Below are 57,671 nucleotides of genomic sequence, written 5' to 3'. Positions count from 1 at the left end.
CCGAGCGTCGTTCGTCGAACCGCAGCTGCACCCCGGCGTCCTGTGCGAAGCGCTGCAGCACGCCCAGCAGGGTGGCCCGCCCGATGGCCAGCAACTCACCGTGCGCCAGCTGTACGTGCTGGTCGCCGACGCGCATGGACATGTCGTGTGGGTGCGACGCGGCGACGATCGCGTCGAGCGACGCGGTGTCGGCCAACCGCAGGTTGCGTTGGGTGCGCGAGGCCAAGCCGACACCAAACCCGAAGGTCTTCTCCGGCACCCCCTGTTCGTACAAGGTCACCTGGGCCTCGGGGTGGCTCAGTTTGAGCAACCGCGCGGCGTACAGGCCGCCAGGGCCACCGCCGAGGACCGCGATCGTCTTCAACATCATGCGTGATGCCTTTCGTGTACCAAAGCGCCGTGGTCGAACGAATCATCCACTTGTGCAACCGATTTTGCCGCCTCGGCTTCCAGTTGTGCCGCGATGTCGGCGCGGAGCGACTTCTTGTCTATCTTTCCGACGTTGGTCTGCGGCAGGGCTTCGGTCCACTGCAGCCGTTCGGGCCACTTGTACTTGGCGACTCCGAGCCCGTCGAGGTGCGACTGCACCTGCGCCATGGTCAGCTCGACGCCGTCGACCGAGACCAAGTAGGCGCAGGCGCGCTCGCCGAGCCGCAGATCGGGCATGGCGACCACGGCGGCCGCAGCGATACGCGGATCACGAAGCAGCAGTACCTCGATCTCCTCGGCGTTGATCTTCTCCCCGCCGCGGTTGATCAGGTCTTTGATGCGCCCTTGGATGCACACGTAGCCGCGTCCGTCGATGTCGCGGATCGACGCCAGATCACCGGTTCGGTAGAAGCCATCGGGGGTGAAGGCGATCGCGTTGTGCTCGGCCGCGTCGAAGTAGCCCGGGATCGTGTACGGACCGCGGCAACACAGTTCGCCGATCGCACCGGCGTCAACTTCCTGCTCACTGGACGGGTCGAGGATCCTCACCTCATCCGACGGGGCGATGGGTACCCCGACGGTCTCCCTGCGGGCGACCTCGGGGGCATCCAGCGGGGTGACTGTGAACAGACCTTCGGACATCCCGAAAAGCTGCCCCGCCCAACGCTGCTCGCTGTCATCGACGCGGCGGAACAGGTCGTGGCTGACCTTGGCACCGGACAGGAGCGCCCGGCGCAGGGTGCGGCGGACCTTGTCGAACTCGGGCCGCTGTACCGCTTGGTAGTGGCCGTGGCCGAACAGCGCGTCGGTGACCTCGTGGCGGGCCATCAACTCGAATGCAGAGGGTGCGTCCGGTGTCGCCACGACCAGGGTGGCGCCGACGGCGTGCGCGGCGTGCAGGGCGCAGGAGATGCCGGCGTTGTGGATGAGTGGAATCAGGTGCGCCACTTTGGTTTCGGGAGTCCAGCCTAGGGCCTGAGCGTAGAACAATGCATTGTTCCAGTATTCGGCGTGGATTCGTGGGATGACCTTCGGCACACCGGTGGTTCCGCCGGAGAGTTGGAAGACGGCGACGTCGCAGGGATCGGTGCGGGCTTCGATCGATTCGACCAGTGCGCGGGCGGTGGTCGGATCGATGTCGGATCCCAGGTCCTCGACGCGCGTGGTGCCGTCGGTCGCCACGGGTGCCTCGATGGTCAAGACGTGGCGAAGGGTGGGATGCCCACGGGCGACGTCGTGGGCAAAGGCGACCAGATCGAACTTCAATCCGGCCTCGACGATATGGGCCACCGCGCCGACTTTGGTGCTGATGTGCCCGATTTCGTGGGCGCGGTGCGCGGCGAGGGTAGCCACCGGGACCAGGCCCGCCTTGAGGCACCCGTACCAGGCGACCACGGCGTGGGCTTTGTTGGTGACCTGGAACAGAATGGGATCCAGCCGACGTAGCCCCAGCCTCGCGAGTGCGGCGGCGACTTGGTCGGTGCGCTCGTCGAGTTGGCGATAGGTCAAGGTGGCCTCGGCGGTGATGAGCGCGACGCGGTCGCCATGGCGCACCGCGGTCTCGTGGAGGCGAGCGCCGGTCGGGGTGTCGCTCCATTGGCCGGTCTGGCGGTAGTGGCAGGCACGATCGGCGGGATAGGGCACGAGCCGCCCGTCCCAGTCATACGGCGTCGTGGGTCTGTGCGCTGGCATCACTGCATTCACTCGGCGACCGCCGGGAGCAGTCGGGCCAGGTCGGAGACGTGGTCGGGGTGATCGGCGGGGATGATGCCGGAATACACGGCAGTCCAGCAGCCCGGGCAGCACAGTTGCCGGAAAACCACTGGGGTGTCGACGTATTCGGTGGGTTCGGAGGTGACCTGGGGTCCGGCGTCGGTGGAGGGGCCTTCGTAACGGGCCAGATCGAGTCGGCCGGTCTTGCTGTCTCCGAGCAGTCGTCCGCAATGCGCGCAGGCGATCACACGGGCCTCACCGATGGTGATCTCGGCGAGGTTGTCGTCGATGCGCCGGCCGGTTTCGGGGTGGACGTTCGCCTGCTGGGTTTGGGGGATGTCGGAGCGGCTCCGTCGCTCGGCGCGGATGTCGTCACGCAGCGCCTCCGTGGCCGCGGTGTCGACGTCACCCTCGGCGACGACGACACCGTAGTTGATGCGGGCACCTTCGACACTGACCTTGCCGTTGACGACGTCACGGGCGACGGCAGCGGGTTCGCGGCGCAACGGGTCGCCGTAACCGCCGCCTCCTTGCCAGTGCATATAGAGCACTTCGCCTGGGGCGAGGTAACTTTCGGCATAGCAGGCGCCGATCTCGCGGGTGCCCCCCAAATCGCCGAGGTCGCCAGGCAACCGGCCTTGGGCGAGTAACTCGGCGATACCGGCATCGCGGGCGAGGATTTCCAATCCGGTGTTGCCGGGCTGGCCGCCGGCCAGGCCGGCGTTCTGGGCGATGGCCTTGCCGGCTGAGGCGAAGACCAGGCCCATAGGCAGGCTGCTGCCGTAGGGGGTGACCGCCACCGACGCGCTGACCCCGCCGCGCATGCGGCCGGGGCCCCCGGAGTCGGGCTCCTCGCGGCGCCACAGTGTCAGCAGGGGGTAGAGGAATTCGGTCATCTCGGTGTCGGGGATGCGTCCCATCGGGATGCAGAACAGGCCGCCGGTGTCCATGCCGTCGGCGACGGGGCGAGCGCCGTAACCGCCGGCCATGGGTTCCATCATGATGTTGAGGAATGGGACGCTGTGGTCGTTGCGTTCGTCGAGGCCGGCGATGACCGCGGTGTCCCAGGTGCCGCAACAGGACGCCTGCACGTTCTTGCCGAGTTCGATGCGTTGGTCGAGCATTTGGGCCAGGCACTCGGCGATGAGATTGCCGGTCAGCCAGGCCGGGCCGATGGGGCCGCGGCTGACCGCGGCGGGGAAGGTGGCGTTGTTGATGGTGCCTTCTTCGGACACAAGGTCGAAGCATCGCATCAGTCCACCGGCGGACCAGGGGATGTCACCGGCGAGGATCGGCAGCAGGGCCAGCATCACACCGCCCCGCATACCGGCGTAGGTGCAGTTGATGACGCCGGTTTGCGGGTCGGTGCCGGTGAAGTCGAAGGTGAGGTGGTTGTCGTTCTTGGTCATGGCGACGGTGATCTTGTGTATGGCGCGGTCCCCGACGGAGCTTTGATCCTGGTAGCCGGTGGCGCGCCAGGTGCCGTCGGGCAGGGCCGTGAGCTTGTGGCGCAGTCGGGTCTCGGCGTCGTTCATCATCCGCTTCATCACCGCCTTGACGGTGTCGGCGCCGTACTGCTCGATGACCGACGTCAACCTGGTGCGTCCCACAGTGTTGGCGCCGATCTTGGCCCGCAGGTCGAGACCGACGAGCATCGGTACCCGGGAGCGTCGGATCCAGGCGTCGGCGACATCGCGTTGGATTTCGTTGTTGCGCATCACTTTGATGGGCGGGGTGGGCAGGGATTCGGAGAAGACGTCCTTGGCCGCCGGGTCGAAGGATCCCAGGCCCGACCCTCCGAGGTCGGGCTCGTGGCAGATGGCGCTGGTCCAGGCGAACAACTTGCCGTCGTGGAAGACCGGTTGGTAGACCATCACGTCGCTCTGATGCAACCCGCCGCCGACCCACGGGTCGTTGCACAGGAACATGTCGCCCTCGGTGATCCCGGGGTTCTGGGCCCGATGACGCAGCGTCCAGTAGATCGCCAGGTCGACGGCACCGACGAGCATGGTGTTGTACAGACCGACCTGCACCTCTTGGCCGAGTTCGTCGCTGATGGCGAAGTCGAAGTCGTTGGCGTCGGTGACGATGGGTGAACCGGACATGCGCTTGAGCGCCTCCCCCATCTCGTCGGTGACCGACCACAGGCGGTGCCGGATCACCTCGTAGGTCAGTGGGTCGACTGCGTCGATTTGCTCCTGGGTGACGGTGTGGATCGGCACCGTCGACCCGATCATGCGGGAGAGGGTGTCGGGGTCGATGGGTCGGCTGGAGAAGATCTCGGAGCCGGGGATGGGGGCGGTCATGGTGGCTTCTCCTCTGAATCAGGCTTGTGAATCAGGCTTGTGAATCAGGCTCGGTCGACGGCGATGTGCAGGTTGCCGAGTCGGTCGACGGTGCCAGTGGTGCCTGCGGGCACCACGACGGTTGTGGTGGGCACCTCGATCACCGCAGGCCCGCGCAGGACGTGCCCGGCACGCAGCTTGGTGTACTCGTAGATGTCGGTGTCGACGTAGCCACCACGCCCGCCCAGGCACACCTTGCGGGTCCCGGCCAGGGCTGCGGAGGCATCAATGGAGTCGGCTTGCTTGACCTCGGGCAGGGTGGGTGAGAACGGCAGCACGCCGGTGCCGCGCACCCGGTAGGTGATGGCCTGGATTCCGGCCTCGCGGAATCCGCTGTCCTTGCCGTAGAGCTCGGCGTAACGCTGCTCGAACACCTCGACGCTGGCGCCGACGTCGTCTGCGGTCAGGTTGTCGTTGGGGACGGGGGTCGCCACTTCGGCGAGCTGCATCGAGTAGCGCATGTCGATCTCCCGCTCGATCTCGATGGATGAGAAGGCCAGGCCCTGCCGGGCCAGCATGTCCCGGACCTGGGCCTCCAGGCCCTCGAAGTTGCGTTGCACGCGTGCGGGATCCAGCGGCATCGCAGCAGGATCGGACAGCTCCTTGGCCAGCACGATGTCCGAGGACGCCAGACCGTATGCGGAGAACGCCGAGGCCACCTGCCCGAGCGGTACCACGACGTCGGTGACCCCGATCTCCTGTGCGTAGAAGCCGCAGTGGGCGGGGCCCGAACCGCCGAACGCGTAGACGATGAACTCGCGCGGGTCGTGGCCGGCTTCGACGACGGTCTTGCGCAGCAGATCGCCGGTTTGGGCGTTTTGGACTTCGAAGATCGCGGCCGCCGCCTCTTCGATGGTCAACCCCAGGGGTTCGGCGATGCGGGTGCGGATCGCCTCGCGGGCCAGCCCGATATCAAGTGTCCGTCGCCCGCCGAGCAGACCGCGTTCGGGGATGATGCCCAGGACCAGGTTGGCGTCGGTGTTGGTGGGTTCGGTACCACCGTTTCCGTAGCACGCCGGCCCGGGGACGGCTTGCGCGCTGTGCGGGCCGATCTGCAGATTTCCGCCAGCGTCGAGCCAGGCGATCGCCCCTCCGCCGGAGCCGATGGCGTGCACCTGCAGAGTGGGGACGTTGATCGGGTGATGGTTGATCACGGTGGTCGAGGAGCGGACCGGTTCGCCGTCGACGATGAGGCCGGCCAGGAACGTGGTGCCGCCGGCGTCGGTGGCGATGATGTTGCGGTGTCCGAGTTGTCGGCCCAGCGACACCGCGCCGACCACCCCGCCGGTGAGAACCGATCCGACCGTGGAGATGGCATTGCCCGGAGCCTCTGATGCCGCGACGGCGCCGCCGTTGCTCTGCATCACCAGCAGTGGCCCGGTCATGCCCAGCTCCCGCAGTCTGCTTTCCAGCTGGCCGAGGTAATCACGCAGGCCCGGTCCGATCTGCGTGCTCATGATCGTGGTGGCGTTGCGGGCGAATTCCCTGATGCGGGGCGACACTTCGCTGGAGATGGCTACGAACAGGTCGGGATCGATTTCGTGGGCGATCTCGCGGATGCGGTGCTCGTGGGCCGGGTTGCGGAATGACCACAGCAGCGACACCGCGATCGCGGAGATGCCGTCGGCGACCAGGGTGGTGATCGCGCCGCGGACCTCGTCCTCGTTGAGTGCCACCACGACGCGGCCGTCGCGGTCCAGCCGCTCGGTGACCTCCAGTGCGTGGCGCTGACGCACCAGGCCGTGAGACTTGCTCTGCCAGAGCGGGTTCTGCAGCTCCTCGGTGGAGCGGCCGAGGTAGCGGCCCTCGACGTTCATGATAAAGATGGAGTCGCGGTGCCCCTTGGTGGTGATGAACCCAATGTCGGGGACCCGGTTCATCACCAGCGCGTTGAGCGAGGACGTCGTCCCGTGCGCGATGTGATGCGTGTCGGACAGCATGTCCTCGATGGGCTGGCCCAGCTGTTGGGCCAACACGCCGAGCACGTCGATGACGCCAGTCGAGTAGTCCGGTGGCGTGGACGGCGCCTTGCCCGCGATCACCATGCCGTTGCCGTCGTCGAGTACCGCGTCGGTGAACGTTCCGCCGACGTCCACGCCGATCACGTATGCCATCTGTTGATGTCCCTCCACTTGAGCGGCCCGACTTCTCCAACGGAGTCAACGCCTGTGTCGAGTATTGGACGCATATGGTGCTTGTGTCAACAGTCACACCGCCATCCATTATTCGGATCTTGAGCGTCCCTCTGGCCGTGGTTGACGAATCTGCACAAAACTCGCACACTCACAGGTGTCGAATAATCGCCATAAACGTCAAGCAGTTGCGCTGGGGAGGACCCACACCGACATGACCACGCCGTATCGAATCGGACTGGTAGTACCGAGTTCCAACGTCACCGTCGAAACCGAGATGCCCGCGCTGCTGGCGCGGCACCCGCTGTCGCGCTTTTCGTTTCATTCCACGCGTATGCGGATGCACACGGTCTCACCCGAGCAGCTGGCGGCGATGAATGCCCAGCGAGAGCGCTGCATCATGGAGATCGCCGATGCCGACCCCGCCGTGCTGCTCTACGCCTGCCTGGTCGCGGTGATGGTGGGCGGCCCGGGTGAGCACCGGCGCGTCGAAGCTGCCGTGGCCGAACAACTCGCGACCGGCGGCTCGGACGCCCGGGTCAGATCCAGCGCTGGAGCACTGGTCGAGGCACTCGGCGTGCTCGACGCCAAGCGGATCGCGCTGGTCACCCCATATGTGAAGCCCCTGGCGCAGCAGGTCGTGGACTATCTGATCGCCGAAGGCTTCGACGTCGTTGACTGGCGCGCCCTGGAAGTCGCTGATAACGCCGACGTCGGCTGCATCCCAGGCGAACAGGTGATGGCGGCGGCCCGGTCGTTGGATCTGACCGGAGTCGACGCGCTGGTGCTGAGCTGCTGCGTCCAAATGCCATCCCTGGACCTGATCGAACCCGCCGAACGCGAATTCGGTCTGCCTGTGCTCTCGGCAGCCACCGCCGGCGCTTATAGCCTGCTGCGCAGCCTGAACCTGCCGGTCACGATCGAGGGCGCCGGCAGCCTGCTGCGAGCCGATCTCGCCTCCGTCCCCGCCTGACGACCATCCCGTCGAGCCATCCCATCCAAGGAAGACCGCATGTCTGATTCACAACACCTCGTCCGCGGTGTCGATCACGTCGCATACCCCACCTTCGATCCCGCGGCGACCGTCCGGTTCTACCGCGACACGCTGGGATTCCCGGTAGTGCACTCCATCTGTGCTGCCGGCTGGGGCCCAGACAAACACCCCGACTTCATCCACTTCTTCTTCGACATCGGCAATGGTGACCGGCTCGCGTTCTTCTACTACTTCGGGCTCGAACCGTTCGCCGGTGGCCCCCAGGGCGATTCCTACTCGCGGTTCGACGAAACCGTGCCCGTGTGGTTCATCCGCTCACGCCACCTCGCCATCCACGTCGACAGTGAAGAACATCTACTCGACTACCGGCGCCGTCTCGACGCCAGCGACTGGCCCGTGGAGATGCAGATCCAGCACGAAACCATCGAATCGATCTACACCCATGACCCCAACGGCTACATGATCGAGATCACCCGCGCGATGCGACCGGTGACCCCGCAGGAAGACCTCGACGCCAACCTCACCATCGACGCCCTGATCGACGTGGTCTCGGGTCCGGCGCCCTCGATGGACGCGCTGCTGGTCCGCAAGGCCGAACTCATCGTCCAACGCGCCAACCAATGGCAACGCCAACACGACACCACCACGGTGCCCGTCTCGTGACCGCGCTGTTCGTGCTCGATGTCCCGGAGAACCGTCCGGTCGTGGTGCAGGCGGGGCAAAGCCCTACCGTCACCATCGACCGCGTCGGACCCTACTTCAAGATCAGCGCACCCGGCCCGATCGTCATCGACCGCCGAGCGACCGGATGCCGTCATGCCGTCTGGTACAGCAGCGTCGCCGGGTTGATCGATGCGGCGATCACCCAGTGGGACAAGGATGCGATGAGGCTGGAACCACGGTGAACGCGTCGACCCCCACCACACGGCTTGGCGCGGGCCGCTACCTCACTGCCGCCGAGTTGCCGACCAACACCATCACCTCGACTCACGAACTGAAGACCTCCGACGGAGCCACGGTGACCGGGGTACTGCGGATGCTGCCGGGCTGCGACACCGTCGTGATTCTGATGCACCCACGACAAGACCTCACCCACCACGTGCTCGTCCCCGAACTGGTGGCCCGCGGTTACGCCGTGTGGACACAAGGCACCCGTTCGACCAACAACGACCTCAACCTCATTCACGAGCAGGCATTGCTCGATGTCGCCGCGGGCCAGGTATTCCTGCGCGACAAAGGGTTTGACCACCGCATCACGCTGGGCCACTCTGGTGGCGGCACGCTGTTCGCGTTCTACCACCAGCAGGCGGGCCTCTCACCGGAGCAACGGCTGACCACATCGCCGTCGGGACGCCCCGTCGATCTGCCGGCCGCCGACATGCCCATGCCCGATGGCGCGGTGTTCATGGCTCCCCACCCCGGGCAGGGACAGCTCCTTGCGCGGCTCATCGACCCGTCGGTCAGCGACGAAGGTGACCCACTCAGCGTCGATCCGACGCTGGACCCGTTCTCCGAGGCCAACGGTTACCACCCGGCCCCAGAACCTTCGGCGTACCCGGCCGAGTTCGTGGACCGCTACCGGGCAGCGCAGCAGGCCCGTATCGCCCGCATCGACGCCGAGGCGCGCACCCGGGCCGCAGACGCCAACGCGGCGCATCGGCGATTCAAGTCCTCGGCCGACCCTGCCGACCGCCGCGCCGCCCTGGCGCCGCGCGTGCTGACCGTCTACCGCACCGACGCGGACCTGCGTTTCACCGACCTCTCGCTCGATCCCAACGACCGGCCCTACGGGTCGCTGTTCGGGCGACGCCCGGATCTGACGAACTACGGCCTCATCGGCTTCGGCCGGTTCGCCACCCCGGACGCCTGGCTGTCCACGTGGTCTGCCAACACCACCAACGCCGACTTCCTGCGATGCGCACCTGGCGTTCGGGCCCCGACGCTGTTCGTCGAACTCACCGGCGACCAGGCCTGCTTCCCGCACGACGCCCACGCCATGGTCGGCGCACTCGGCGCCACCGACATCACGCACACCCAGGTGGCCGGCACCCACTTCGGCGGATCACTCCAACCGGGCGAACCCACCGGTGCGTCACTCGCCGCAGTCGACATCGGAGACTGGCTCGCCAAGCGGTACTGACGCCCATCCCAGCACGCATGGGCCGACGGGCCTACCCCTTCGATCCTCCGCCGAATTGGCGTTCGAGATAGTCCAGGTTGTTGCGCAACGCAGCAATGGCCCGCAGAGGGCCGCTGTCGTAATGAGTGCCGTCCCGTTCGTGCAGGACGCTTTGGACCGCCATGTCGGCGAGTTGCTCGATGACCCGGTCGCTGTCGGACGCGCTCGGGTGGTGCCACCACGCGATCCAGTTCAGCATTCCGATCACACCGAGGGCTGCGATGCGCGGGTCCACCGGACGAAAAACACCGGAGGCGATGCCGTCGTCGATAACGCGCACGAACTCTTGGAGTACGTTGCGCCTGCTCTGTTGGTACACCTCGGAAAGCTGTTCGGGGAGTTCGGCTTCCGAGCGCACCAAAAGTCGAAAGCGTGCGGGGGATTGTGTTTGGCCGCGCGCGATCTCGGTGGCCATGGTCCTCAACTTCTCGGTGGGACCCAGGTCGGTGCGCTCGTTGATTAGGCGCAGCAGGATCGCGGGCTCCTCGGTCTTCTCGTGGACCAGCCGCGCCAGGAGTTCGTCCTTGTTGGCGACGTAGTGGTAGATCGCGGGGCGGGTCAGTCCGGCGGCCTCGGCGATGTCTCCGAGACTGGTCGCGGCGAACCCCCGCTCGGCGAACAGCTCGGTGGCCACTTCCATGATCCGCTGCTCGACCAGTTCACGACGAATGGTGCTGGGTTTGGCCGTTGCCGCATGCGGGGCCGGTTCGGCGTCGGGCGCAGCGTCGCGTTGCTTGCCGGATTGGCTCCGTGCCCGGCCGTCGACCTGTCGGGAGCTGCGCGCAGAGGGCATACCCGCAGAATAGCCGCGCCCGGCCTGGCCGAAGGTCATGCCGGCGCCCCCACGCCGAAGCCCCACGAATCCAGGTCCACCTACTGCCGTCACAGCTCCCCGCAGCTGGAGGCGGTGGGCACGCCGTTGAACCGGTCGGCCACCCACGCCATGCTTCGCTCGCCGTCGACGAACACCGGCAGCATCGCGTTAACGTCCAGCTTGTTGAACAGCGGGGGCTGCTCGTTGGTCCAGAACGTGACGTCGGCACCCTTGGCGCAGTAGTCGCGGGCCGTGTCCAGCGCTGACTGATAGGGGCCGAACGGGTCCCACCTGTTGTGCGTGAAATACACCGGCCCGGTGGGCTTTTCGTTGCCGAGCCGCTGGGCGCCCAGGATGGTCTTGAACGGATCGTTCTTCGCCATCTCGAAGACGTCGCCTTTGAACCAAAACTGCAGATGCCGGAACATGTAGTCGATCCCAGTCTGCATCAGGCACTGGCGACCGGTGTTGTCGAGCATCTCCAACCCCCGTGGCGTGAGCACGTCACGGATGGGTTGTTCGGTTTCGGGGTAGGACGCCATGATCCCGCGCAGCACGAACCCGGTCGCCCCGGCCAGGAAGTTGCCGTCGATTCCGGGCAGCACTTCGGCGAGATCGGTGGGCGTGGCCGCCGCGTAGGTGCCGACGACGTTCAGTTCGGGTCCGTAGCTACTGGTCAGCTCGGCTGCGGACAGCGCAGCGTGTCCGCCGGCCAGCCAGCCCCAGAATGCGACGGGGCCGTGTGGGTCCAGGGACGTGCCGGGTAGCTTCATCGCGGCGCGGGCGGCGTCGATAAGTGCGTGCCCGCCGGCCATCCGGTTCAGGAACTGCGGCGATTGGGGTCCGTGCACACCTGAACCGACGCCGTCGGTGACCACTATGGCGAACCCGCGGGCCAGCAGGGTCGCGATGAAGCCCTCCTCGACGTTGAACATCACGTCGAATCCGGTTTGCAGGGACGCGTGGATGCCCTGATTGAACAGACGCGACGGGGCGCACTGCTCCCCCATTCCGTAGGGGGCGGTCGCATAGGCCAGCAGCGGTCGCGGCCCGCTGCCGGGCCACGGTACGTCGGGCTCGATGTAGGTGCCGGTGACCGCTACCGGCTTGCCCTGTGCGTCGGTACTGCGGTACATGATCCGGGTCCCGGTCCCCACGAAGGAACCTAGTTGGCCCGAGGGCTCCAACACCAAACGTGAAGGCTCGCTTCGGATGAGGTCACCGGGCTGGCCCGTCGGCAGCGGATCGGGCGGAGTGTAGAACTCCAGATACTGACTCTCGTCCGCCTGCGCGCGAGGCGCGTTGACTTCCGCCGTCGCGACCCCGAGCACGGCGGCGAGAACCATCCCGATGGCGATCACCCAGGCCGGACGACGACGCCCGGCAGCCGTCGGTTCAACGGGCAGCCGCCGCACGGTGCGGGGTCCTAACGACAGGTGCCTCACGTTGTGCTCCGTTTCTTCGTGGGTGCGTTCATAGGTGGTGACGCGGGGAATGCGGCCGGTGACGTGCTCCGCTGTGAACCGGAGGGACCGCGTACGTGCGACCATGGACACTCCGTTCTTAACTTCGACACCTGCGATGTATATCCGACATTGTCGTTGAGTATTTGATGTGAGTGGCTTCACTGTCAAGTGCCGGTGTGGTTGTCATCACGTAGCCTCGCCGGACTCTGTCCCGGCGGTCCCGGCGCGACACCGCTCGTACACGAACAAGCGATTGCCCGAAACGGGGATGCTGACCAGGCGTCAGGTCGCCGGTGCGATCGTTCGAGATTCGTGCCCGATTGGGCCCATCAGCGAAGTCGATATCCGGGCACCGCACAAGCCACGAGGAACGATGCCGATCCGAAACATCAAGTGGCCAAACTAGGCTGACGTCCTGGCGATATCAAACGCCCCTGCGCGGTCGCCACGGCGAACCCGACGAATGGTGGGTCGCACGCCGCCTCGAGGGCCGCGGACAGATGGATTCCCGCCCGTGGACACCCTGGTCAGTACACCCCGGCATTGGTGAACATACGTCGACACAAGATCGGCGCAGCCGGGCGGTCGACTCCCATTAATCGCCCTGCCTTGCGTATTCACAATAACTGTTGGATATTCGACTTCATCGTCGATCAAGGCTTCACCGACCAAACTCGACGTCGTGAACAGACAGGTGTGCGACACCTGGCGGCACGAGGCGGATGGCTTCTTCCGGCCAAAGGAGGTCGATGAATCCGCAGATCAGCGGTGGCGCGGGTCGAGCTCCCGCGCGAAGAAAATCGAGGCCGCTTTCAGAATCTCGTTGGCCTCCTTGAGGTCTCTGCTCGACCGGGTAATACCTGGCCATAATCTGCATCCTCCACACAGAAGGAAGCGGCATCAAACCCCGAACGGTTCAGTTTCAGGTCACGTTCACACCGAAACGGTTGGGATTTCGCTGCTTTCACCGCCACTATCAGCCCATCCCGGTGATGAAATGCACAGCAGCGCCTCGGCATGCGCGAGGAGATCCGCCTCGACTTCCTCGGGAGTCAACAGACCGGTCATCGCATGTATGGCCAGGCCGTCTTCGAGGGCCACCATGGCTGTGGCGATCTTGGCCGGAGGAAGCAGTGGCGAGAAGTCGCCGCTGGCGATCCCCGCCTCGACGATTCTCTGGTACAGCGCCGCCTGACCGCTGAAGAAGTGCCGGCTCCAACTCGCAGCGGTGGGTTCGTCCACGATCACCGGAGCGACTTCGTAAAGAATCCGTGCCGCTTCACGACGCCTTCCCGGATAGGGGGTGCCCAACGCGATGCACCGTCTGAGCATCGACAGCGGGAGCGTCTCTTTCGCGACGAGCCGCTCTCTCTCATCGAGGAACTGCTTGGTCGCGGACCGATACACCTCGGCGAGAATGTCGTTGGCATCCGAGTAGTAGTAGAGCAACAACGCCGAAGACATGTCGGCGGCTTCGGCGATACGTTTGAGGTTGATCCCGGCGGCACCGTGCTTGTGGACCGCCGCTGTGGCGGCCGCAACAATCTCCGCGCGTCGCCTCTTCTGGTTACTCGGGCGAGCCATGCCGCGACCTTCCCTGTGACTACTGACGCGCAGTCTATCGCAGCGGGGTCGGCATCGAATCAGCCTGCTTCTGAGGTGATCTCCGGCGGCGGACGCGAGAAGCCGCGTGTGAGGACGACGAGGTACACCAGACCAGCGACCAGCCAGCCGGCCCCGAGCGTGACCGCGTGGGTGTCCAGGCTGAGCAGGAAGTAGACGGTGATGGCGATGGCGGCACCCGCGAGCAGGACACGCACCCAACGGGCGGGTCCACTCTCCTTGTCACGGAGAAGGAGCACCAGCACGCCCAGGTTCACCGCGGTGAACGCGGTGAACGCACCGAAGTTGATGAACGACGTCGATGTGGTCAGCGTCATCTGGGTGGCAAACAGTCCGACGGCACCAATCAGCGCGATGTTCAGAACCGGGGTGCCGAGTTTGGGATGGCGGTATCCGAAGAACCTCTTCGGCAGAACTCCGTCACGTCCCATAGTGAGCAGCAGTCGCGAGCCACCCGCCTGCGCGGCAATCGACGACGCGAACCCTCCGATCACGAGCGCCGCGACGATCGTCGCCGACAGAAGATTCCCACCGGCTTGGGCCGCAATGTCGAACGCCGCCGAATCGACGTCGTTGACGACGGTCAGCGGGAGAACCAGCTCGGCGGCGAAACTGACCACGGTGAAGATCAGTCCCATTGCCAGTGTCGCGATGACGATCGCGCGTGGGATCAATCGTCGCGGGTCCTTTGCCTCGCCGGTCAGGGTCGTGATCGCGTCGAAACCGAGGAACGAGTAGCAGGCGATCGCCGCGCCCGCGGCAACTCCCGCCAGTGAGCTGTCCATGTTCCAGAAGGGACTGAGAACCGACGCTCCGCCGTCGGTCGCAGCGGTTCTCAGGGACAGTGCGACGAAGCAGATCAGAACCAGGGCAACGAAACTCAGAAGCAGGAGGTTCGCCTTGTCCGCCACCCGAATGCCGAGCACATTGACGACCGAGACGATGAGCACCTGCGCCACGATCCAGACCCAGAACGGCACCGCCTCGAACTGTGCACTGAGAAACGAACCACTGATGAGGAAAATGACCATCGGCAGGAAGAAGTAGTCGAGGATCAAGACCCAGCCCGCCATGAACCCGGTGTGGGCCCCCAGCGTCTTCCGGACGTAACTGTAGGCGGAACCGGAGAGCGCGAACCTAGCCGACATAGTGGCGTAGCTGACCGCCGTCAGGAGCATCGCCACCGTGGCGAGCAGATAGCTTCCCGACGAGGTACCAGAACTGACTTCCGAGATGATTCCGAACGTGGCAAGCACGACCGCCGGAGCCATGTAGGCGATTCCGAACAACACCAGAGATGACAGTCCCAATTGGGATTTCGTTGGCTTCACCGCGGCTTGGCTACTGGTCAATGACATGATGCTCCTTTGCATCTGGGAATTCGAACAAGGCTGCTCGCTCAGGACTGGCGAGGTTGGATGCGCCCACCGCGGTACATCGGAAGGCTGGTGTTCGTGGTGTCGAGTTGGGACCAGACTCGGTTGAGGCCGGCCGTTCCATCGCGCTGCACCCGCGACGACTCCGAGAGATCGAGTACGTCGCTGAGGGTTTCCGTCGACGCGTCGACGCTGCGAACCCGCAGCCGCCCCTCGGCGTCGTGGGCGATGCTCTGCCCGCGTCCACCCGGTGCCGGGGCATTCACGGAAAGGACCGCAACCTGGTTCGCGATGGCCGTTGCCTGCAGGAGAATGAGCTCCTGCGCGCGATCTGAGGTCGTGGTGCGGGCGACATTGATGATGGCGTCCGCCCCCAACCAGGCCAGTTGTCGGCCGTGTTCGGGAAACCAGATGTCGTAGCAGATGGACAGCCCGACCGTTCCGTACTCGCCGAGACGAAACACCGTGAATTCGCTTCCGGGCGAGGTCCTTTCATATGGCTGCCAGGGGAACACCTTGCGATATGTCGCGACCCTGTGCCCTTCGGGTGAGTAGGCCGACACGGTATTGGCGACCGTGCCGTCTTCCGCGCGTTCGAACACACTGCCCGGGATCAGCCAGATCTGGTGCTCTCGTGCGAGCCGCGCGAGCGCTCGATCCCGCGGTCCGCCAGCGCTCTCGATGTACGGCTCGGCTTCAGGGAGCGGTGTGTTGGGGATTCCCCCACAGAGATGCATCTCGGGGAAGACGACAAGCCTCGCCGCGGGATAGTCCGCGCACAGCTGGCGCACCTCGTCCTGAAACGCCTCGAGGCTCGTGACGGGCGGGTGCTGCGCGAGGCAGTAGAAAAGCGGTCGAGTACTCAGCGCACTCCCCCTCTCAAAAGTTCTTTGAATAGTATTCAAAGAACTGCGTCTCCGCAAGGATTGGCGCGTGCCTGGCAGCGCTTGCGGCAAGGCACGCCGCACCTGCGCTCACCATCGACGCTTGTGAGCCTTCTTCCGGAAGCCTCTTCTCGGATTGGGAGGTGCTCGCCGGTTGAAAGAGCCGTGTGATGCCAGACCGCTGGGCGGCCCCTGCTGAGGGCAGCGCCCACGCCGTGCCCTCGGAGGCGACGGTGCGGCGCATCATAGGGTGCGGTGAACGCGACTCCGCCGCGCACGCGGAGCCGTTCGATGAGGTCCGTGACGTTCCAATAGCGCTATGGAGCGCCCTGCTGTCCGCCCCCCACATTAACGAAGACATAGTCGCAGTCGAGGTCGCCGTACTCCTCGACCAAGTCGTCGGTGTAGAGCCGGATCAAACTCGGCGGCACTGGTATTTCGCGCTGACCGCCCTTGACACGAGCACCGTTGCTGTTGCGGCGCTTTCGGATTTGGATCGCGGTGCCAGCGGCATCGATATCCTCGTGTCGGAGCCCGAGCGCTTCGCCGACTCGCATTCCGGTGCTGAGGTGAGTGACAAACGGACGCCACGATCCGCGGGAACCACCGGCCGGTTGTGGAAAGAAGAGGGTCTGCAGGCCCGGATCCACCATCCCCGCAAACGCGCCGGCGTCAGCTCGAGTACCTACACGTTCTGTTCGTACAAGCGTCAGGCTGTCGTAGGGTGGTTACGCCAGAACTGCAGGACGGCCTGTGAGAACTCGTGGGGGCATTCTTCGGTGATGTGGTGACCGACACCGTCGAACACTTCATTCGTGACGTCAGAGCAGATTGCGCGGACGGTGTGATAAAGATTGTCGGCGTCGGCGTATTCACCTCCGAGAGTAAGTATGGGCATAGACAGTTGGTGACTACCGCGGGCCTTCGCTTCATCCAACGCGTTAGGGCTGAACGCTTCTCGGTAGTAACTGAGGCCAGCGCGGACCGCGCCGGGGCGGGAGAAGACGCGGAGATATTCGTCAAAGGCGTCTGGTTCGATCGCCCAGGTGCGGGCGAGCTTCTGCGGGCCGAAGAACCAGGCCAGGAAGATCGCTTCGCGTCCGTGTATCAGTGCTTCGGGAAGACCCTCGACACGGTTGAAGTAGAAATGCCACTGCCGCGCGTTGAGTTGAGTGTCGGGGTAGCCCGGAGGTGGCGACGGCGACACGCCGGGAATGTAGGCGTCCGACAAGACTAGGCGCCGGACGTCGTCGGGATAAATGACCGCGTGGGTATGGGCAATCCAGCTGCCGATGTCATGACTGACGATGTCGACGCCCCCGACGCATGCCAGTCCCAGTTGTTCGAGGAAGCGATGTAGGTCGCGCGCGCCGGTCTCGAGGTCGTAACCAGTCGGCGGGATGTCGCTGTCGCCGAATCCGCGGGGATCGATCGCGTAGACGCGGCGCCCGGCGTTGATCAGCTGCGGCATGACAAAGCGCCATGTGTACCAACTCTGGGGCCAGCCGGGCAGTAAGACAACTGGGTCTCCTTGCCCGGCAACTACATAATGCAGGCGCACGTCGGTGTCGACGGGCACCAGCCCGTGCTGGATGTCGCCGACGACGTTGCGTGATCGGCTCCCGGGAGGCGGTGCCGAAGTCCGACTGGGCATACCGAGGGTCACCGCTTGCTCCTTCGTTGGTGAACGGAATGATTGAACTCTGCGAGGGGCTCGGTCAGGTCGGTGTGGGGCTCGTCGTAGGGATCTTTCAAACCCCATCCGCGGGCGGTGTTCTCCAGATAGGAGCACCAGTGCCACCCGATGAGCCAGGGTTCAGCCACGATGCTGTCGAACGCTTGTACGTAGTGGCGGCCGCGATCGGCGTGGTCGATCAGTCCGCAGTCTCGGTCGGGATTGAGCGGTGTGGGCGCGCAGTTGCCGATGTCGGCGACGATGACGGGCAGGTCGACCTCGGCGCTCCACCCGGCCAGGTCGTCGCGCATCGTGGCATAGCCGGCGGCGTCGTTGCCGGCGAAGTACTGCACCGACAGCACGTCGATGTATGGGGCGGCGGCGTGTAGGACTTCGGTGGGGATGCCCATGTTCCCGTTGTAGCGATCGCCCAGGATGAGGTGATTTGGGTCGTAGGCTCGAATGTGTCGGGTGATGGTGCTGTAGTACTGGTCGGCGGTCGTAGCGAGATCGTGCGAGGTTCCTTGCAGGACTGAGTCATCGAGTCCGGTGAAGTTGCCGCCGGAGGCGTGGGGTAACCACGAGGGGATGTCGGTGAGGAAGTAGCCGATGAGATGTGGGTCGTCAGCGACGCGGGAGCAGTATTCACGTGCCAGCCATGCGCAATGTTCGTCGAATTCGGAGGAGAACACGTCGGGCCAGCGCGGATTACCGTTCCATCCCTCGATCTCTGCAACGGTCAGTTGTTGCACGTAGGGCATGCCGGTGCGCTGCAGCTCATCGCTCGACCACTCCTTGCCGTGGCCGAGGTTCAGTGGTGTCACCCAGTCGATGTCGTGGTGATGTCGAGCGCTGACCCATTGGCGGGTCCAGCCGAGGGTGTTGAATCCCCACTGCCGCAGGTCGGTGGTGGCAGCATCGATCCAGCGTGCCCGCGAGCCGTATCTGCGTTGCCAGATCTCGAAGTTGTGCGGATACCTCAGGTCGGTGTCGTCGAGGTGGTTGAGACCCACTGAGATGAAGCCGAATCCGTCCGGCGTGATAAGCCACCAGCTGCCATCGATGCGTTCCGTGCGGAAGAAACCTGTTGGCGCCGAAACTATTTCAAGATAACCGCTGAAGCGTCCGACCGTGCCATCGTCGGTCATGGGTGTGACGTCCTCACTGTGGTAGGGATGGTGCGTATCGTGCGCGCGAGCTTGACTCGCCCCAGGTGGTGACGGCGTCGGCCGCGGAAGACGAACGTCGCGAGCACCGCGTCATCTACAGATAAGCAACCCGACGCGCCACGATGCGGGGCGAGAACCTGGGCGCCTCGCGGCTAGACGCGCAGTTCGTCGCGCAGAAACGCCAGCGCGTCGATGGCGAGTTGCTCCATGCTGGCCGCTACCGGCCGCCACAGTCCCCCGATGGGGGCAATCTCCGTTGTGGCGATGAAGGATTCGACGACGACGGTGCCGGCGTAATCGACGTCATCGAGCGCGCCCCAGAGACTCGGCCAGTCGATGTTGCCACTTCCTGGTGTGCCGCGGTCATTCTCGGACGCCTGGAAGGCGAACACGCGGTCACCAGCCAGGCGGATCGCTGCGCCGAGGTCCTTCTCCTCGATGTTCATGTGGAAGGTGTCCAAAACCAAGCCGATATTGGGGGCATCGACCAGCTCGATCAGCTCGAGCGCTTGCTCGACGGTGTTGATCAGGTGCGTCTCGAACCGATTGAGTGGTTCCATGGCGAGCTTGACGTCGCGTTCGCCGGCGTAGTCGGCGATTTCACGTAGGTTGCCGGCCGCGCGTTGCAGTTGCCGGTGACGCTCTTGGGGCGTCTGCAATAGTTTGACCGCGACGGCGGTGAACATGGGTCCTGCCACGTACGGGGAGTCGACCGCGGCGGCGAAGTCGACCACCGCCCGCAGGTAGTCCTTGGCGTCGCGTTGGACAGCGTGATCCTCGTGTGAGATGTCGCGGGCGGGGCCGAACGCGCCGGTCACCGCCACCGATAGGCCGGACTCTTCTGCTGCGCGTCGCGTCAACGCCGAGCTGAGGGTGTCTGGGTCGTCGACGCAGATCTCGAACTGGTCATAGCCCAACTCACGCACGTGCGCGAACTCGTGCAGTGAGGTGTCGGAGAAGGGTGTCGCGAGAATGTAGCTGCTGAGGCCCAGGGGGTAGCGGGTGTTGTTGGTTGTGGCATTGATCGAGGTTGTCATCGCAGGGCCACCCACTGGCCGGTTGCGCTTCCCTCTTCGATGGCGTCGATGACGCGTTCGACCTCATAACCCTCGCGGAAGTCTGGCCACACGGGGTGGTCGTCGACGATGGCCCGAATCAAGTCGTGGACTTCGAAGAACTTCAGGTCGTGGTTTCCGATGTTCGCCCCGTGTATAGGCCACAGGTTTCCGAAGTCGCCGTGGCCCGGTCCGATCTCGAGTGTGCGAAAACCTCGCTGCTGCAGTCCATCGGAGGCCAATGCCACATCGAGTTTGTAGATGTGTTGCTGATCGAAACGCACCGCGCCCTTGGTTCCGGTCAGTGTGAACGACAGGTCCCAGCCCCGGGGGATCGCGACGCGGCTGGCCTCGATGGTGCCGATGGCACCGTTGGCGAATCGCATCAAGGTCAGGCTGATGTCGTCGTTCTCGACGGAGCGTTTGGGGGCGGTGCCGTCCGCCTTCTCTCCATATCCGAAGGCGCCGTCGGTCAGGGGCCGTTCGGGGTGCACGATCGACGACGTGCTGGCAAGCATGTCGATGTCTCCGACGAGGTATCGCGCGATGGATATCACGTGGGCACCCAGGTCCCCGATCGCGCCCGCACCGGCCAGCTTGCGTTCTTGGCGCCAGGTGAACGGGGTCTCGGGATCGACCATCGCCGCGATCGAGTGAGCGCCGACGAAGGACACCGGGTCGCCGATCTCGCCGGCTTCGATCAGTTGTTTGGCCAAGGTGACGGCCGGGTTTCGGACAAAGCTGAATCCCACCAAGGTCTTGACTCCAGCCTGTTCGGCGGCTTCGACCATGTCGTGGGCACCAGTCGCGGTGAGCGCCAGCGGCTTCTCGCACCAGATGTGCTTTCCCGCCTTGGCTGCTGCGATGGCGATGGGCTGGTGTAGCCAGTTGGGTGTCACGATGTCGACGACGTCCACGTCGGGATCGTTGACGGCGTCCTCCCAGGACGTCGTGTACTTCTCGTAGCCGAACTGCATGGCGCCGTCACGGGCGAGGTCTTCGGTGGCGTCGCAGAGCACGACCAGCCGTGGGGTGACCGGGATGGAGCCGTAGACGGCGCCGACGTTGCGCCAGGCCATGGTGTGGGCCTTGGCCATCAGTCCGCTGCCGATGATGGCCACACCCAGCGTGCGGTCTTGTGTGGGGGTTGTTTGCATCACGTTCCTTCTAGAAGTGGGATTTCAGCGCACAAGGCCGCGCTGTTTTGTGTTGTCAGTGAATGGTTTCGGTGATTCAGCTCGTGAAGAAGTCGATGAGGATCCGTTCGAGTTCCCGGGGCCGCTCGAGGGCAAGGCTGTGGCCACAGTCGAGTTCGGCGTAGTCGACGTTGTCGGAGAAGTGCAGCATCTGCTGGCGAGCCTCCTCGGCGATGAAGTGCTCGGCGCCAATGGTGAGCACGGGCATGGGCAGACGTTCCTGTGCCCATCGTTTGGTCAGGTCGATGTTGGTCCACGTCGATCGGTAGACCTCGAAGATGGCCCGCAGCGCGCCCGGAGCCGAACTGGTCCTGGCCCATTCGTCGACGCAGTCTTGCGTTATGGCTGCTGGGTCGTAGGTTTCATTCTTCATCCACGTCGACCAGAACATCGCTTCGCGGCCCTGGATGAGGCTCTCTGGGATGTCGGGGACGTGAAAGAAGCTGACGTGCCACAGGAAGCGACCCTTGCGATGGTTCTCCACACTCAGGTGTGACCAATCTTCGAGTCCGAAGCCGGGCAGCAATGATTCGGCGAAGGACAGCTTGATGACGCGCTGAGGGTTCTTGGCGGCGATGGCCAGGGCGAAGCATGCCCCCCAGTCCTCGCCCGCGACGCCGAACTTATCAAAGCCGAGGTGGTCGACGAGTTCGGTGATGTCGTCGGCGATGGTGGACATATCGTAGCCGTTGTGCGGGCGGAATGAGTCGCCGAAGCCGCGGACGTCTGGGCAGATGACGGTGAAGTGTTCGCTGAGTTTCGGAATGATCCGGTGCCAGTAGTACCAGCTCTTCGGCACTCCGTGGATGAGGACCAGGGGCTCGCCGCTGCCGGCGGTGACGTAGTGGATGCGGGTGCCGTTGATGGACGCCCGGCCGTGGGTCACCGGTTGACCATCGTGGCTGAAGACTGGCTGCATCGTGGGGTTCCTCTCGGTTGAGTCGATGTGCATCGCGATCGCTGTCGCGCCGTCGCCGAATACACCTATTTGTTGTGATGTGTAGACATATGCGGTGCCCGCACGGGGGCGCCGCGCTTTCGGTGGGATGTTTACCCGGTCGCTTCGTCGCCTGGATTGCGTTGCTCGGCCAGGGCGGCCAGGATTCCCTGGGCGAAGTTCTTGGGGGGAGTTTCGGCGATGCTCATCATCGTCGTCATGCTGGTCATGCCCGGTATCGCCCACACCTTGTCCATGAGCACGGACCGAAAGTGGGTGTAATCCCTGGTACGCAGTTTCACGATGAGGTCCCACTGGCCAGTGATCAGTGACACGCTTTCGATCTCATCGATTTCCGCGAGCCTCTGCATGATCACCGGAACCTTTTCGCGCTCAACGGATTCCAGCGCGAGATGGACGGTCTGGGGGTAGCCGATCGCTGCCATGTCGATCTCGACGGTGTATCGGGTGATGACGCCGTTGCGTTCCAGGCGCGTCATGCGTTCTCCGACGGTGGGTGCTGAGATCCCGAGCTTGGCGGCCAATGCGCGTTGTGAGACGCGGGCATCGTCGACCAGCTCGCGCAGGATGGCCAGGTCGGTGTCGTCGAGCGGCAACGCCGTGATGTCCTTGGCGGCCACGTCGCGGATGGTGAGCGGGTCGGGCACCTCAGCCACGTCGGTCGCCTCCTTCACGCGTCGAGAACTGCGTCGCTGGCTGTCCGAGGTCGACATGTCAGTCTGGCACCGGCGTGGTCAGGTCGACCCCGTGCAGTGCATCATATCGGGCGATGTTAGCCAGTTGGCCACCGTTGACGTCGAGTTCGGCAGCTGTCATGAACGACGAGGCGTCGCTGGCCAAAAACAGCATGGTCGGTGCGAGTTCTTCGGGTGTGGCGCTGCGCCGCAGCGGGATCTCCAGGTCGGCTGGGTCGTCGGCGGCGGTCATGGCGGTCTGGATGAAGCCAGGCAGGACGGTGTTGACGCGAATGCCGTGGCCGCCGAGTTCGATTGCCGCGGAACGGGTCAGTCCGCGGATACCCCATTTTGAGGCGACGTAGGAGTACGAGTGGGCGGCGCCGCGTTGACCCATGACCGACGAGACGTTGATGATGGAGCCGCGTCGGAGGGCTTTCATGCCGGGGGCGACGTGCTTCATGCCGAGGAACACTCCGGTCAGGTTGATGTCGAGAACACGGTGCCAGTCGGCCAGCTCGTAGTCGGTAAGCGGGGCGTCGTGGACGACGCCAGCATTGTTGACCAGCACGGTGACGGTCCCGAAGGCTTGTTCTGTGGCCGCGATGGCCTCAGCCCAGTGCGGCTCCTGGCTCACGTCGAGGTGCAAATAGAGCGCCCGTTCGCCGAGTTCGCCGGCCAAGGCGGCGCCCTGCTCGTCGAGGACGTCGCCGAGAACGACGCGCGCCCCGGCGCCGATGAAGGCGCGTGCGTGCGCGGCGCCGCTGCCGGATGCGGCGCCAGTGACGAGTACGACGTCTTGTGAGAGATCCATAGGTCAGTCTCCGTTTCGTGGGTGGGAGTGTGCTGCTGGGGTCAGGGCTGCCGTCGGGCGAGGCGGATGGCGCGATCAAGCACGTTTAGGGCCCGGTCGATATCGTCGCGGTCGTGGTAAGGGGCGATGCCCGCGCGCAGCCATCCGCCGGCGTGGGCGACGCCGGTGCGTTCGGCAAGGGTGCGGGCATAGAAGTCGCCATGGGTGATGTAGACGCCTTCTTTGGCGCAGGCGAAGGCAACCGACTCGGGGCTCGCCGCAGTCACTGTGAACGCCACCGTCGATGTCTTGGGGATGCCGTGGGGGGCGCGGGCCAGGGTGACCCCGTCGATGGTTTGCAGACCGGCGACGAAGTGGTCGGTAAGCTCTTCTTCGCAGCGAGCGAAGTTGCCGATGGCCGAGGTGATTTGGTGTCGCAGGTCTGCCGAGGCGTCATCGGCGAAGGAGGCGACGAAGTCGATCGTGGCCGACAGACCAGCGACTGCCTCCATGTTCTGCGTACCGAGTTCGGCCTTGCCGTATCCGGTGTGCGGTGCTGGCGCGAGTTTGTGGAACCGGATGCGGTCGAGGGCGTCGTTTCTGATGACCATGGCCCCGATGTGTGGTCCGAAGATCTTGTACGCCGAGAAGAACATGATGTCGGCGCCGAGTTCGTCAACGTCGACGGGGATGTGGGACAGCCCATGCACGGCGTCGATGACCGAGATGGCTCCCACACTGCGGGCACGGTCCACGATGGGGACGATGTCGGATGCGGTTCCCACCGCATTGGAGGACAGCCCGACCGCAACCAGTGCGCAGTCCTCGTCGACGAGGACGTCGAGTTGGCTCAGATCAAGGCAGTGGCGGTGCGCGTCGACGGGCAGCCATCGCGTGGCCATGCCGGCGTCCTCGGCGCAGCTGAGCCACGGATCGATATTGGCGTGATGGTCGAGTTCGGACACGACGATGTGCTTGTTCGGGTTCACCCAGTCGCGGCGCATTGAGGAGGCGGCGTTGAACGCCAGCGAGGTCATGTTCTGTCCGAAGACGACTTGGTGGTCGGATGCGCCCAGCAGGGCGCACACCTTGCGTCGCGTCTGCAGGAGCATCTCCTCGGTGTCGAGGCTGGTGGGGAACACTCCTCCTCGATTGGCAGTGCCCTCGATGACGTAGCGGTTCATCGCCTCGAGTACAGCCTGGGGCATCTGAGTGCCTGAGGGGGCGTCGAGGAACAAGGGCGGGGTTGCCGCGGTGTCGACCAGGGCCGGGATCGCGTTCTTCATGCGGTGGGCCAGATTCCCGATGGTGGTCTCTGTCATGTGCTGTTCTACCTCACGAATAGTGGATTGACGGGCGAGGCGCTCGCCCGGCCGAGTTTGAGTGGGCTGGCCACGTAGAGCCCGTCCCACCGGCCGTCGTCTCGGCAGGCCTGGACAACCTCTGCGAGCCACAAGCCCTCGTGAAAACCAATGCCGTGGCCGTGTAGCAACAGGCCGTGCAAAGGGAAATGTCGCCCGGTGTAGGGCGATACGGGTAGCTCATTGGCGAACGTGTCGCTGCCGAGAGCGGCAATACCGGAGTCGACCATCCACGTCACCAGGGCCGGTTCGTCCGAGAGTCCTGGCTCGGCGGTGTCGGGCTCTGCCCCAAGGGCGCGGTCCTGCATGGATCCGGTGTGCAGGATCAACACGTCGCCGGGGCGGCTGAGCACACCCTGCTTGTCCAGGGCGGCGGTCACCTCCTCGAAGCGGATCAGCTGTCCTGCGGGAATTGCGGCCAGGCCGTGTAGTCCGGCGATGTCGGCAATGACGGCGCGGCCGAAGATGCCGGTCTGCGCGACGGGTTCGATGCTGCCCCAATCCAATCCGTGCGCGGCCTCACTGGCCGGGTGGCCGGCCCATAACGTGCCGTCGACGATGATGTGACCCAGCGCGTCGATATGTGTCGAGCCGTGCGTGGGGATGGTGACGATGTCGTCGACGTAGGCATCCTCGCCGTCACGCAACACTTTTCGGCCCGATACGAAATCCGACCAATCGCATGTGGTGTGCAAGGCGGCGGGCTCACGTCGCGGATTGCAGATGGCGTTGGGCGGCAGAACCGGCAGACCGAGGGTGAAGACCTCGCCATCACGCACGCCGTGCGCCGCTGCGATCCGGACGGCCGCGTCGACTCGGTTCAAAGCACCTATCTGTGGTGACGGTTCACGGTTTGTCGTCATGGGGTGGTGCTCATGTCCTCGACGGTCATGGGGACTTCCGGCTCGGCGAGGTCGTGTCCGCGTGCTCGCAGGAGCCAGCCGGCGGTGGCGGCGGCCAGCAGAGTGAGGCCCAGCGCTACTGGCTGCAGGTTGTAGGGGAACGGTGGTTGTGGCACGACCGACGAATACAGCGCGCCGCACAGCAGGACCAGGGCGAACACCGCCAACGTGATGCCGAGCACGCGGGTGCGTGCAGCCGATCCCGAGGCGCGCACCTGCACACGGATCCACCCAATGGCCATGAGCCCGTAGACGACCAGGAAGGCCAGGGTCGTGGCGCCGGCCACGAACCCGATCAGCACCTGGCTGCCCGCGGTCAGACCCAACGCCACGGCCACGAACAGAGCGACACCCGCGGCGGCGCCGATCCCGACATAGGGGGTGCGAAAGCGGTGGTGCAGCCGTGCCAGTTGGCGCGGCGCATGCCCGTGGCTGCCGATCTCGAACAGCGTGCGTGAGGTCAAGGTGACCAGGCCCAGTGCCGAGGACATCGCGCTGATGACAACGAGCGCGTCGGCGATCTGCGCGAGCACATTGCCGGCGTACATCGAGACGATGGTGTCGACGGGAGAGGCGTCCGAGGCCCACTGGTCGGCGTTGTCGAGCCCATAGCCGATCGCGAAAGAGTAGGTCACAACGATGTAGAACGCGGCTGCCGCAGCCAAGGAGACGATAATGGCGCGGGGGACGACGTGCTTGTTCTTGACCTCGCGGCCAAGCGCTGCGGCGGCTTCGAAGCCCGCGAAACCTGCGAAGCCGTAGATCATTCCGAAGAACACACCCGACCAGCCCGTCGCCGATAGCGACACGTCGACGAAGGGGCGTATCGAGTTGCCGTTGGCTCCGCCGCGAGCGATGACGAACACCGCCACGGCGAGCAGAAACGCCATCGAGGCCAGTTCGATGACGACCAGCCACCCCAGCGACAGACGAACTCCCAACAGGTTCATGGCGATCGCGACAGCCAGGAACACCAAGAAGAACGCGAACCACGGGATCTGCATGTCGTAGTGGGCGAACATGGCCTCAGCAGAGACGCTGGCGACCGTGAGCACCGACGCCGTGCCGCACAGCCACGCGATGACGTAGGTCCATCCGGCGACGAAACCGGCCAAGCGGCCCAAGGCGGCGCCGACATAAGTATAGGCAACGCCGCTGGCGCCCGCGTGATGACGCGCGAACTTGACCACTACGTAGGCAAGAGCGAAAGCGCCAAGAGCGCCGAGGCAATACGACATCGGTACCGCGCCGCCGGCTCCCTTCGCGGCGAAACCAGTGGCGAAGGCCATCGTGAAGAACGGGCCCAATCCCGCCAAACTCAGCGAGACCGCACCTATCGTGCCGACCGTTTTGTCGGCCTCACCGTGCGACGCCGACACATCCAGTGCGGCTGCTCCATCTGACATACGTTACTGACCTCCAGGTGAAAGACTGTGTTCCAGAACACTAACACTTTGATGAAGTAAGATCTATAACTATCTTACGTTCGTAAGAAATATAATCTCTGGAGGTTACATATGAAGTACCGCCAACTAGGCGCTTCCGGCCTGCGGGTCTCCACCCTGGCGCTGGGCACGATGGGATTCGGTGCAACGGGATGGGCCACAGTCGTGGGAAACATCGACATCGACGACGCCCGCCGGCAGATCGGCATGGCCCGCGACGCTGGCGTCAATCTCGTTGACACCGCGGATATGTACTCCTCCGGTGCCAGCGAGGAGGTGCTCGGACACGCCCTTGGAGATGCGCGCAAGGACATGCTCATCGCCACCAAGGTGCGCCTGCCCATGGGCGAGGGTCCCAACGACGCGGGACTCTCGCGGTACCACGTCATCCGCTCGGTCGAAGCGAGCCTGCGCCGACTGCGCACCGACCATATCGACCTCTACCAAGCACACGGCTGGGACGGTCACACCCCCCTGGAGGAAACCCTCGGCGCCTTCGACGATCTGGTGCGGTCCGGCAAGGTGCGCTACATCGGTGTCTCCAACTACACCGGATGGCAGCTGATGAAGGCCTGCCGGCTCGCCGGCGAACGCCGGCTCGCACCCATCGTCAGCCAACAGATCTACTACTCGGTGCACGATCGAGACGCCGAAGTCGACCTACTGCCCGCCGCCTGCGACCAAGGGGTGGGCACACTGATCTGGAGTCCACTGGCCGGTGGACTTCTCACTGGCAAGTACCGACGAGACCACGAAACACCGGCAGGGAGTCGGTTCCTCGGCGACTGGGATCAGCCGCCGGTGAAGGATCAGGAGCGCTTCTACGACATCATCGAAGTGCTCGTCGAGGTCGCGCAACGCCACGATCGTCCCCCGGCCCAGATCGCTCTGGCCTACGCGATCGCCAAGCCTGCGGTCACATCACTGATCGTCGGTGCGCGCTCGACCCAGCAGCTCGAACAAACGCTGGCGGCCACCGACGTGCAACTCAGCGCAGACGATCTCGCCGCACTCGATGCCGTCAGCGCCTACCACCTGCCGTATCCGCACTGGCACCAAGCCATGCACAACACGGACCGGCTCAGCCCCGCCGATCTGACGCTGCTCGAAAGTCACTTCGGGGGGTGAAAGGACCGAAAGCCGAAGCTGGCGTCGTGCTGGCCATCACCGCCGCCGCCAGTTTCGGGATTTCCGGGCCGCTGCTCAAACCCATGATCGACGCCGGCTGGAGCCCGTCGGCACTCGTCATCGTCCGATCCCTGATCTCGGCACTCGTGCTGCTGGTGCCGGGCCTGTATGCAGCGCGTGGACGCTGGTCGCAGACCTGGCACGCCCGGTATGACATCGCCATGGTCGGACTCATCGGGGTCGCCGCTTCACAGCTGGCGTTCGCGCAATCACTGAAAACGCTGCCGGTCGGCACAGCGATCTTGATTCAGTACAGCGCACCAGTGGTCATCGTGCTCTACCGCTGGATCGCCGGCCGAGCCGCGCCCAGCGCCAGCACGATGGTGGCGTCGTGCCTGACCTTGTGCGGCCTCTTCGCGGTGGCCTCACCCAACATCGACAACCGTCTCGACCTGATCGGTGTCCTGTGGGCCACAGCGGCGATGGTGACCGTCGCGCTCTACTACGTCACCGCCTCGCGGGTACCGCACACCGTTCCGGCAATCTCGGCCGTGGTGGGTAGCCAAATCATCGGTGCCGCTGCACTTCTCATGTTGGGATTTGCTGGCATCATTGACACGACCATTACCACCACTTCACCCGTACTTCAGGGACAACACATACCGTGGTGGCTACCAATCACCACCGTGGGCGTCATCGCCACCGCGCTGGGCTTTTGGGCGAGTATCGCAGCGAGCCGCGTGCTCGGTTCCCAAAAGGCCGCCTTCTTCGGCACACTCGAGGTGGCGGTCGCCGTCACAGTGGCGTGGCTCGCCCTAGCCGAGACGCCTACCGCCGCACAGATTATCGGCGGCGTGTTCATCACAGCCGGCGTGGCAACCATGCGCACACGATATGAACGGTGACACGGTGCGCATTGCACCAGCGATCGATTTGTCATGAGTTTCTGGTTGCTCGAGATCTCGTTCGAAGCCGTCCACGCCGCTCGAAATCACCGTCTTCGACGTTGAATTCCAACAGCTGCGAAGCCGAGAGACAGTGCAATCGACAGCCACGCAAACCACTGCCCGAACGTCCCGAAAGGCGTCCGTGAACCGTTGGTGGGGACATCGAAGATGACCGCTGGATCGCCCACGGTGGACCAGTTTTGGTAGGCGAGGCTGCGGCCCTGATAGTCGAATCCCCCGTTGATGCCGAACGGGACTGCCCCGCGTTCAGTTGACTCGCGGGGTGTGAATTTCAGGCCGCGGTTGCGACTGATGGGTGGAGCAATTCGAACTCTATCGGGGTGAGTCTGCCGAGGGCGCGTTGCCGGCGGCGTCGGTGGTAGGTCCGCTCGATCCAGGCCACGATCGCCAGGCGTAGTTCGACCCGGGTGGACCAGCGCCGCCGATCGAGCACGTTGCGTTGCAGCAGGGCAAAGAACGACTCCATCGCGGCGTTGTCTCCGCACGCGCCGACACGGCCCATCGATCCGTGTAACCCGTTGTGCGACAGCGCGTGAACAAACTTTCGCGACCTGACTTGACTGGGTTCAATCGGTCGAAGCAACACCCTGAAATTTTGGAGGGTGTTCGATGGTTCGTCGGCAGCAAGCAGCAGATCGCGCTATTCGTCGCGCGATGAGGTCGCCGGGGGCGCCGCGAGTGAGGACTTCATCCGCGAGTCGATCGAGTAGCCCACAATCCGGTTGGAGTACACGTCTTTGATGGCGCACAGGTAGAGCTTGCCTTCATCGGTCCGGCGCTCGGTGATATCGGCAAGCCAGACCTGATTGCCGGCCTGGGCGCCGAACTGACGCTGCACGAGGTCGTCGTGCACCGGTGGCCCGGATCGACGATTCAGTCCTCGCTTCTTGGCGAAGATCGACCAGATGCGCTCCTGGGAACACAGCCGCGCGACACGATTCTCCCCAGCAGTGATCCCGCGCCCGGGAAGTTCGTCGGCGATGAATCGGTAGCCGAAGACGGGGTCATCGGCATGGATGTCGCGGGCGGCGTTGATCAGGTGCGCATCGTCCCAATCACGCTGCGACAGAGGTGCTTTGCGCCATTTGCAGAACGCCTGGGTGGAGAATCCCAGAACCCGGCAGGTCACCGTGACGGGCACGCCGTCAGCGGCAAGGTCGAGGACCAGCGGGTACATCTGTAATAGTGGCGGCTGGCCCGAGGCTGGCTGGCAGTGTTGACGCTTGGCTCGGCTCGTGTGACTCCGGGTATATCCGACCCGCGCAGTGCGGTGTCTTCAAAATGACCTGTCCGCGAGAGGAGCCGGCGTCGACACTGTCCGCACAGATGGCTTAATCAGAAGCTTGTCCGCCGCCACCAGTGGTGGTGTGACTCATTACAGATGTGTCTCTGCGCGAACAACATTCATCGGCGCCATCCAGAAAGGCAATAGCCAACAGAGTAGGAGAACTTTCAACGGCAATCATCGCGGACACCTACGACCACATTGTCGGAGTGGACACCCACGCGCGAACACACACCTATTGCGTGCTGCGCGCCAAGACGGGAGCCGTGATCGACACGGCGACCTTCCCTGCGTCAGCGGCGGGAATCAACCGGGCGTTGACCTGGGTCGCGCGCCGCGCTTCGGGCACCGTCTTCGCCGCCGTCGAAGGCACATCCTCCTACGGCGCGACCCTTGCCGCGGCGCTGGCAGCCCGAGGCATACCCATCGGCGAAGTGCGCCCACAACCGCGCTCCGCACATGCCTACGCCGGGAAATCCGATCCCCTCGACGCCGAGACCGCCGCCCGCTGGGTGCTGGGCAAGGAATGCTCGCGAGTGCCCCAACCACGCGACGCCGGCGACCGCGCGGCCCTGCGTGTGCTCTTGAGTGCACGCTCACTCATCGACCACCAACGCACCGCTAACCGCAACGCGCTGACCGCGCTGCTCCGTACGGTCGACCTCGGCATCGACGCCCGCTCACCCCTAACTGACAAGCAGATCGTGGTCATAGCAGCATGGCGAAACATGATCTGCGCCAACGTAGTCCACCTCACCGCCCGCGTCGAAGCGAAACGGCTGGCGATCGCCGTCGTCGAGCAGACCCGCCAACTCCGAGACAATCACGCCCAGCTCGCCGAACTCGCGGAGCGCCTGGCTCCAGGCCTCCAAAAGGCGCGCGGGGTCGGACCCGTCACCGCCGCTATTCTGATTTGCGCCTACTCCCACCACGGACGGGTCCGTTCAGAAGCCGCATTCGCCGCCCTCGGTGGCATCGCGCCACTGCCCGCATCATCAGGGAACACCACACGACACCGCCTCAGTCGATCCGGCGACCGACAACTCAACCGCGCCATCGACATCATCGTCCGAACCCGCATGAGCTTCGACCCAGCGACGCGGGACTACCTACGTCGAGGACTGGCCACCGGCAAAACCAACCGAGAGATCAGGCGCAACCTCAAGCGCTACGTCTGCCGCTCAATGTTCCGGCAACTCCAGGCCACCATGGGTTGACACCCCCCATAGAAGCGTCATTTTGGGTTGGCGTCCCGGGACAGGTAGCCAACCGCGCGGCGCATCACTTCAGCCTCCTGCTCGAGGAGTTTGATCCGCTTGTGCGCTTCGCGCAGCTGCGCCGACACATCCCCAGAAGCCGCCGCAGACACGGGCCGCCCGACACCGTCCTCCCGGTCGGCCATCTTGAGCCAGCGATGCAGACAGGCCTCCGAAATCCCGAAGTCCTTCGCTATCTGGCGCAACGGCGCCTCACCCCGGCGGGCCACAGCGATGACATCTGCTCGGAACTCGGCAGGAAACGGCCTCGGCACGAGATTGATCCTTCCAGCAAGGACGAATCCTCACAGGCCAGGAGTCAACCAAACTGGGGGCAGTCCCCGCCGCGAATTCGTGTCACCCCGTCGTGCCTCAGTCGAAGATTTCTACGGGCGTCTGCTAGCGCACCTGCGGCACCTGAAAAATCTCACTTCCATGTCCAATTGGACATTAGGTGGACATTTCACTTGAGAATTCGACATTAAACTTGAGAAGCCACGCAATAGTCCGCCTAGTGCGCCATGTCCACAAACTTCGACAGGTGCAACTGGTGGGCAACCGTGATCGTCTTCGTCGGTCCCGCACGGTGTTTGGCGACGATGAGGTCGGCCTCACCACCGCGTGGGTCGTCTCGCTCGAAGGCGTCCGGCCGGTGTAGGAGCACCACCATGTCCGCATCCTGCTCGATAGATCCCGACTCGCGAAGGTCAGAAAGCATCGGCTTCTTGTCGGTGCGCTGTTCCGGACCGCGATTCAGCTGACTCATCGCGACCACCGGAACTTCCAGCTCCTTCGCCAAAAGCTTGATTTGCCTGGAGAATTCGGAGACCTCCTGCTGGCGGGACTCCACCTTTTTACCGGAGGTCATCAGCTGCAGATAGTCGAGCACGATGAGCCGCAGCCCCACCTTTTGGTGCAGCCGACGGGCTTTGGCGCGGATCTCCATCATCGTCAGGTTCGGCGAATCGTCGATGAACAGCGGCGCCTCGCTGATCTCACTCATCCGTCGGGCCAAGCGCGTCCAGTCGTCGTCGCTCATCCGGCCCGACCGCATATCGGCCAGCTTGATCTTGGCCTCGGCCGAGAGCAGTCGCATGACGATCTCGGACTTGCTCATTTCTAATGAGAACACGATGCTCGGCATGCGGTTCTTGATCGAGCAGGAGCGCAGGAAGTCCAATCCGAGGGTCGAGTTGTGGGTCGGCACCATCCCCTCACCGGCGAGGTAAAGATGCGACTCGTTGTCGACCTGCACGCAACGCACCGGCACGCTCTCTATCGCCCGCACCCACGCCACATTCACACCCAACGCCAACAGGGCCGTCGTACCCCCGACCCGGGAAGGCAGCGTCGCCGGAATCAGCCGATCTGCACCACAACGCAATTCGGCGGTCGTTCGGATACCGCTCTCAGTCGGCCACTGATGGTCTGCATCGGCGATGATCACTGTTCCGTCGGAGAACTCGACTTCGTAGCACGGCCGGCCGAACATCACCTCCGTCGCAGCGACAACCCGTGTGGGCAGGCCATCAGCGCCGAGCAACTCGTCACCCACCGCGATCTCACCCATCGTGGTCCAGCCCGTCGGTGTCGGCAGTGGCGTGTCCAACGCCAGCGCCTTGCCCATACCGGGCCTGGCCGCGACGACGATCATCTGGCCGGGATGCAGTCCGTTGGTCAGCTCATCGAGCTCGGTGAAACCGGTCGGCACGCCGCTGGCCACGCCGCCGTTGGAGGCGATGGCGTCGATCTCATCCATCGTCGGCTGCAGCAGGTGCTCCAGGATGACGAAGTCCTCGGACGTCCGGCGCTCGACAACGTCGTACATCTCGGCCTGCGCACGGTCGACGACCTCGGCGACGTCAGCGCCTTCGGCACCGGCGTAGCCGTACTGCACCACCCGCGTACCGGCCTCCACGAGGCGCCGCAGCAGCGACTTCTCGGCCACGATGCCCGCGTAATAGCCGGCGTTGGCCGCGGTCGGCACCGTCGAGATCAGGGTGTGCAGATAGGGCGCGCCACCGACCCTGCGGAGCAGGCCGCGACGGTCGAGCTCCGCGGCGACGGTGACGGCATCAGCAGGCTCCCCACGCCCGTAGAGGTCGAGGATGGCGTCGTAGACGTTCTGATGGGCTGGTCGGTAGAAGTCACCCGGACGCAGGCGTTCCAGGACGTCGGCGATGGCGTCCTTGCTCAGCAGCATCCCGCCCAGGACGGACTGTTCTGCGGCCATGTCTTGCGGCGGTTGGCGCCCGAAATCCTCGCTGGGCGGCGGCGTATCCGTACCGGGCTGCCCAAGATCATCGACTACGGCCATACAGCGCCAGCACTCCCCTCACTCCGTCGAACGTATATTCGACGTTCGTGCTTTGACTCTTACCGCAGGCCTCCGACAAAAAGACCCGCAAGTCCCGGGCCTGACCCCGCGCCGCAATGACGCCCGCATGACGCTAGACGTTGCTGGCGGCGGCGCAACCCGCCCTTGTGCATAGCGTTGTGGATGGCGTGTGCATAGGTCCGCTCAGCCATGTTGAGGGGGTGGGGAGAACCTGTGGACAACTATCTGATTTTGGAGCATCTACGCAGATAAACGCACCGTAGACCCCGGAGGCGTCTGTGGATGGGAAAGTCGTCGGCGTGTCGAGCCGGGTTGCCATGTCGGGCGTGTTGTATTGCGTCTACTTATGCGCCAGGTTAACGAAGGGTTAGGTTCGCTGGAATGTCCACAGCCGGCGCAGTTCGCCAGAGGACACAGCAAAACCCCGGTGGATGCCCGAGAAGGCTTCCACCGGGGTAATTGACGCTACGAGTTATTTCTCGGCGACGACGTCCAGCGAGACGGTGGCATCCACACCGGAGTGCAGATTCACCGTGACGGAGTGGGCACCGACGGCCTTGATGTGCGCCTTGGGCAGGTGCACGGTGCGCTTGTCGAGGTTGGGTCCGCCGGCCTTTTTGATGGCCGCGACGATGTCGCCGGCGGTCACCGAACCGAACAGCTTGCCACTGTCGCCTGCAGTCCGGACGGTCAGCGTGACCGGTCCCAGGCCGTCGATGGCGGCCTTGATCTCCTGCGCGTGTTCGACGTCGCGGACGGTCTTGATCTCCCGGGCCCTGGAGATCTCGTCGGCCTGGCGCTGCGCGCCCCGGCTGGCCACGATGGCCAGGCCACGCGGCAGCAGGTAGTTACGTCCGTAGCCGTCCTTGACTTCTACGGTCTCGCCGGGCGCACCCAGATGCTCCACCTCGGCGGTCAGAATGAGTTTCATCGGTAGATCTTTCTACGTTGTGTTGAGCCGGGACCGAGGTCTTAGCGGGTCGCCGACCCGAAGGGCAGCAAAGCCACCTCGCGGGCATTCTTGACCGCGATCGCGATATCGCGCTGGTGCTGCACGCAGTTGCCGGTCACGCGGCGGGCACGGATCTTGCCGCGTTCGCTGATATACGTGCGCAGCAGACCGGTGTCCTTGTAATCGATGTTCTGGTTCTTGCCCTTCTTGGAGCAGAAGACACACTTGCGTGTCTTGATCGGCTTCTCGGGGGCGGGACGCCTCTTCGTGGAGGAGGACTTGGCCATGTGTCTATCTCTTTCTCAATGCAACGGTGGCGCTGGCGCCACAAAACTCAAGCGATCAGTGTTCAGAAGGGGGGTTCGTCGTCGCTACCGGCGAAGGAACCCGACGCCGGGGCGCTGCCCCAGGGATCGTCGGCAGGAGCGCTGCTGCCACCGGCAGCCGGACGGGATCCGCCACCGCCACCGCTACCACCACCGAAGCCACCGCCCCCACCGCCACTGCGGTTCGCACGGTTGACCTTGGCGGTCGCGTACTTCAGCGACGGACCGATCTCTTCGACCTCGACCTCGAACACCGTGCGCTTCTCACCCTCGCGGGTCTCGAACGAACGCTGCTTGAGCCGGCCGGTCACGATGACCCGCGATCCACGCGTCAGGCTTTCCGCCACGTTCTCCGCAGCTTCGCGCCAGATGTTGCAGCGCAGGAACAGCGCTTCGCCGTCCTTCCATTCGCTGCTCTGGCGATCGAAAATGCGGGGCGTCGACGCCACAGTGAAGTTGGCGACGGCCGCACCGGACGGCGTGAAGCGCAGTTCGGGGTCGGCGGTCAGGTTTCCGACAACGGTGATGGTGGTGTCACCAGCCACGAGATCCTCCTGGATAAGTCTGTGTTGCGGGCGAGCCTACGCACGCCGCACGACACACGACAGACGTTCGGCAACTAGTGCTTGTCGGTCCGCATGACCTTGGTGCGCAACACCGACTCGTTCAGGCTGAGCTGACGGTCGAGCTCAGACACCGTGGCGGGCTCTGCCTTGACGTCGACGACGGCGTAAATGCCCTCAGCGTGCTTGGCGATCTCGTAGGCCAGCCGGCGGCGGCCCCAGATGTCAACTTTCTCAACGGTGCCGCCGTCTTTACGGATGACGTTCAGGAACGTCTCCAGGGACGGAGCTACTGTGCGCTCGTCAAGGGTCGGGTCAAGGATGACCATGATTTCGTATGGACGCATGGGAACACCTCACCTCCTATGGTCGTCTGCGGCCACGGTAGTTCCGTGACAGGAGGGTCGCCTGCGTCGGCAACCGGGTTAGGTTACAGGAAACTCGCTGGTGAAATGAAATCCGCGCAGCTCACACGACCGACGTAGTGCCCCGCGGAAGCGCCCGGGTCGCTAGCCCAGATCCCGGAAGGTCATCAGAAACCCCGCGCCGGTGGCGAGGACTGCCAGCACGCCGATGGTGATCGACAGCCACCGGATCGGCACCGACGTGGCCAGCCACAGCGCCAGAAAGGCGCCTGCCAGCAGGCACACGCCGTAGAACGCCGTCCGCTCCGGATGATCACCACGCGCCATTCCGTCCGCCTTCCCGGCCCACCAGGAGCCGAAACATCGGGCCGCCGCGGCTAGCGGCCTCCCGCCTCCCCCGCGGCGGCCAGCTCGGGCTCCTCGGCCGGCGGCACCAACGGCACCCGACGCAACGCGGCGGGCCGCAGCAGATCCGGCAGCCACTTCGGTGGATCATCGGCCGCCCGGTCGAAGGGGCCGCCGGCTGGATCATCCTGGCGCCCACGCCAACGCACCAGATCCAGCTCCGGGCGGTAAATCTGCTGGACGACCAGGGCACACAACACGACGACCGCGATATCGCGGAGCAGAACCGTTGTGGTGAACCACTGTTCGGGCAGCCCCCGATTCTGTTCGCCGTAGAGGAACAGCATCCTGGGCACCCAGACCAGTGCATCGATCGTCATCCACGCCAACAGGATTCGGCGATGCGGCAACGCCAGCACCGCCAGTGGCACCAGCCATAGCGAGAACTGCGGGCTCCACACCTTGTTGGTCAGCAGGAAGGCCGCCACCACCAGGAAGGCCAGCTGTGCCACGCGGGGTCGCCGCGGTGCCGTCAGCGCCACGTAACCGATCGCCGCACAACACGCCGCGAACAACAGGGCGCTCACCGCGTTCAAGAGCGTCGGCGGCTGCCACAACCCCAGATTCTGGTCGAAACCGCCCCATCCGGTGAAGCTCTTGACCACGTTGTACAGCGAATCCATATCGTCGCCGCGACGGGTGTTGAGTCGGAAGAACTCCGACCACCCCCGCGGGAACAACACCATGATCGGCAGGTTCACCACCAGCCAGGCCACGAACGCAGCCAGCGCTGCCTTGGCGGCACCCGTCAAGCGCCCCGTGCGGATCCCGAGCAACACCACCGGCAGCAGCAAGAGCAACGGGTAGAGCTTCGCGGCCACGCCAAGCCCGATCAGCACACCCGCCAGATACGGTTTTCGCCGGGCCCACGCCAACATCCCACCGATCGCGAAAGCCGTTGCCAGCGCGTCGAAGTTGGTGAAGACCTGGAAGATCAGGATCGGCGACCCCGCCACCAGCGCGGCATCCCAGATGCGTCTGCCGGCGAGCGCGGAGGTCGCCCATACCGTCGCCAGCCACGCCAGGGCGAGTCCCAGTGCCGCGATGTTGAAGAACATCACCACTTCGGCGACCACCGGCAGCGCCGTCGCTTTGGTCAGTGCCGTATAGGTTTTCGCCAACGCCATCGACACGTACTGGTAGACCCCGGTCAACACCGGATACTCCATGTAGCGCACCGCAGGCTGGCCGTCGTACTGCAGGGCGGGCTTACCGTCCTTCATCTCCAGCCAGCTGGACTTGTACGGAAACTTGCCCTGGCTCAACAACTCTGCGCCATACAGGGGCACCGTGTCGGAGTAGCAGAGCTCGTAATAGGCGCGCTGGTTGGCCCAGTTCGCCACCTTCTGGTCACCGGTGCCGGTCCCGACCGTCTGCAGGCAGGCGGATTTCGTCGTCCATCCCAGCGCCAAGAACACCAAGGCGATCACGAACATCACGCGCAGTGGGGTGAAGAACCGCTGCCGGCCGATCAGGGCGTGTCGGCCGACCGGGCCGCCGACCACCTCGGACAGGGCGGACCCCAGCGAGTCGGTGCGACTGGGCAGATCGCGATCGTCATCGCTTCGCCGGTCGGCCGCCAGAGGCTGCGGCGAGACCGTGGCCGGCCGCCCCGCATGCGCTGAATCGTCGAGAGCCTGCGCGTTTCCGTCCGTCACGGCGGCGGAGGCGGAACGAGGGCGTTAGGGTCGCCCGGCGGCGGCGGCTCGGCGGTCACCGTGGTCGGTGGGCCGAGCGGAATCGTGATGCCCGGTGCCACTTCGATACTGGGCTGGATGACGGTGCCGGGCAGCGGCGCCAGCGGATCGACCGGCGGTGGCGGCGGCGGGGGCGGCGGCGGCGCGGGCACACCGGCGTAGCCGCCGATCTCGGTCGGCTTCGGGAAGGTCTCGTTGTCGGTGCCCTTCAGAGCACCGTCCATCGTGGCCTTCCAGATGTCCGACGGCAGACCCGAACCGTAGACCGAAGAGCCGGAGCTGGTGACCAACGGCCTGGTGCCGTCGGTGGTGCCCACCCACACCGCGGTCGACAGGGACGGGGTGTACCCGACCATCCAGGCATCGCGGTTGGCATCGGTGTCACCGAGCTGATTCGTACCGGTCTTCGCCGCCGAGGCGCGCCCGCCGGCCAAGTTGTGGCCGCGGGAGTACCCGGCGATCGGCTGCATGGCGGCGGTGACGTTGTCGGCGACCGCCTTGGGAATGCGCTGCTCGCCGTTGGTGTCCTGGGAGCCGGCGTCGAACAGCACCTGACCTTGCGAGTTGACGACCTTCTGGACGAAGTGCGGCGCGTGGTAGACACCGGAATTCGCCAGAGTGGCGTAGGCCGAGGCCATGTCGAGCACCCGAGTCTGATACTGGCCCAGCACGATTCCGTTGTTCGGCGGGCCACCCTTGCCGTCCTCGGACAGCGTGTGGTCGACGCCGGGGAAGCTGTCCGCGACACCAGCTGCGTGGGCGGCGTCGGCGACATCCTGAGGACCGTTCTTCAGCTTCAACATCAACCGGTAATAGCTGGTGTTCAGCGACTGCTTCAACGCCTCGGCGATATTGCAGGTGCCGCAGCCCTCACCCTCGACGTTGGTGATCTTGATGCCGTTGACGGTCACCGGGGAGCTGTCCACCTGGTAACCCAGGCCGATACCCTGCTCCAGCGCAGCGACGAGAGCGAACACCTTGAACGACGAACCGGTCGGCAGGCCGGCTTGCGCGAAGTCGAACCCGTTGGCATCCGATCCGCCGTAGTAAGCCTTCACGCCGCCGGTTCTCGGATCGATCGACACCACCGCCGACCGCATATCAGGGTCCTGGCCCTCAAGGGTGTTGGTGACCGCAGCCTCCGCGGCGGCCTGGGCCTTCGGGTCGATCGTGGTGGTGACCTGCAGGCCCTCGGTGTTGAGCTGCTGCTCGCTGATGTTGAACAGATCCAGCAGTTCCTTGGTGACCTGCCGTTCGATCAGCCCGTTCGGGCCCGTCGTCTGGCCGTCGTTCTGAGCCTCATCCGGTGACACCGTCGGCGGAAAGACCTGGGCCTTACGGTCGCTGGCCGACAGGGCACCCATGTCAACCATGCCGTCGAGCACCCAGTTCCACCGCTTCGCGGCCCCCTCCGGGTCGACAGCGGGATCCAGCGTGGACGGCCGCTGGATGAGCGCGGCCAGCAACGCGCCGTCGGCGACGGTCAGCTGATCTACCGGCTTGTTGAAGTAAGCCTTCGATGCCGCGCCGATCCCGTAGGCCCCGCGGCCGAAATAGATGATGTTCAGATACGACTGCAGCACTTGATCTTTGGACCATTCGCGCGACATCTTCGTCGAGATGACAAGTTCCTTGGCCTTGCGGACGAGGCCGCCGAGGCCGGTGCGCTGATCGCCGACGAGCGCGTTCTTCACGTACTGCTGGGTGATCGTGGAACCGCCCTGCAGATCACCGCCAAAAATGTTGTTCTTGAACGCCCGCAGGAAGCCGGTGAACGAGAACCCGGGGTTGGTGTAGAAGTCCCGGTCCTCGGCGGCCATCACCGCGTCGCGGACATGCACCGGAATCTGGTCGATGCTGACGTCGACCCGGTTTCCTTCCGGCGGAACGATCTTCGCCAGCTCGGATCCGTCGCTGGCCAGGATCGTCGACACCTGGTTGGTGCGGATATCGCCGGGTTTGGGCACGTCGACGATGAAATAGGCCATCCCGAACGTGATGATCGGCAACACGATGAGCACCACCGCGGCGGCCGCAAGGCCCCGTCGCACCCATTTCCAGTTGATCCGACGGAGCGGATTCGGCCGTGGCCCGTCACCCCCGCCACCGCCGGTGGGCGGCAGATCACGATTGGGCGGGATGGGCGGCGGCGTGCCATCCAGGGCCGCCTTGACGGCGTCGACCGGGTCACGCAGGCGCGGATCGAGATCGCCACGAACGAGCGGAATGACGGCGGTCGGGCGGGCGTCCGGCGGTACGGCCGCGCGTGCCTGCCCGGGGGACGTGCGCGTCATCAGCGGCGGTGCCTCCGAACGGGGCAGCCGGCTGGTCTCGCTGTCGGACACGGCATGTTTGGGCGGACCGGTCTCACCCGCTGACACCCGCGGGACATCAGAGGCTTGCCGGTCGTGACGCCCTTCGCTATTCACTGGCCGTGCGCGCGCCGTTGCGCGCCGTCTGGGTGCCCTTGGTGCGCGTCGTCCCCTTTTTGGGACGCGGCGCTCCGAGCACATACGACTTGACCAGATGGTTCCAGCTGCAGGTCCGGCATACCTCCACCACGTGTACAGCGAATTCGTCGAATCGGGTTGCCAGCAGGACCAACTCCTCGGCAGAGCGCGCAGACCCGGATACCGCGCCAAGGTGCTCGCCAAACACCCACGACACGAGCGTGAGCTGTTCTTTACGGCAGATCGGGCACATCACCGAGCTGGTCTTGCCATGGAATTTCGCGGCGCGCAGCAGGTAGGGATTGGCATCACAGACCTCGGTCACACCGGTGCGCCCGGAATACACCTCGGCCAGCAGTGAGCGCCGACGAAGCGCGTAGTCCACCACCTGTCGCTGCAATCGCACGAAGACAAGAGTACGTCGGCCCCCTGAGCGCCGAGGCGTGACGGGCCACTGCCGGCGCACGATTTGTGCGTCTGGCCTGCGCGCCCACCGGGCCGAAACCCGATCACGAGCTCGCCCACCAATCGAGTGAGTGGGCTTCTACGATCATCGCGTGGCGACTCGGCAGACGGCGGCGACCAGGGCCAAGGACAGCGACCGCAATGACACCTGCACGGTGCTCGACAGCGCACTGGCCGACGGTCAACTCTCGATGGAAGAGCATCGCCAGCGGGTAGCGACGGCCACGACCGCGGCCACCCTGGGCGATCTGCAGAACTTGGTCGCCGATCTGCAGAACGACAACGCCCCCGTGCAACTGCCGGATCTGAAAGCGCCATCGCCGGTCTCGGTCGCATCCAGCGCTAACCGTGCTGGACTGGGCCTGCGGGTGGCCGTCGCGGTGGTGCTGGTGGTGCTCGGCATCGGGATCGGGTGGGGGCTCTACGGCAACACCAGCTCACCGCTGAGCTTCGCCACCGACCCCGGCGCGAAACCAGACGGTGTCGCGCCGGTGGTTCTCACCGCACCGCGACAGTTGCAATCCCTGGGCGGGATGACCGGACTGATCGAGCAGATGAAACAGCGCTTCGGCGACACCATGGGCTACCAACTGCTGGTCTATCCCGACTTCGGTTCCCTCGACCGCGCTGACGCAGGAGACAACCGACGCAAGATCTCCTACAACTACCGCGGCGGCTGGGGCGACAGCGACGGCACCGACCCGATCAGCGACGGCGACCGCTTAGTCGACTTCAGCACGATGGACCTCAAGGCCTTGGTCGGAGTGCTGCGCGGGGCACCCGAGACCCTCGGCATCAAACGGGCGGACGTGAAAAACACCTACATGATCATCGGCCCGTCCAAGGATCCGTCGGCCGGCGATGTGTCGGTGACGATGTATGTCTCGAGCGACTTCGGCAGCGGATACCTCGAGACCAATGGCGACGGCGTCGTGAAGCGGGTCATCTACCCCTCCTGACGCCAGGAGTGTCCTGCCGCGCCGAGACTGCCACTCACTTCACAGGGGACAGATGTGGCGTCGTATATATCGGCGCGATACACTTTTTCGAGGTGTCGGACTGCCGTAACGGCAGAATGGGTCATTCGAGGAGGTGATCGTGCATGTTGGAACTCGCTGTACTGGGTCTGCTGCTCGAATCACCGATGCACGGCTACGAACTGCGAAAACGGCTGACGGGCTTGTTAGGCGCCTTCCGAGCATTTTCGTATGGATCGCTCTATCCCGCCCTGCGCCGCATGCAGGCCGACGGGTTGATCGTCGAGGACGCGGCACCGGAGGGCACCACCAAACTGCGGCGTGCGCGCCGGGTCTACCAACTCACCGCCGCCGGTCAACAGCGGTTCACCGAGCTGGTCGCAGACACCGGGCCGCAGAATTACACCGACGACGGATTCGGTGTGCACCTGGCCTTCTTCAATCGCACACCTGCAGAAGCAAGGATGCGAATCCTGGAGGGGCGTCGCCGGCAGGTAGAAGAACGCCGCGAAGGGCTGCGTGAAGCCATCGCGCGGGCCAGCAATTCACTTGACCGCTACACCCGTCAGTTGCATCAGCTCGGACTGGAATCCAGCGAGCGTGAAGTGAAGTGGCTCAACGACCTGATCGCCGCCGAACACGTGGCGCAAGGCCGTCCCGATCAGCCCTGATCAAGACCAGAAGAAACCCCAACCGATCCAGTTACTGCTCGACAGAATTTACGGATAAAAGGAGAACGTCCATGAGTGAGAAGAACGCGACTGCGGCGAATGGGGCGTCCGGAGATATCCGAGTCGCCATCGTCGGCGTCGGTAACTGCGCCTCCTCGCTGGTACAGGGCGTGCAGTACTACCAGGACGCCGACGAGAACGTCACCGTCCCCGGCCTGATGCACGTGAAGCTCGGCCAGTACCACGTTCGCGACGTGAAGTTCGTGGCCGCGTTCGACGTGGACGCCAAGAAGGTCGGCTTCGACCTTTCCGAGGCCATCTTCGCCTCCGAGAACAACACCATCAAGATCGCCGACGTGCCGCCGACCAACGTGACGGTGCAGCGCGGACCGACCCTCGACGGCATCGGCAAGTACTACTCGGAGACCATCGAAATCTCCGATGTCGAGGCCGTCGACGTCGTCAAGGCACTCAAGGACGCCCAGGTCGACGTCATGGTGTCCTACCTGCCGGTGGGCTCCGAAGAGGCCGACAAGTTCTACGCCCAGTGCGCCATCGACGCCGGCGTGGCCTTCGTCAACGCGCTGCCGGTGTTCATCGCCTCCGACCCGGTATGGGCTGAAAAGTTCCGCGCCGCAGGCGTCCCGATCGTCGGTGACGACATCAAGAGCCAGGTCGGAGCGACCATCACCCACCGCGTGATGGCGAAGCTGTTCGAGGACCGCGGTGTGCAGCTGGACCGCACCATGCAGCTCAACGTCGGCGGCAACATGGACTTCCTCAACATGCTGGAGCGCTCGCGCCTGGAGTCGAAGAAGATCTCCAAGACCCAGGCCGTCACGTCCAACCTGCAACGCGAGTTCAACACCAAGGACGTCCACATCGGCCCGTCCGATCACGTCGGCTGGCTCGATGACCGCAAGTGGGCCTACGTCCGGCTCGAAGGCCGCGCCTTCGGTGACGTGCCGCTCAACCTCGAGTACAAGCTCGAGGTGTGGGACTCGCCGAACTCGGCAGGCGTCATCATCGACGCGGTGCGCGCCGCGAAGATCGCCCTGGACCGCGGTATCGGTGGCCCCGTCGAGGCGGCGTCGGCGTACCTGATGAAGAGCCCCCCGAAGCAGCTGCCGGACGATATCGCCCGTGCGCAGCTCGAGGACTTCATCGAGGGCTAGTTTTTCCTGTGATTTGGGCGTGCTGAGTTGCGATGAGCGCAACCCGGCACGCCCAAATCGCGTTGTAGGGTCGGGTTCGTGGTCAGTGACGAGGACTTGACGGGGCTCGACGAGTTCGCCCTGCTGCCGGAGAACGCCGAACAGATCGGTGCGACGGGTCCGCTCCCGCCCGTCGCCCGAATCGAGTCGGGTCCGATCAGCGCCATCGCGTGGGGCGAGGAGTCGCCGCGGGTCGTCTTCCTGCACGGCGGCGGGCAGAACGCGCATACCTGGGACACCGTCATCCTCGGACTCGGCGAACCGGCGCTGGCGATCGATCTGCCTGGCCACGGCCGCTCCGCGTGGCGTGAGGACGGCGACTACGGCCCCAAGCTGAACGCCGAGACGCTGCGGCCCTTCTTGCGGGAGTGGGCGCCGAACCCGCGGCTGGTCGTCGGGATGTCGCTCGGCGGACTGACCGCGCTGCGGATCGCCGCCACCGATCCGGCGCTGGTGCCCGAACTTCTGCTCGTCGACGTCACCCCGTCCGCCCCAGAGCGGCACGAAGAGATGACGAAGGCGCAACTGGGTGCGGTCGCGCTGGTGAAGGGCGACCGCTCATTCCCCAGCTTCGCCGCCATGCTCGACGTGACCGTCGCCGCCTCTCCGCATCGAAGCCGGGAATCGTTGCGCCGCGGCGTATTCCACAATTCGAAACAACTCGACGACGGCACCTGGACGTGGCGCTACGACTCCTTCCGCAAGGGTGACGGGTTCGAGCGACTGTGGGACGACGTCCCCGCTATCACCATGCCGACGACGCTGGTGCGAGGTGCCAACTCGTTCTTCGTCAACGACGACGACGCAGCCGCGTTCGCCAAGGGGGCCCCCGGTTTCCAGCGCACCCATGTCGTCGCAGAGTCCGGGCACTCCGTGCAGGGAGACCAGCCCGCGAAGCTGGTCGAGATTCTGCGCGGCGTGCTCTCCGACTGAGCCCTGGGCCTAACCTGGAAGCCATGAGCTTCCCACTGCGCATCGGCGTCCAGCTGCAGCCCCAGCATGCACCCGACTACAACGACATCCGCGACGCTGTGCGGCGCTGCGAGGACATCGGCGTCGACGTCGCCTTCAACTGGGACCACTTCTTTCCGCTCTTCGGCGATCCCGACGGAGCGCACTTCGAGTGCTGGACCATGTTGGGCGCCTGGGCCGAACAGACGTCACGTATCGAGATCGGGGCACTGGTCAGCTGCAACTCATACCGCAATCCCGAACTCCTCGCCGATATGGCGCGCACCGTCGACCACATCTCCGGCGGACGGTTGATCCTCGGCATCGGCTCCGGCTGGAAGGAAAAGGATTACGACGAGTACGGCTACGAGTTCGGCACCGCCGGTAGTCGGCTCGACGACCTGGCGGCTGCCCTGCCGCGGATCAAATCCCGGCTGGCCAAGCTCAATCCGGCGCCCACGCGCGACATTCCGATCCTCATCGGCGGCCAGGGCGAGAAGAAGACGCTGAAACTGGTGGCCGAATACGGCGATATCTGGCACGGGTTCACCACCGCCGAGAGCTATCCCCGCAAGGCGGAGGTGCTCGCCGAGCACTGCGCGAGCGTGGGCCGCGATCCCGCCACCATCGAGCGGTCGTCCGGTGTCGAGGTCGACAGCGGAGTGAGCCGGGGCGAAGGTCTGGACACGCTGATCGCGAATGCCGAAGCGCTGACATCGCTTGGTGTCAGCCTGCTGACGGTTGGTTGCAATGGTCCGGACTACGACCTGAGCGCGGCTGAAGCGCTGTGCCGGTGGCGCGACTCACGCTGACACAGAGTGCGCCGGTACCGGAGCGCAGGCGAAATGCACCTCTGTCATAAGCGAATTGTATTGACGGCGATGATATTTCGTCTTACCTGACGGTCGGGTGCATCCGCTGGCGCTTGACCTGGAGTTGCGTGGCAGCACGCCGAACCCAAATTCTGTCTGAGAATGGTGGGAATTTCGCCAATCGCCGCGGTATTGAGCGCAGTATCAAGCGGTGCACCCCAGACACTCGGTGCCCGTTGAAAACAGGGAGTTCGTGCGTGCCTAAAAAATATGGACTCAAAGAAAAAGATCTGGTGGTCGCGCACGTCATAAACCTGATCCTGACCGGCAAGGTGCGCACTGGTGACCGCATCGACCGAAACCTGGTCGCCAAGGATCTCGGCGTCAGCCGGGTGCCCATCCAGGAGGCGGTGGTCCAGCTCGAGCACGACGGGATCATCAGCACGCGGTATCACCGCGGGGCGTTCATCGAACGGTTCGACGAAGCAGTCATCCTCGAGCATCACGAGGTCTACGGCATGCTCAACGGACTTGTTTCCGAACGGGCAGCCGCCGACCCGGACTGCCAGATTCTCGAGGGCCTCGAATCCTTGCTGGCCACAATGAAATCCACCAGGAGCGACGCTCAGCTGTTCCAGCAGGCGGGCTGGGACTACCGCCGGCTCATCTACGAAACCTATGCCGGGCCCCGGTTGTTGGCTCTGATCCTCGCCTCACAGAGCTTCATGCCGCCGGCGTTCCGGCCGGCGTACCTCGTCTCCAACGACGAGATGGTGGAGGTGCACGTAGCGGAAACGGATGCGATCCGCCGGCACGATCCGGTTGCCGCCCGGGCCGCCAATCTTCGCCGTGCGGAGCTGTTGGGCAGTCTCATGCGCGACGAGCTGGTTCGGCGCGGAGTGCTCAAGACTTTGCACTCCGAGTGAGCCGAACCCGCCCAGTCGTCAGGCCCGGGCGGCTAGGTTTCTCACAATGAGATTTCATCCCGGGCGGATCGTCGCGCTTGCCGCAACGGCCTTGATGGTGTCCGGCCTGATCCTGGCGCCGACGGCGGCCGCCGATCAGTGCGCGCCGCCCGGCGTCGACAGCGCCAGTCCCCTGCCGGCCAATCTCGCCGCGGCCGCCAAAGGGCCGGCAGCGGACAAGTACACAACGCCGACCGTCGAGCCGCTCGAGGCGGTGAACACCGCCGCGCTGGGCCTCGGCACACCCGGCACGCTCACCGTCGGGACGCTGTCGGATGCGCCGCCGAGCATCTGCATCAACTCCGAAGGCCAGTTCACCGGTTTCGACAACGAACTGTTGCGTGCCATCGCCGGCAAGCTGGGCTTGAAGATCAACTTCGTCGGCACCGATTTCTCCGGCCTGCTCGCGCAGGTGGCCGCCCGCCGTTTCGACGTCGGATCGTCGTCCATCACCACCACCGAGGCCCGCCGCCGCACCGTCGGATTCACCAACGGCTATGACTTCGGCTACTTCTCGCTGGTCGTGCCGACGGGTTCACCGATCACCGGTTTCGACAAACTGGCGCCCGGGCAGCGGATCGGTGTGGTGCAGGGAACCGTCCAAGAGGCCTACCTGGTGGACACGCTGCACCTGGACCCGGTGAAGTTCCCCGACTACAACACGGTGTACGCCAGCTTGAAGACCCGTCAGATCGATGCGTGGGTGGCCCCCTCACAGCAGGCGGTCGGCACGATCAAACCCGGCGACCCGGCCCAGATCGTCGAAAACACCTTCAGTCTGGACAACTTCGTCGCCTACGCGGTGGCCAAGGAGAACAAACCGCTCATCGACGCGCTCAACTCCGGGTTGGACGCGGTGATAGCCGACGGCACATGGGCCCGGCTGTATTCCGACTGGGTCCCGCGCGCGTTGCCGCCGGGCTGGAAACCCGGGTCGAAAGCCGCACCGCTGCCGCAGCTTCCGGACTTCGCCGCGATCGCCGCCGAGAAGAGGCCCGATGAGACTGCGCCGTCGGGCCCCAAATCGACGCTGTCTCAACTGAAGGACTCGTTCCTCGACTGGGGCCTCTACAAACAGGCGATTCCCGATCTGTTCAAAACCGGGCTGCCCAACACCCTGATCCTCACCATCAGCGCCAGCATCATCGGGCTCGCGCTGGGCATGGCCCTGGCAGTCGCCGGGATCTCCAGATCGCGATGGCTACGCTGGCCGGCCCGGATCTACACCGACATCTTCCGGGGTCTGCCCGAGGTGGTGATCATCTTGATCATCGGCCTTGGCGTCGGGCCCGTCGTCGGCCAACTGACCGGCAACAACCCCTACCCGCTTGGCATCGCCGCACTCGGTTTGATGGCCGCGGCGTACGTCGGGGAAATTCTGCGCTCCGGTATTCAGAGCGTCGAAGCCGGGCAGCTCGAGGCCTCGCGCGCACTGGGTTTCAGCTATTCGTCGTCGATGCGGCTGGTCGTGATACCCCAAGGCGTGCGTCGGGTGCTGCCCGCGCTGGTCAACCAGTTCATCTCACTGCTGAAGGCGTCGTCGCTGGTGTACTTCCTCGGCCTGATCGCCAGCCAGCGCGAACTGTTCCAGGTCGGCCGTGACCTCAACGCCCAGACCGGCAACCTGTCCCCGCTGGTCGCCGCCGGCCTGTTCTACCTGGTCCTCACCATCCCGCTCACCCACCTGGTGAACTACATCGACGGTCGGCTGCGGCGCGGTCGGACGCCTACCGAGGCGGAGGATCCGCTGGAGCTCAGCGCCACCCAGGAGATGACCTGATGGCTACTTCCCCCACTGCGATTTCCCCCACTGCCATCGAGCCGGTCTCCCTCACCGGCAAGGACATTCACCTGTCCTTCGGGCCGAACAAGGTTCTGCGGGGAGTCGATATCGACGTCCCCGCCGGCAGCAGTGTGGCCGTGATCGGCCCGTCCGGTTCCGGTAAGTCGACATTGCTGCGAACGCTGAACCGGCTCTACGAACCGGACAGCGGCGACATTCTGCTCGACGGACGCTCGGTGCTCAAGGACGATCCCGACCAACTACGCCAGCGCATCGGCATGGTGTTCCAGCAGTTCAACCTGTTCCCGCATCGCAGTGTGCTCGACAACGTGACGCTCGGCCCGCGCAAGCTCAAGGGATTGTCGGCCGATGCCGCCCGCGAGCTCGCACTGGCTCAGCTGGAGCGAGTCGGGCTCCAGCACAAGGCCGACGTCCGGCCCGGCACGCTCTCGGGCGGGCAGCAGCAGCGCGTCGCGATCGCCCGGGCACTCGCCATGTCACCACAGGTGATGTTCTTCGACGAGGCCACCTCGGCGCTGGATCCCGAACTGGTCAAGGGCATCCTCGCCTTGATCGCCGACCTGGGCGCCGACGGTATGACGCTGGTGGTCGTCACGCATGAAATGGGCTTCGCCCGGTCAGCCTCGGACAGCGTGGTCTTCATGGACCACGGCAAGGTGGTCGAAGCCGGTCCACCCGAGCAGATCTTCGATGCAGCGGAGACCGACCGACTGCAGAAGTTTCTGTCGCAGGTGTTGTAACAGGCCTCTGACCTGGCCGGGAAAAAGTCTGAGCCTGAGTAATGTCAGGCGGAGACAGGTTAGACTGTCGAACTATGGCAGAGGGCGAAGTCGCCGTCACCGAGGTGACGGAGCTTGCGGAGGGGCTGCACCGGACGCTGTCCAAGTTGTTTTCGGTCCTGCGGCGGGGCGATACCACCACCAGCAGGGTGCCCACGGGTGACCTGACGTTGGCGCAGTTGTCGATACTCGTCACGTTGCTGGACCGCGGGCCGATCCGCATGACGGAACTTGCCGCACACGAACGGGTTCGGACACCGACGACGACGGTGGCGATCCGCCGACTCGAGAAGCTGGGTCTGGTGAAGCGGTCCCGGGACCCGTCCGATCTGCGCGCGGTACTCGTCGACATCACCCCGAAGGGTCACTCCGTGCACGCGGAGTCGCTGGCGAACCGCCGGGCGTCGCTGGCCGCGATGCTGCGCGAACTCAGCCCGGCCGACCTCGAGGTCCTGCATCAAGCGCTGGCGCCGCTGGAGAAACTGGCCGACGGCAAAGAAGCCGGCGGCAAAGAGCGCGGCTGCGGCTAGCCCAACCAGTCAAGCACCGCGGCGGCGGTCCACGACTGCTGCATGCTGCCCAGCGGTTCACCGGTGAACGGCTCGTAATACTCGGCGAAGGTACCGTCGCTGGCCTGACGTAAGCCCTCGCGCCGCAAGCTCGTTGACCGTTCAGCCCAACCGCGACGGGCGAACGCCCAAGAGAACAACCACGTCAGCACCGGCCAGATCGGGCCACGCCAGTACTCACGAGAGCGGAAGTCCCGCGACACCGGCGATGTCGACGGAATCAGCGAGTACTTCAGGTCCGGATGCCCACAGAATCGCGGCCCGTCCAGCAACCGCAGCAGCGACCGCTCCTTATCGTGAGGCAGGCCGCCACAGAGCAGCGGCGAGAACTGCGCGACGGTCTCGGTCGCGATCCACTTATCTGCCTTTACGTCGAAATCTTTTGCTGCACCGGTTCTTTGGTCTGTGGTCTCGAGCACGCCGGAGCGGAAGCGATCTGCCCACCCGTAGAGGTCGCGGACATCTGAGTGCGGTCGCTTGTAGTCCTCCCCGATCTCGGCGAGCACCGAACAGGCCACCGAGAAGATCGCCGAGACGAACACGTCCTCGACGGCGAAGCTCATCACCTTCGGCAGCAGCTGGTCGTCGTAGCGCGCCGATTTCATCTCCTCCAGCAGCCACAGGTAGCGGTCGTACTCGAGGTCTGACGGTCGCTGGCTGGCGTCGGTGTTGATCTTGTTGTCTTCGCGCTGGTATTCGGGCACCGCACCGGGAATCACGTTGGCGTACGCACTGTCCCAGCGAGGCGAGTTGTCCATCCCGGATTCCCAGCCGTGGTAGAGCGTGATGCGCCCATGGCCCTCCTGATCACGAGCCTCCGCCAGCCAACGGTGCCAGCGGACCAGATCGTCCCAGCGGCGGTCCAGAAACGCCTCGGCGACAGCGCGGGTCGAACGGCCACGGGTGCGGGCGTTGTCCAGGATGCGCTGGACCGCGATGGCATGAACTGGTGGCTGGGTGATCCCCGACGTGTGCCGGTTGCGGGGCGCGTCCGCGGCGAGCGCAGACGTGGCCCAGCGGGCGGGGCCGGGAAAGTAGCCGTCGACGCCGCTGGCGAAGACGATATGCGGGATCATCCCGTTGGCCCACTGTGCCGACAGCAGGGTGTCGAGTTCGACGACAGCCCGCTCCACCGACAGCGGCGCCAGCCCGATCGAGACAAACGCCGCGTCCCAGCTCCACATGTGCGGGTACAGCAGGGGCGCGGCCGTCGTCATCACGCCGAGGTCGTTACCGCGCAACAGATAGGCAGCCCGCGCGGCGAGTTGCGTCGGGGCGAAACTCGGATCGGGAGCCACGGCTCCATTCTGCGGCCACCGCGCACAGCTCGCGCGACGAGCTCACAGAACGCCGCGCGCGTTAAGGTGGCCCGCATGCCGACCGCTCTGATCACCGGCGCCGGCGGCGGACTCGGCGCCGCCATCGCGACCGCACTGGCACCCACCCACACGGTCCTGCTCGCGGGGCGTCCGTCGCCACGTCTCGACGCCGTCGCCGAACGGCTGGGCGCACCTACCTGGCCGTTGGACCTGACCGACACCGCCAGCATCGAGGCGAGCGCCGAGGTGCTGGCCGAGCTCGATGTGCTGGTACACAATGCCGCGGTCTCGTATCCGGGGCGGGTCGCCGAATCGACGCCAGAACAGTGGCGCCACACGATGGCAGTCAACGTCGAGGGCCCGGTGGCGCTGACGCTGGCGCTACTGCCTGCGCTGCGTGAAGCGCGGGGCCACGTCATCTTCATCAACTCCGGCGCCGGACTGAGGGCGTCTCCGGGCATGGCGTCCTATTCGGCCAGCAAGTTCGCCCTGCGGTCGTTCGCCGATTCGCTGCGGGCCGACGAACCCGCGCTGCGGGTCACCTCGATCCACCCGGGTCGATTCGACAGTGAGATGCAGCGAGATCTGATCGCCTACGAAAGTCGCGACTACGACCCGGCGGCGTTCATGAGCCCGGCGACCGTCGCCGAGGTGGTCGCGAACGCGGTGGCCACCCCGGCCGACGGCCACGTCCACGAGGTCATCATCCGACCCCGTTAGCCGGGCGCCGCAGGATCAGGCGGCCGGCACCATCCCGTGGGGATCCAGCACGAACTTCTGCGCGACACCGGAATCGAACTGTGCATAACCCTCGGGAGCATCCTCGAGTTTGATGACCGTGGCGTTCACTGCGTCGGCGATATGGGCCTTGTCGTGCAGGATGCTCATCATCAACCCGCGGTTGTACTTGAGCACCGGGCACTGACCGGTCGCGAAGCTGTGGCTCTTGGCCCAGCCCAAGCCGAGGCGGACCTTGAGCGTCCCCTCCTTGGCGTCGGCGTCCGCAGCCCCGGGATCGCCGGTGACATACAGGCCCGGGATGCCCAGCGATCCGCCGGCGCGGGTCAGGCTCATGATCGAGTTGAGCACGGCGGCGGGCTGCTCCCCCGCGCCGTGGCCGTGGCCACTGGCCTCGAAGCCGACGGCGTCGACAGCACAGTCGACTTCGTTGGTGTTGAGGATGTTGGCGACCTGGTCCTCGAGGCTCGCGTCCGCACTGATGTCGATGGTCTCGCAACCGAAGGACTCGGCCTGCTTGAGCCGGTCGGCGTTGAGGTCACCGACGATGACGACTGCCGCTCCCAGCAGCTGCGCGGAATAGGCCGCAGCCAGGCCCACCGGGCCCGCGCCCGCGACGTACACCGTCGAGCCCGTCGTGACACCGGCTGTCTTCGCTCCGTGATAGCCGGTCGGGAAGATGTCCGAGAGCATCGTCAGGTCCCGGATCTTGGCCAGCGCCTGATCCCGGTCGGGGAACTTCAACAGGTTGAAATCGGCGAACGGCACCATCACGTAGTCGGCCTGACCACCGAGCCAGCCGCCCATGTCGACATAGCCGTAAGCCGATCCGGCGCGGGCCGGGTTGACGTTCAGGCAGATGCCGGTCTGTCCCTCACGGCAGTTGCGACACCGGCCGCAGGCGATGTTGAACGGCACCGTACAGATATCACCGACTTCCAAAAACTGGACGTCAGAACCTTTTTCGACGATCTCGCCAGTGATCTCGTGACCCAGCGTCTGCCCTATCGGCGCGGTGGTCCGGCCGCGCACCATGTGTTGGTCCGAGCCGCAGATGTTCGTGGACACGCATTTGAGGATGACGCCGTGGTCGGCCTTGCGGCTCATGCCCATGGCCTCGGCTACCTCTGCGGGCACCTCGAGCTTCGGGTAGGGCAGGGTCTCGACGGCGACCTTGCCCGGCCCCTTGTAGACGACGATCCGATTGTCACTCATAGTGCACTCCAAACCGGGGCGCGCGAGAACTCTCAGACGGGCTTTCCGCCGCGCTGCGTGCCCTGATTCCGAGTATCCGCAGTTTCGTATGCAAAGCCACGAATGCATGAAAACCGGTGGGAGAACCTAACTCAACGGTGAGGTTGTCGAGCGACCGACGCGCTGCGAGGAACGACCAGAGTTGAGGAGCGAGACGATCAGTAGCGAGACGATCAGGCTTCACACCACCAGGTTGACCATCTTGCCCGGTATGACGATGACCTTCTTCGGGGTCTTACCCGCCAACGAGGCCTGGACCTTCTCGTCGGCCAGGGCCGCCGCCTCGACCGCATCGGCGCCGGCATCGGCCGCCACCGCGATCCGGCCGCGCACCTTGCCGTTGACCTGCACCGGGTATTCGACCGTGTCCTCTACCAGATAGGCGGGATCGGCGATCGGGAACGGTCCATGGGCCAGCGACGCGTCGTGACCCAGCCGATGCCACAGTTCCTCGGCCAGGTGCGGCGCCAGCGGAGCGAGCATCAACACCAGGGGTTCGATCGCTGCTCTGGCGCGCACCCCCGCCTTGGTCAGGTGGTTGGTGTACTCGATGAGCTTTGCCGCGGCGGTGTTGTCCCGCAGGTTGGCGTAGTCCTCCGAGACCCCGGCGATCGTCTTGTGCAACGCCTTGAGCGTCACGTTCTCGAGCGCCTCATCATCGACCACCTGGCCTTCGCCGGTCTGCTCGTCGACGACCAGGCGCCACACGCGCTGCAGGAAGCGATGCGCACCGACGACATCCTTGGTGGCCCAGGGCCGGGACGCCTCGATCGGCCCCATCGACATCTCGTAGACGCGCAGGGTGTCCGCACCGTAGTTGTCGCAGATCTCGTCGGGCGAGACCGAGTTCTTCAGGCTCTTGCCGATCTTGCCGAACTCCTGGACGACCTCAATTTCGCCATCCGGTCCGGTCCAGTAGAACTTCTTGTCCCGCTCGACGACCTCGGCGGCCGGCACGTAGGACCCGCGCGAGTCGGTGTAGGCGAACGCCTGGATGTAGCCCTGGTTCACCAACCGGCGGTAGGGCTCACGGGAGCTGACGTGGCCGAGGTCGTGGAGCACCTTGTGCCAGAACCGGCTGTAGAGCAGATGCAGAACCGCATGCTCGACGCCACCGACGTACAGGTCGACGCCACCGGGGTCGTCCGGACCGTGTTCGGCCGGGCGCGGGCCCATCCAGTACGCCTCATTTTCCTTGGCGCAGAACTCTTCTGAGTTATGCGGATCGGCGTAGCGCAACTCGTACCAGGAGCTGCCCGCCCACTGCGGCATGACGTTCGTGTCGCGGGTGTAGTGCTGCAGCCCGTCGCCCAGGTCCAGCTCGACGTTCACCCAGTCGTGCGCCTTGCCCAACGGTGGCGACGGCTCGCTGTCCGCGTCATCAGGGTCGAACAACACGGGCGAATAATCCGGCACGTCAGGCAGTTCCACGGGTAACTGCGCATCGGGCAGGCCGTGCGCACGGTCATCCGCGTCGTAGACGATCGGGAACGGCTCACCCCAGTACCGCTGGCGGGCGAACAGCCAGTCCCGCAACTTGTACTCGATCCGGGCCTGCCCGCGTCCGTCGGCGACCAGACGCTCGGTGATGGCCGCCTTGGCCTCGGCGACGGTGAACCCGTTGAGGTAGTCGGAGTTCACCAGCACGCCGTCCCCGTTGTAGGCGGCCAGCGACACGTCTCCCCCGGTGACCACCTCAATGATCGGCAGCCCGAACTCCGTGGCGAAGTCCCAGTCACGCTGGTCACCGCTGGGCACCGCCATGATCGCGCCGGTGCCGTAGCCGATCAGCACATAATCGGCGATGAACACCGGAATACGTTGGCCGTTAACCGGATTCGTCGCATACGAGCCGGTGAACACGCCGGTCTTGGACTTGTTCTCCTGGCGCTCCAGGTCGGATTTCGCGGCGATCGACTTCTGGTAGGCCGCGATGGCCTGCGCCGGTGACGCCCCACCGAAGGTCCACCGCTGATCGGTCCCGTCGGGCCACTGCGCCGCGGTGAGTTGCTCGACCAGCGGATGTTCGGGTGCCAGCACCAGGTAGGTGGCCCCGAACAGGGTGTCCGGCCGAGTGGTGAAAACCTCGATATCGCCGGCGTCGGTCGCGAACCTGACCTCGGCGCCCGTCGAGCGGCCGATCCAGTTGCGCTGCATCGACTTGACCTTGTCCGGCCAGTCCAGCACATCGAGATCCTCGAGCAGGCGATCGGAGTACGCCGTGATCCGCATCATCCACTGCCGCAACCGTTTCCGGAAGACTGGGAAGTTGCCGCGCTCGCTGCGGCCGTCGGAGGTGACCTCCTCGTTGGCCAGCACGGTACCCAGACCCGGGCACCAGTTGACCATCGAATCCGATCGGTAGACCAGGCGATACCCGTCGATCACGTCGGCGCGTTCCCCCGCACTGAGGGCCGCCCAGTTCCGGCCGTCGTCTAGAGAGCGTGCACCGGAATCGAATTCGGCGACCAACTCGTCGATGCGACGGGCCCGATTAACCGAGGTGTCGAACCAGGCGTTGTAGATCTGCAGGAAGATCCACTGCGTCCACTTGTAGAAATCGACATCAGTGGTCGAGAAACTGCGCCGGGCATCGTGGCCGAGCCCCAACCGACCGAGCTGACGACGGAAGTTGACGATATTGGCTTCGGTCCGCGTCCGCGGATGGGTGCCGGTCTGTACCGCGTACTGCTCCGCGGGCAAGCCGAACGCGTCGAAACCCAGCGCGTGCAGCACGTTGCGTCCGGTCATCCGGAAGTAGCGGGCATAGACATCGGTGGCGATGTAGCCCAACGGGTGCCCGACGTGCAGGCCCTCGCCCGAGGGGTACGGGAACATGTCCTGGACGAACATCTTGTCCGCGGGGACCGCCGACCCGCCGGCCGGCGCCAGCGAGCCCACCGGGTTCGGCACGTTGAAGGTGCCCGACCGGGCCCAGTTGCCCTGCCAGTCCGCCTCGATCCGGCCCGCGAGCTCCGCGGTATAGCGAAACTGCGGTGCGTCGGCGTCGGCCGGCGCGCCGTCTTGGCTGGTAACGGGTGCTCGGGTCGGGGATTCGGTCACGCACACAGGGTATAAGGGCAAGTCCGGGCACCAAAAAACGCAGCCGTGGTCGATCGTCGGCGCACCCCTCGCGAACGGGGAGGTCTCGGTTGCGTTGCAGACCCATCATCGATTGGTCCCAGCTCGGTTCCAGGTTGCTCTCGGGCCTAGAGCGCGACGGTGGAGCGCCGATACATTCAGCGCCTGACATGGGGTCGACTGCACCCCGATCCGTGTTGGGGCAACCCCGGAAGGAACGACAGTTCATGTTGATCAAGGCCCGTAGCTGGCAGCTGGTGGCAGGTGGATTGGCCGCAGGCATCGCAGGCATTGTGGGTCTCGGGGGAACCACCGCCTACGCGGAACCCGCCATTCCCGCCCCCGTCCCGGCGCCGGTGACCGTCACCCAGACCGTCACCGCCGCGCCCGTAGCCAGCGCCGACTCGCTGCTCGGCCCCGCACCGGCCGCCACCGCCCAGAGCGGCACCCTCCCGGGCGCCGCGCCCCAGGTCATCACCCAGGCAGCCGCGCCGGCGCCCCTGGTCCAGGCCCCGGCGCTGGTTCCCGCCACGTCCGGAACACTCATCGATTTCCTCAAGAGCAAGGGCGTCACGCTCGAGCCGCAGACCCCGCGCGATTTCCGGGCACTGAACATCACCCTGCCGATGCCCAGCGGCTGGACCCAGGTACCCGACCCGAACGTGCCGGACGCTTTCGTCGTGATCGCCGACCGCCAGGGCGGCGACGGCCTCTACACGTCCAACGCGCAGGTCGTGGTCTACAAGCTGACCGGCGACTTCGACGCCAACGAGGCCATCACGCACGGGTTCATCGACAGCCAGCTGGAATCGAACTGGCAGTCCACCGACGCGTCGCTGACCCCGTTCGGCGGATTCCCGTCCTCGAAGATCGAGGGCGTGTACCGGCAGAACGACATGATGCTCAACACCTCGAAACGCCATGTGATCGCGACCGCGGGTCCCGACAAGTACCTGGTCTCGCTGTCGGTGACCACCGCGGCCAACCAGGCGGTCGCCGCGGCCCCGGCCACCGACGCCATCGTCAACGGCTTCCGGGTGGCCGACCCGGCCGCGGCCGTCGCAGCAGCCCCGGCCGCCCTGCCCGCGCCTGGCGTGCCCGCCGTGCCGGGGGCGCCCGCGGCCCCGGCCGCCGTCAGCCCGATGACCCCTGCACC

At 65.1% G+C, this 57,671-nt stretch carries 49 protein-coding genes and 3 pseudogenes (1 of these 52 running past the window's edge); 18 read left to right on the top strand and 34 right to left on the bottom strand.

Going from position 1 to position 57,671, the window contains the following annotated elements:
* The 4 genes in view from H7J73_RS01795 to H7J73_RS01780 are tightly spaced (at most 44 nt apart) and all read right to left on the bottom strand, a layout consistent with a single transcriptional unit that may run on beyond the window.
* Positions 1-370, bottom strand: the start of a protein-coding gene (locus H7J73_RS01795; RefSeq protein ID WP_264065519.1) for an FAD-dependent monooxygenase. It extends 1,169 nt beyond the left edge of the window; only the first 370 of its 1,539 coding nucleotides appear in the window; the start codon lies at positions 368-370; its stop codon lies beyond the left edge, outside the window.
* Complete coding sequence (locus H7J73_RS01790) at positions 367-2,121, bottom strand: (2,3-dihydroxybenzoyl)adenylate synthase (protein ID WP_264065518.1); 1,755 nt, start codon at positions 2,119-2,121, stop codon at positions 367-369. The genes H7J73_RS01795 and H7J73_RS01790 overlap by 4 nt, the downstream gene beginning before the upstream one ends.
* Positions 2,122-2,129: 8 nt before the next feature.
* Complete coding sequence (locus H7J73_RS01785; protein ID WP_264065517.1) at positions 2,130-4,448, bottom strand: hydantoinase B/oxoprolinase family protein; 2,319 nt, start codon at positions 4,446-4,448, stop codon at positions 2,130-2,132.
* A 44-nt stretch (positions 4,449-4,492) separates the two neighbouring features.
* Positions 4,493-6,601, bottom strand: coding sequence for a hydantoinase/oxoprolinase family protein (locus tag H7J73_RS01780; RefSeq protein WP_264065516.1), 2,109 nt, complete (start codon positions 6,599-6,601; stop codon positions 4,493-4,495).
* A 232-nt stretch (positions 6,602-6,833) separates the two neighbouring features.
* Between H7J73_RS01780 and H7J73_RS01775 the strand changes: the two genes are divergently transcribed.
* From H7J73_RS01775 to H7J73_RS01760, 4 genes are read left to right on the top strand one after another with little or no spacing between them, the layout of a single operon-like run.
* Complete coding sequence (locus H7J73_RS01775; protein WP_264065515.1) at positions 6,834-7,592, top strand: maleate cis-trans isomerase family protein; 759 nt, start codon at positions 6,834-6,836, stop codon at positions 7,590-7,592.
* 39 nt (positions 7,593-7,631) lie between these two features.
* Positions 7,632-8,276, top strand: coding sequence for a VOC family protein (locus H7J73_RS01770; protein WP_264065514.1), 645 nt, complete (start codon positions 7,632-7,634; stop codon positions 8,274-8,276).
* Entirely contained in the window at positions 8,273-8,518 is a 246-nt protein-coding gene (locus tag H7J73_RS01765; RefSeq protein WP_264065513.1) for a hypothetical protein, read from the top strand. The genes H7J73_RS01770 and H7J73_RS01765 overlap by 4 nt, the downstream gene beginning before the upstream one ends.
* Complete coding sequence (locus H7J73_RS01760) at positions 8,515-9,753, top strand: alpha/beta hydrolase (protein ID WP_264065512.1); 1,239 nt, start codon at positions 8,515-8,517, stop codon at positions 9,751-9,753. The genes H7J73_RS01765 and H7J73_RS01760 overlap by 4 nt, the downstream gene beginning before the upstream one ends.
* A 31-nt stretch (positions 9,754-9,784) precedes the next feature.
* Here H7J73_RS01760 and H7J73_RS01755 read toward each other — a convergent pair whose 3' ends face one another.
* From H7J73_RS01755 to H7J73_RS01685, 15 genes are all read right to left on the bottom strand, one after another.
* On the bottom strand, positions 9,785-10,585 hold the full coding sequence (locus H7J73_RS01755; protein ID WP_264065511.1) for a TetR/AcrR family transcriptional regulator: 801 nt from the start codon (positions 10,583-10,585) through the stop codon (positions 9,785-9,787).
* Between the two features lie 89 nt (positions 10,586-10,674).
* Positions 10,675-11,952, bottom strand: a complete 1,278-nt coding sequence (locus H7J73_RS01750; RefSeq protein ID WP_264065527.1) for a lipase family protein — start codon at positions 11,950-11,952, stop codon at positions 10,675-10,677.
* Between the two features lie 1,053 nt (positions 11,953-13,005).
* Positions 13,006-13,656, bottom strand: a complete 651-nt coding sequence (locus H7J73_RS01745; RefSeq protein WP_264065510.1) for a TetR/AcrR family transcriptional regulator — start codon at positions 13,654-13,656, stop codon at positions 13,006-13,008.
* A gap of 59 nt (positions 13,657-13,715) precedes the next feature.
* On the bottom strand, positions 13,716-15,053 hold the full coding sequence (locus H7J73_RS01740) for an APC family permease (RefSeq protein ID WP_264065509.1): 1,338 nt from the start codon (positions 15,051-15,053) through the stop codon (positions 13,716-13,718).
* Positions 15,054-15,094: 41 nt separating this feature from the next.
* Positions 15,095-16,039 (bottom strand): carbon-nitrogen hydrolase family protein, encoded by a 945-nt coding sequence (locus tag H7J73_RS01735; RefSeq protein WP_264065508.1) that lies wholly within the window; start codon positions 16,037-16,039, stop codon positions 15,095-15,097.
* Positions 16,040-16,664: 625 nt separating this feature from the next.
* Positions 16,665-17,621 (bottom strand): alpha/beta fold hydrolase, encoded by a 957-nt coding sequence (locus H7J73_RS01730; protein ID WP_264065507.1) that lies wholly within the window; start codon positions 17,619-17,621, stop codon positions 16,665-16,667.
* On the bottom strand, positions 17,618-18,778 hold the full coding sequence (locus tag H7J73_RS01725) for a glycoside hydrolase 5 family protein (protein WP_264065506.1): 1,161 nt from the start codon (positions 18,776-18,778) through the stop codon (positions 17,618-17,620). The genes H7J73_RS01730 and H7J73_RS01725 overlap by 4 nt, the downstream gene beginning before the upstream one ends.
* Positions 18,779-18,951: 173 nt before the next feature.
* Complete coding sequence (locus H7J73_RS01720; RefSeq protein ID WP_264065505.1) at positions 18,952-19,836, bottom strand: sugar phosphate isomerase/epimerase family protein; 885 nt, start codon at positions 19,834-19,836, stop codon at positions 18,952-18,954.
* Positions 19,833-21,011, bottom strand: a complete 1,179-nt coding sequence (locus H7J73_RS01715) for a Gfo/Idh/MocA family protein (protein WP_264065504.1) — start codon at positions 21,009-21,011, stop codon at positions 19,833-19,835. Before H7J73_RS01715 ends, H7J73_RS01720 begins: the two co-directional genes overlap by 4 nt.
* A 76-nt stretch (positions 21,012-21,087) precedes the next feature.
* The gene (locus tag H7J73_RS01710) at positions 21,088-21,969 is read right to left on the bottom strand and encodes an alpha/beta fold hydrolase (RefSeq protein ID WP_264065503.1); all 882 of its coding nucleotides are present in this window, start codon (positions 21,967-21,969) and stop codon (positions 21,088-21,090) included.
* Positions 21,970-22,100: 131 nt separating this feature from the next.
* Positions 22,101-22,664, bottom strand: a complete 564-nt coding sequence (locus H7J73_RS01705) for an Lrp/AsnC family transcriptional regulator (protein WP_264065502.1) — start codon at positions 22,662-22,664, stop codon at positions 22,101-22,103.
* A 58-nt stretch (positions 22,665-22,722) separates the two neighbouring features.
* Positions 22,723-23,496: an SDR family NAD(P)-dependent oxidoreductase gene (locus tag H7J73_RS01700; protein WP_264065501.1), complete on the bottom strand. Its 774-nt coding sequence runs from the start codon at positions 23,494-23,496 to the stop codon at positions 22,723-22,725.
* A gap of 41 nt (positions 23,497-23,537) precedes the next feature.
* The gene (locus H7J73_RS01695; RefSeq protein WP_264065500.1) at positions 23,538-24,797 is read right to left on the bottom strand and encodes an aminotransferase class V-fold PLP-dependent enzyme; all 1,260 of its coding nucleotides are present in this window, start codon (positions 24,795-24,797) and stop codon (positions 23,538-23,540) included.
* A gap of 8 nt (positions 24,798-24,805) precedes the next feature.
* A complete protein-coding gene (locus tag H7J73_RS01690) occupies positions 24,806-25,699 on the bottom strand; it encodes a cyclase family protein (protein WP_264065499.1) in 894 nt (297 codons plus the stop codon).
* On the bottom strand, positions 25,696-27,144 hold the full coding sequence (locus H7J73_RS01685; protein ID WP_264065498.1) for an APC family permease: 1,449 nt from the start codon (positions 27,142-27,144) through the stop codon (positions 25,696-25,698). Before H7J73_RS01685 ends, H7J73_RS01690 begins: the two co-directional genes overlap by 4 nt.
* 111 nt (positions 27,145-27,255) lie before the next feature.
* Between H7J73_RS01685 and H7J73_RS01680 the strand changes: the two genes are divergently transcribed.
* A complete protein-coding gene (locus H7J73_RS01680; protein WP_264065497.1) occupies positions 27,256-28,311 on the top strand; it encodes an aldo/keto reductase in 1,056 nt (351 codons plus the stop codon).
* Positions 28,308-29,216 (top strand): DMT family transporter, encoded by a 909-nt coding sequence (locus H7J73_RS01675; protein WP_264065496.1) that lies wholly within the window; start codon positions 28,308-28,310, stop codon positions 29,214-29,216. The genes H7J73_RS01680 and H7J73_RS01675 overlap by 4 nt, the downstream gene beginning before the upstream one ends.
* Before the next feature lie 334 nt (positions 29,217-29,550).
* Here the strand turns inward: H7J73_RS01675 and H7J73_RS33925 are convergent.
* Positions 29,551-29,841: pseudogene (locus tag H7J73_RS33925) on the bottom strand (integrase core domain-containing protein); the annotation flags it as partial.
* A gap of 111 nt (positions 29,842-29,952) precedes the next feature.
* Positions 29,953-30,456 (bottom strand): annotated as a pseudogene (locus tag H7J73_RS33920) (IS3 family transposase); the annotation flags it as partial.
* 284 nt (positions 30,457-30,740) lie between these two features.
* On the opposite strand from H7J73_RS33920, the gene H7J73_RS01665 reads away from it, so the two are divergent.
* Positions 30,741-31,781 carry an IS110 family RNA-guided transposase gene (locus H7J73_RS01665; protein WP_264065526.1) on the top strand — a complete coding sequence of 347 codons (1,041 nt, stop codon included), beginning with the start codon at positions 30,741-30,743 and terminating at the stop codon, positions 31,779-31,781.
* A gap of 20 nt (positions 31,782-31,801) precedes the next feature.
* On the opposite strand, the pseudogene H7J73_RS01660 reads toward H7J73_RS01665, so the two are convergent.
* The 10 genes and pseudogenes from H7J73_RS01660 to H7J73_RS01615 form a co-directional block, all read right to left on the bottom strand.
* Positions 31,802-32,095 (bottom strand): annotated as a pseudogene (locus H7J73_RS01660) (transposase); the annotation flags it as partial.
* 236 nt (positions 32,096-32,331) lie between these two features.
* Positions 32,332-34,137, bottom strand: coding sequence for a replicative DNA helicase (dnaB, locus tag H7J73_RS01655; RefSeq protein ID WP_264065495.1), 1,806 nt, complete (start codon positions 34,135-34,137; stop codon positions 32,332-32,334).
* A 493-nt stretch (positions 34,138-34,630) separates the two neighbouring features.
* A complete protein-coding gene (gene rplI, locus H7J73_RS01650) occupies positions 34,631-35,089 on the bottom strand; it encodes a 50S ribosomal protein L9 (protein WP_264065494.1) in 459 nt (152 codons plus the stop codon).
* A 41-nt stretch (positions 35,090-35,130) separates the two neighbouring features.
* Positions 35,131-35,397 carry a 30S ribosomal protein S18 gene (gene rpsR / locus H7J73_RS01645; RefSeq protein ID WP_264065493.1) on the bottom strand — a complete coding sequence of 89 codons (267 nt, stop codon included), beginning with the start codon at positions 35,395-35,397 and terminating at the stop codon, positions 35,131-35,133.
* 62 nt (positions 35,398-35,459) lie between these two features.
* Positions 35,460-35,981: a single-stranded DNA-binding protein gene (locus tag H7J73_RS01640; RefSeq protein ID WP_264065492.1), complete on the bottom strand. Its 522-nt coding sequence runs from the start codon at positions 35,979-35,981 to the stop codon at positions 35,460-35,462.
* A 74-nt stretch (positions 35,982-36,055) separates the two neighbouring features.
* Positions 36,056-36,346 carry a 30S ribosomal protein S6 gene (gene rpsF / locus H7J73_RS01635; protein ID WP_264065491.1) on the bottom strand — a complete coding sequence of 97 codons (291 nt, stop codon included), beginning with the start codon at positions 36,344-36,346 and terminating at the stop codon, positions 36,056-36,058.
* A gap of 162 nt (positions 36,347-36,508) precedes the next feature.
* Complete coding sequence (locus tag H7J73_RS01630; protein WP_264065490.1) at positions 36,509-36,691, bottom strand: hypothetical protein; 183 nt, start codon at positions 36,689-36,691, stop codon at positions 36,509-36,511.
* A gap of 50 nt (positions 36,692-36,741) precedes the next feature.
* Positions 36,742-38,427, bottom strand: a complete 1,686-nt coding sequence (locus H7J73_RS01625) for a glycosyltransferase family 87 protein (RefSeq protein ID WP_264065489.1) — start codon at positions 38,425-38,427, stop codon at positions 36,742-36,744.
* Positions 38,424-40,895, bottom strand: coding sequence for a transglycosylase domain-containing protein (locus tag H7J73_RS01620; RefSeq protein ID WP_264065488.1), 2,472 nt, complete (start codon positions 40,893-40,895; stop codon positions 38,424-38,426). The genes H7J73_RS01625 and H7J73_RS01620 overlap by 4 nt, the downstream gene beginning before the upstream one ends.
* A complete protein-coding gene (locus H7J73_RS01615; RefSeq protein WP_264065486.1) occupies positions 40,888-41,322 on the bottom strand; it encodes a DUF5318 family protein in 435 nt (144 codons plus the stop codon). Before H7J73_RS01615 ends, H7J73_RS01620 begins: the two co-directional genes overlap by 8 nt.
* A gap of 151 nt (positions 41,323-41,473) precedes the next feature.
* On the opposite strand from H7J73_RS01615, the gene H7J73_RS01610 reads away from it, so the two are divergent.
* The 9 genes from H7J73_RS01610 to H7J73_RS01570 all read left to right on the top strand — a co-directional run bounded on the left by H7J73_RS01610 (position 41,474) and on the right by H7J73_RS01570 (position 50,084).
* Positions 41,474-42,340, top strand: coding sequence for a DUF1707 SHOCT-like domain-containing protein (locus H7J73_RS01610; protein ID WP_264065485.1), 867 nt, complete (start codon positions 41,474-41,476; stop codon positions 42,338-42,340).
* Between the two features lie 143 nt (positions 42,341-42,483).
* Positions 42,484-43,029 carry a PadR family transcriptional regulator gene (locus H7J73_RS01605; RefSeq protein ID WP_264065484.1) on the top strand — a complete coding sequence of 182 codons (546 nt, stop codon included), beginning with the start codon at positions 42,484-42,486 and terminating at the stop codon, positions 43,027-43,029.
* 71 nt (positions 43,030-43,100) lie between these two features.
* On the top strand, positions 43,101-44,204 hold the full coding sequence (locus H7J73_RS01600) for an inositol-3-phosphate synthase (protein WP_264065483.1): 1,104 nt from the start codon (positions 43,101-43,103) through the stop codon (positions 44,202-44,204).
* A 78-nt stretch (positions 44,205-44,282) separates the two neighbouring features.
* Complete coding sequence (locus H7J73_RS01595; protein WP_264065482.1) at positions 44,283-45,176, top strand: Rv0045c family esterase; 894 nt, start codon at positions 44,283-44,285, stop codon at positions 45,174-45,176.
* 23 nt (positions 45,177-45,199) lie between these two features.
* The gene (locus H7J73_RS01590; RefSeq protein WP_264065481.1) at positions 45,200-46,006 is read left to right on the top strand and encodes an LLM class F420-dependent oxidoreductase; all 807 of its coding nucleotides are present in this window, start codon (positions 45,200-45,202) and stop codon (positions 46,004-46,006) included.
* Between the two features lie 257 nt (positions 46,007-46,263).
* Positions 46,264-46,932: a GntR family transcriptional regulator gene (locus H7J73_RS01585; protein WP_264065480.1), complete on the top strand. Its 669-nt coding sequence runs from the start codon at positions 46,264-46,266 to the stop codon at positions 46,930-46,932.
* Between the two features lie 46 nt (positions 46,933-46,978).
* A complete protein-coding gene (locus tag H7J73_RS01580) occupies positions 46,979-48,751 on the top strand; it encodes an ABC transporter substrate-binding protein/permease (RefSeq protein WP_264065479.1) in 1,773 nt (590 codons plus the stop codon).
* A complete protein-coding gene (locus H7J73_RS01575) occupies positions 48,751-49,515 on the top strand; it encodes an amino acid ABC transporter ATP-binding protein (RefSeq protein ID WP_264065478.1) in 765 nt (254 codons plus the stop codon). Before H7J73_RS01580 ends, H7J73_RS01575 begins: the two co-directional genes overlap by 1 nt.
* A 74-nt stretch (positions 49,516-49,589) precedes the next feature.
* Positions 49,590-50,084 carry a MarR family winged helix-turn-helix transcriptional regulator gene (locus tag H7J73_RS01570; RefSeq protein ID WP_264065477.1) on the top strand — a complete coding sequence of 165 codons (495 nt, stop codon included), beginning with the start codon at positions 49,590-49,592 and terminating at the stop codon, positions 50,082-50,084.
* On the opposite strand, the gene ggh is transcribed toward H7J73_RS01570, so the two are convergent.
* Positions 50,081-51,421 (bottom strand): glucosylglycerate hydrolase, encoded by a 1,341-nt coding sequence (gene ggh, locus H7J73_RS01565; RefSeq protein ID WP_264065476.1) that lies wholly within the window; start codon positions 51,419-51,421, stop codon positions 50,081-50,083. The genes H7J73_RS01570 and ggh overlap by 4 nt on opposite strands.
* 75 nt (positions 51,422-51,496) lie before the next feature.
* Here ggh and H7J73_RS01560 point away from each other — a divergent pair, with 75 nt between their 5' ends.
* The gene (locus H7J73_RS01560; protein ID WP_264065475.1) at positions 51,497-52,162 is read left to right on the top strand and encodes an SDR family oxidoreductase; all 666 of its coding nucleotides are present in this window, start codon (positions 51,497-51,499) and stop codon (positions 52,160-52,162) included.
* Between the two features lie 15 nt (positions 52,163-52,177).
* Here H7J73_RS01560 and fdhA read toward each other — a convergent pair whose 3' ends face one another.
* Positions 52,178-53,395 carry a formaldehyde dehydrogenase, glutathione-independent gene (gene fdhA / locus H7J73_RS01555; RefSeq protein WP_264065474.1) on the bottom strand — a complete coding sequence of 406 codons (1,218 nt, stop codon included), beginning with the start codon at positions 53,393-53,395 and terminating at the stop codon, positions 52,178-52,180.
* A 219-nt stretch (positions 53,396-53,614) separates the two neighbouring features.
* A complete protein-coding gene (leuS, locus tag H7J73_RS01550; RefSeq protein WP_264065473.1) occupies positions 53,615-56,497 on the bottom strand; it encodes a leucine--tRNA ligase in 2,883 nt (960 codons plus the stop codon).
* A 245-nt stretch (positions 56,498-56,742) separates the two neighbouring features.
* Here leuS and H7J73_RS01545 point away from each other — a divergent pair.
* On the top strand, positions 56,743-57,671 hold a 929-nt coding region (locus tag H7J73_RS01545; protein ID WP_264065472.1), incomplete at its 3' end, for an LpqN/LpqT family lipoprotein.

The sequence above is a fragment of the Mycolicibacterium komossense genome, assembly GCF_025822605.1.
In the GTDB taxonomy this organism is placed as follows: Bacteria; Actinomycetota; Actinomycetes; order Mycobacteriales; family Mycobacteriaceae; genus Mycobacterium; species Mycobacterium komossense.
Note: the sequence above shows the minus strand (reverse complement) of the source record. Positions and strands in the feature narration are given on the sequence as shown.

Bases quoted from the DNA above. Each gene is read 5' to 3' on its own strand.
- H7J73_RS01740 (WP_264065509.1), bottom strand. From the start codon at position 15,053: ATGTCATTGACCAGTAGCCAAGCCGCGGTGAAGCCAACGAAATCCCAA.
- H7J73_RS01590 (WP_264065481.1), top strand. From the start codon at position 45,200: ATGAGCTTCCCACTGCGCATCGGCGTCCAGCTGCAGCCCCAGCATGCA.
- H7J73_RS01710 (WP_264065503.1), bottom strand. From the start codon at position 21,969: ATGCAGCCAGTCTTCAGCCACGATGGTCAACCGGTGACCCACGGCCGG.
- H7J73_RS01785 (WP_264065517.1), bottom strand. From the start codon at position 4,448: ATGACCGCCCCCATCCCCGGCTCCGAGATCTTCTCCAGCCGACCCATC.
- H7J73_RS01600 (WP_264065483.1), top strand. From the start codon at position 43,101: ATGAGTGAGAAGAACGCGACTGCGGCGAATGGGGCGTCCGGAGATATC.
- H7J73_RS01750 (WP_264065527.1), bottom strand. From the start codon at position 11,952: ATGGTTCTCGCCGCCGTGCTCGGGGTCGCGACGGCGGAAGTCAACGCG.
- fdhA (WP_264065474.1), bottom strand. From the start codon at position 53,395: ATGAGTGACAATCGGATCGTCGTCTACAAGGGGCCGGGCAAGGTCGCC.
- H7J73_RS01775 (WP_264065515.1), top strand. From the start codon at position 6,834: ATGACCACGCCGTATCGAATCGGACTGGTAGTACCGAGTTCCAACGTC.
- H7J73_RS01770 (WP_264065514.1), top strand. From the start codon at position 7,632: ATGTCTGATTCACAACACCTCGTCCGCGGTGTCGATCACGTCGCATAC.
- H7J73_RS01715 (WP_264065504.1), bottom strand. From the start codon at position 21,011: ATGCAAACAACCCCCACACAAGACCGCACGCTGGGTGTGGCCATCATC.
- dnaB (WP_264065495.1), bottom strand. From the start codon at position 34,137: ATGGCCGTAGTCGATGATCTTGGGCAGCCCGGTACGGATACGCCGCCG.
- H7J73_RS01745 (WP_264065510.1), bottom strand. From the start codon at position 13,656: ATGGCTCGCCCGAGTAACCAGAAGAGGCGACGCGCGGAGATTGTTGCG.
- H7J73_RS01570 (WP_264065477.1), top strand. From the start codon at position 49,590: ATGGCAGAGGGCGAAGTCGCCGTCACCGAGGTGACGGAGCTTGCGGAG.
- H7J73_RS01720 (WP_264065505.1), bottom strand. From the start codon at position 19,836: ATGACAACCTCGATCAATGCCACAACCAACAACACCCGCTACCCCCTG.
- H7J73_RS01790 (WP_264065518.1), bottom strand. From the start codon at position 2,121: ATGCCAGCGCACAGACCCACGACGCCGTATGACTGGGACGGGCGGCTC.
- H7J73_RS01755 (WP_264065511.1), bottom strand. From the start codon at position 10,585: ATGCCCTCTGCGCGCAGCTCCCGACAGGTCGACGGCCGGGCACGGAGC.
- H7J73_RS01695 (WP_264065500.1), bottom strand. From the start codon at position 24,797: ATGACAGAGACCACCATCGGGAATCTGGCCCACCGCATGAAGAACGCG.
- H7J73_RS01725 (WP_264065506.1), bottom strand. From the start codon at position 18,778: ATGACCGACGATGGCACGGTCGGACGCTTCAGCGGTTATCTTGAAATA.
- H7J73_RS01685 (WP_264065498.1), bottom strand. From the start codon at position 27,144: ATGTCAGATGGAGCAGCCGCACTGGATGTGTCGGCGTCGCACGGTGAG.
- rpsF (WP_264065491.1), bottom strand. From the start codon at position 36,346: ATGCGTCCATACGAAATCATGGTCATCCTTGACCCGACCCTTGACGAG.
- H7J73_RS01630 (WP_264065490.1), bottom strand. From the start codon at position 36,691: ATGGCGCGTGGTGATCATCCGGAGCGGACGGCGTTCTACGGCGTGTGC.
- H7J73_RS01560 (WP_264065475.1), top strand. From the start codon at position 51,497: ATGCCGACCGCTCTGATCACCGGCGCCGGCGGCGGACTCGGCGCCGCC.
- H7J73_RS01680 (WP_264065497.1), top strand. From the start codon at position 27,256: ATGAAGTACCGCCAACTAGGCGCTTCCGGCCTGCGGGTCTCCACCCTG.
- H7J73_RS01580 (WP_264065479.1), top strand. From the start codon at position 46,979: ATGAGATTTCATCCCGGGCGGATCGTCGCGCTTGCCGCAACGGCCTTG.
- H7J73_RS01575 (WP_264065478.1), top strand. From the start codon at position 48,751: ATGGCTACTTCCCCCACTGCGATTTCCCCCACTGCCATCGAGCCGGTC.
- H7J73_RS01780 (WP_264065516.1), bottom strand. From the start codon at position 6,601: ATGGCATACGTGATCGGCGTGGACGTCGGCGGAACGTTCACCGACGCG.
- rpsR (WP_264065493.1), bottom strand. From the start codon at position 35,397: ATGGCCAAGTCCTCCTCCACGAAGAGGCGTCCCGCCCCCGAGAAGCCG.
- H7J73_RS01700 (WP_264065501.1), bottom strand. From the start codon at position 23,496: ATGGATCTCTCACAAGACGTCGTACTCGTCACTGGCGCCGCATCCGGC.
- rplI (WP_264065494.1), bottom strand. From the start codon at position 35,089: ATGAAACTCATTCTGACCGCCGAGGTGGAGCATCTGGGTGCGCCCGGC.
- H7J73_RS01690 (WP_264065499.1), bottom strand. From the start codon at position 25,699: ATGACGACAAACCGTGAACCGTCACCACAGATAGGTGCTTTGAACCGA.
- H7J73_RS01605 (WP_264065484.1), top strand. From the start codon at position 42,484: ATGTTGGAACTCGCTGTACTGGGTCTGCTGCTCGAATCACCGATGCAC.